The following is a 56598-nucleotide window of genomic DNA, read 5'->3' on the forward strand; positions in this document are numbered from 1 at the left end:
GCTGATGCGGATATCCCAGCCGGCGATGCGGCTGTCCACGATCTCCAGCGCCGGCAAGACCGCGTCCACCGCCCGGAACAGATCGGCCAGCGTATGTTTGTCATGGTCCAGATCGCGCCCCAGCAGCAGCGCCACTTCCGCCTCTATCTTGGGCTGCAGCAGCCGCCGGCTGTCGATCTCCTCGCCGTCGCACACCGCCATGTCGGCGAACAGGCGGCCGAAATCCGGCTGCGCCACGCCCAGCTGCCGCTGCACCGCGGCCGAGGTCAGGCCGATCTTGCTGCCCACCAGCCGCCGGCCCTGGGCCTGCGCATGCCGGACATTCAGCGTTTGCACCTGATAGGCGGCGTCGACGTCTCCCTCGCCGAGCAGGCCGCGCACCGGCGCGCAGGGCTGGCCGGCGTCGGCGGCGCGACGCAGCTGCTCGGCGGCGGCTTGCAATGCGGATGGTGGAACTGGGCTCAAGGCGTTCTCCTTATTCAAGCGCTCCGGCGCGGACCAAACCGGCCGTATCAGTGGGACGCGTCCAGTCTATGGAGCGCGGCGATAAGGAGAAAATGAATATCCGGGCTTCTGCTATTCCCTAAAGTTATGCCATAGTCTTCTGCCGCGCCGTCCCAACCGCACAGGAGCGCCGATGGACCCTCTCACGCCCTTTTCCGTTCACGATATGGTGTTGAACCGGCTCAAGCTGCGGCCGCTCTTGGTGTTCGACCGGGTGCTGCGCTGCCAGTCCATCGCCCGCGCCGCGCGCGAGCTGCACCTGACCCAGCCGGCGGTGACCAAGGCGATACGCGAGCTGGAGCAGCAGCTGGACACCGTGCTCTTCCTGCGCGGCAACCGCGGCGTGACGCCCACCGAATACGGGCTGCTGCTGGGCGAGCGCGTCAAGTCGGTGATCGCCGAGCTGCGCTATCTGACCGACGAGATCAACGCCTTCAAGGGCGGCATTTGCGGCCATGTCATCATCGGCACCCAGATCTCCGCCAGCGCCAGCCTGCTGCCGCAGGCCATCCTGCGGCTGAAGGCCCACGCGCCCAAGCTGCTGGTCACCGTGCGCGAGGGACCGCAGGATTATCTGTTCCCGGCGCTGGCCGCCGGCGAGCTGGACCTGGTGGTGGGCCGCCTGCCGGACCCGGAAGCGCCGCTCACCCGCAAGCTGCCCTTGCGCCACCAGCCGCTCTATCTGAACCGGCTGTGCATCGTGGCCGGCGGCCACCATCCGCTGCTGGCCGCGCCGCCGTCCCGCCTGGCCGAACTGCGCGACTGGCCGTGGATTCTGCCGCCGCCGGATTCGCCGGCCCGCCTGGTGGCCGAGCAGTTCTTCCACGACGCCGGCCTCCCGCTGCCGGACAATCTGCTGGAATCGCTGTCCTTGCTGACCAATGTCAATCTGCTGGTGGATTCGGACTGCCTGGGCCTGATGCCGCGGCTGGCGGCGCGCCGCTTCGCCGCCGCCAAGCTGCTGGCGGTGCTGCCGCTGGACGAGGTGGGGCCGCCCACCGCCGTCGGCTACTCGGTGCGCGCCGACAAGCCGCTGACGCCGGCGGCCCGGCAGATGATAGACAGCCTGAAACTGGCCGCCGCCGCGCTGGACGCGGCGGATCAGGTATAAGCGCGGGGAATAGCAAGACTCGATTTATTCATTTTCGCGCCCAAGGCCGCCTTTCCTACACTCGCCAATATTGCGTCGCCCCTTAAGAACGTGTTTACGATCTCGCGAGCTAAGGCGAGACAAGGCGAAAACGGTTGAGACAGCGGAGTGTACAGACGGTACATGAGCATTTCGAAACCATTTTCAACGCCGTATCGCCGACGCACAGCAGATCGTAAACAGGTTCTAAGACCGCGGCGTCCCCCCCCGTTGACGAGGATAGAAACCATGAGCCGTCCCGCCCTGCTGCCGCTGTACATCAATGGCCGATTCGAAGAGGAAGGCCAGCGCTTCGACAATATCAGCCCGGTGGACGGCCGCCTGTTGAACCAGGCGGTAGAAGCCGACGCCGCCCAGGTGGCCCGCGCCGTCCAGGCCGCCAGCGACGCGCTGCAAGGGCCCTGGGGCCGCTATAGCGCGCCGGAGCGCGCCGCGCTGCTGCACAAGGTGGCCGACGGCATCCAGGCGCGTTTCGACGACTTCGTCGCCGCCGAGGTGGCCGACACCGGCCGGCCGCTGCACCTGGCGCGCACGCTGGACCTGCCGCGCGCCATCGCCAATTTCCGGACTTTCGCCGATCTCGCCGTCGCCCAGGTGGACGACTGCTGCGAAACGCCGCAGGCCGACGGCGGCCTGCTGTTCAACTACACCGTGCGCAAGCCGCTGGGCGTGGTGGCCGTGATCGCGCCGTGGAACCTGCCGCTATTGCTGCTGACCTGGAAGCTGGGCCCCGCGCTGGCGATGGGCAATACCGTGGTGTGCAAGCCCTCCGAGGAAACCCCGTCGTCGGCCGCCCTGCTGGCCGAGGTGATGGACGCGGCCGGCGTTCCCGCCGGCGTGTTCAATCTGGTGCACGGCTTCGGCCCCGGCTCGGCCGGGGAACACCTGACCCGCGCGCCGCAAATCAGCGCCGTATCCTTCACCGGCGAATCGCGCACCGGCAGCGCCATCATGAAGGCGGTGGCCGACGGCGTGAAAGACATCTCCTTCGAGCTGGGCGGCAAGAACGCCGCCGTGGTGTTCGCCGACGCCGACTTCGACGCGGCGGTGGCCGGGGTGGCCAGATCGTCCTTCTTCAATACCGGGCAGGTCTGCCTGTGCACCGAGCGGGTCTATGTGGAGCGCCCTATCTTCGATCGCTTCGTCGCCGCGCTGAAAACCCGCGCCGAGGGACTGAAACTGGGCTATCCGGACGAGGACGGCGTGGACCTGGGCCCGCTGGTGTCGCGCCAGCACCGCGAGAAGGTGCTGTCTTATTTCACGCTGGCGCGCGAGGAAGGCGCGGCGGTGGTGACCGGCGGCGAAACGCCGCAGTTCGGCGACGCGCGCGATCAAGGCGCTTATGTGCGCCCGACAATCTGGACCGGCCTGCCTGACCACGCCCGCTGCGTGCGCGAGGAAATCTTCGGCCCGGTCTGCCACATCGCGCCCTTCGACGACGACGAGGAGATCCTGCGCCGCGTCAACGACAGTCCCTACGGCCTGGCCTGCGCCTTATGGACCCAGCGGCTGGACCGCGCCCACAGGCTGGCACGGCGCGTCCAGGTCGGCATCGTCTGGGTCAACGCCTGGTACGCGCGCGATCTGCGCACCCCCTTCGGCGGCAGCAAGCTGTCCGGCCTCGGCCGCGAAGGCGGCCGCCATTCGCTGGATTTCTACTCCGACATCAGCAATGTCTGCGTCAAGCTGTGACGCGCCGGGAGAACGCCGCCATGTCCGCCGCCCTGGATGTTGACCGCTTCATTGACCAAAGCCGCCTGGGACCCTTTCACGCCGTCTTGCTGACGCTGTGCTTTCTGGTCATGTTCGCCGACGGCTACGACCTGGCGGCCCTGTCCTACATCGCGCCCGCGCTGATGGAGCAGTGGGGGCTGAGCAAGCCGCAGCTGGGCCAGGCGCTCAGCGCCGCCCTGTTCGGCCTGGCCGGCGGGGCCTTGCTGGGCGGGCCGCTGGCCGACCGCCTGGGCCGCAAGCCCGCGGTGATCGCGTCGACGCTGCTGTTCGGCGTCGGCAGCCTGCTGACCGCGGCGGCGGACTCGCTGAACGCGCTCACCGTCTACCGCCTGTTCACCGGCGTCGGCCTGGGCGCGGCGCTGCCCAATACCATCACCCTGCTGTCCGAATACAGCCCGGCGCGACGCCGCGCGCTGCTGGTCAGCGCCATGTTGTGCGGTTTTCCGCTGGGCGCCGGCGCCGGAGGCCTGTGCGCCGGCTGGCTGATTCCCTCTTACGGCTGGCGCGCGCCGCTGTGGCTGGGCGGGGTGTTCCCGCTGCTGCTGGCGCTGGCGCTATACCGCTGGCTGCCGGAATCGGTGCGCTATCTGGCGGCGCGCCGGCGCTCAGTCAACGAGATTAAAGCGCGGCTGCACCGCCTCGCCTCCACGCCGGAACTGGAGCAAGCCGTCGCTTTCCGCCTGGGCGACGACGGCGACGCGCCGCGCGCCGGCCTGCGCGCGGTGCTGAGCCGGCCCTTGACGGCCGGCACCTTGCTGCTCTGGCTCAGCTGCTTCATGAGCATGTTGATCTATTACCTGGTGGTGAACTGGATGCCGCTGCTGTTGAAGGAAGCCGGCCTCTCGCTGAGCCGCTTCGCCTGGATCAGCGCGCTGTTTCCGCTGGGCGGCGGCGTCGGCTCCATTCTGCTGGGCTGGTGGATGGGCCGCGCCGAGCCGCACCGCCTGCTGGCGGCCAACTTCGCCGTCGCCGGCCTGCTGGCCTGGGCGATAGGCGCCGCCGTCGCCCAGGGCGAGCAAGGCGGACAGCTGGGCTTGCTGGTGTTCTGCATGGGCTTCGCCTCCGGCGGCGGGCAATCGGCGCTGGCCTCGCTGTCCGCCGCCTTTTATCCAACCCGCTGCCGCGCCAGCGGAGTGGGCGGCATGTACGGCGTCGGCCGCGGCGGCGCCATCTTCGGAGTGCTGGCCGGCGCCGAGCTGATGCGTCAGCAGGTGCGCCCGGACTGGATTTTCAGCATGCTGCTGTTGCCGGCCGCGCTCATCGCCGTCGCCCTCTTGTTCAAACGGCGAAGCTACGCCCCAGGCCCGGCCCGCGAGACTTGAACGGGCCCTACTCGGCCGGCGCCGCGCCGCCGGCCTTCAAGTCCTCCTCGTTGAAACTCATTTCCATCATCTCCCCGGCGGCGTCCCGGCACCCCACCGCGAAATCGGGCCGTTCCGGGCTCTTGCTCCCCGGATGAATCCGGACGGAGACCACCTCCATGCAGTTCCGCGCCAGCGTCGCCCGGCGCCCCACCGCCGCCAGCTCCGGCGCCCAGCGGCAAAAAGCGCCGGCGGCGAAGGCCTCGCCGCCGCACAGCTCCTCCTTGGCCTGCTCCGCGCCCGGCAACACCACGCCGGCGATTTCCCTCAGTTCCGCCTCGTTCCTGGCCTCGGCCTGCTGCTGGCTGGGCCAGACCATGTACGTCAAGCCCGCCGCGCCGGCCAGCAGGACGACGATCACCGCGCCCACATGCGCCCATTTGAGCCGGGACGCCGCTTCCGGCTCGCGCCGCGGCAACGGCTGCGGATACATTTCCTGATAAGGCGCCTGACACAGCGGGCAGGCGTAAGCCGGCGCCCGCCTATCGCGCGGCGCGTCGCCGCGCCAGTACCCGCAATGAAGACATTGTTTCTTTTCCATGGGCACAACTCCCCAGATTGAAGCCGACCGCGCTCACCGGCGCTTCAGGTCCGCTTCCCAAACGATTTAACGCTCCCCATGCGTACGTCCTCGCATGCTAACAAAAAAATGCCATTGCAGTTTCACACCGTAATCCCGGCCCGGGCACTAGCGCTTCGGTCAGGTGCATTCCGGCGGAACCCTGCGATCGACGCCTGCGGATCCGCCCAATCCGCTACGGCCTCGGCCCGCTGGCGAACGAGCGCCTGACTCACCCAATATTAAACCATTTGATTTAAACAAATATTTAACTTTGTTTCTAGCGAAACCTGTGCTAGCTTAATTTAAACAAACAAAAACAGTAGTTTTAACAAAACAAACAAAGTCAGCCATATCAAGGCCCTGGAATCGCTGCAATGGAGACAATATGTTTACTGTACTGACAATCTTTGGCACCCGTCCGGAGGCCATCAAGATGGTGCCCGTGATCCACGCGCTGCAAGACTGCCCGGGCGTGGCGTCAAAAGTGTGCGTGACCGGCCAGCACCGCGAGATGCTGGATCAGGTCTTGGATTTTTTCGAGATCAAGCCGGACTTCGACCTGAAGCTGATGCAACAGGCTCAGGGCTTGGCGTCTTTGACCGCCAGACTGGTGGAAACCGTCGACAAGGTGCTGGAGGAAGTCCAGCCCGACGTCGTGCTGGTGCACGGCGACACCGCCACCACGCTGGGCGCCAGCCTGGCAGCGTTTTACCGCAGGATTCCGATTGGACACGTGGAAGCGGGCTTGCGGACCGGAGACTTGTACTCCCCCTGGCCGGAGGAGATGAACCGCCGCGTCACCGATATTCTGGCGTCCTGGCATTTCGCTCCGACAGAGGAGTCCTGTCTCAATCTGCGCAATGAAAAGGTCGACCCCGAGCGGATCTTCATCACCGGCAACAGCGTCGTCGACACTCTGCTGCTGACGGTGAAGAAGCTGGAGCAGCAGCCGGAGCTCAAGGCCGGCGTCGCCGCCGCCTTCTCCTATCTGCGGCCGGAGGCGAGAGTGGTGCTGGTCACCGGCCACCGCCGGGAGAAGTTCGGCGAGAAGTTCGAAAGCTTCTGCCGCGCGCTGGTCCAATTGGCGGAACGCTACCCGGACGTGGACATCGTCTACCCGGTGCATTTGAATCCCAATGTTCGCCAACCGGTGTACGCGCTGCTGTCCCGGGTGCGCAACATTCACCTGATCGAGCCGCTGCAATACCTGCCCTTCGTCTACCTGATGGCCCGTTGCCACCTGATCATCACCGACTCCGGCGGCATACAGGAAGAGGCGCCGGCGCTGGGCAAACCGGTTCTGGTCACCCGGGACACCACGGAAAGGCCTGAAGCGCTCGCGGCCGGCACCGCCAAGCTGGTGGGCACCGAAACGGATCTTATCGTCCGCCACGCCAGCGCCTTGCTGGACGACCAGGCGGCTTACCAGCGCATGTCTCAAGCCCACAACCCCTATGGCGACGGCAGCGCCGGCAGACGCATCGCCGCCATTCTCTCCGCCTTGCCGCGCCCGCGGCAGGCCGCCAGCGCTCTCGCCTCCGCGCCGGGGAGATAGGAATGGCACCGCGAGCCCTGCTCTGGCTGATCCTGCTGATTTTCTGTTCGCCGGCCTGGTCCGCCAAGGAGCCGGCCGCCGCCGCCGGCCATCACGCTTCCCGGCGCGGCGCAGCCGCGTCGTCGGAAAGCCGGGCCGCCATGGAGGCGCTGCCCATGGACCCGGACGCGCTCCCCGCCGCCGTCCGTCCCTCCGTCAGCATCAAGGGGGCGTCGGACAACGTCGACCTGCGCCATACCCAGCAGCTGATCCTGGATCAGATCGAAGAAGCGCGCCGCCGCACGGTCAGCCAGGAGGACGACCCCCTGCTGCTGCGCGCCAGCGCCCAACCCTTCATCTGGCCCTTGCGCGCGCTGAACATGGTGCTGTACGGCGTGGTGCTCCTGATCATGGTGTACGCGGCGCGGCATATGGCCTTCACCTTGAACCGGCTGTTCGGCCATCAGCGTCATCCTTATCTGGACATTGAGACGGCGCATTGGCCCAAAGTCACGGTCTTCATCGCGGCGCACAACGAGGAGGCCGTGATCGCCGATGCGATGGAGGCCTTGCTCGAATCCGACTACCCGCCGGGGCAAATGATCATCATGCCGGTCAACGACCGCTCGACGGACGGCACCCGCGCCATCATAGACCGCATCGCGGCGCGCAGGCCGGACGTGATCAGGCCCTTCCATCGCAGCCAGGGCAAGCCCGGCAAGGCCGCGGCGCTGAAGGACGCGACGGCCTTGATCGACACCGAGCTGTTCATCGTCTTCGACGCCGATTACCTGCCAAGCCGCGGCTTGCTCAAGCAATTGATCGCGCCGTTTTTCGATCCCGAGGTCGGCGCGGTGATGGGCCGCGTGGTGCCCTTGAATCCGGGCGCCAATCTGCTGACCCGCATGCTGGACATGGAGCGCGCCGGCGGCTATCAGGTGGACCAGCAGGCCAGGATGAATATGAAGCTGGTGCCGCAGTACGGCGGCACGGTCGGCGGCATCCGCGTCGCCGCGCTCAACAGCGTGGGCGGCTGGCACGACGACGTGCTGGCCGAAGACACCGATCTGACCTACCGGCTGCTGATCGGCGGCTGGCTCACGGTCTACACCAATCGCTCCGAGTGTTACGAGGAGGTGCCGGAAAGCTGGCCGGTTCGCATCCGGCAATTGATGCGCTGGACGCGCGGCCACAATCAGGCGCTGGCGCGGCACGTCGGCCGCCTGCTGAGCACCCGCGGGGTGCAAAAGCGGGAAAAACTGGACGGGCTCCTTCTGCTGGGCACTTACGCCATGTCCCCGCTCTTGCTGCTGGGCTGGGCCATTACCCTGCTGCTGTTCTTTTTCGACAGCATGTTGCCGTCTCCCGGCGTGCTGCTGATCCTGGCCCTGGTCTGCTACAGCGCGATGGGCAATTTCGCCGCCTTCTTCGAGATCGGCGTCGCCTGTTATCTGGACGGCAACGGCAAAAGGCTGCGCATTTTGCCTTTCGCCATTCTGGGTTTTCTCGTCAGCCTGGTCACCATTTCCCGCGCCACGCTGCAGCAGTCGCTGATCGAACCCTTCAAGAAAAACAGAACGCTGCATTGGGACAAAACCAAGCGTTATCGGAGGCAGCCGGGATGATGGCCTTGATCTATATCTTGGGCGTCGTGCCGCTGGTCGCCCTGCCGCTCTTGCCCGGCCTGCTGGAATTGCTGCGCAAGACCGACACCTCCGCGCTGGGCATCAACCGGCTGCATATCGGCACAGCCAACGTCTTCGCCCGCAACTATCGGCAGCGGCTGGACGCGCTGGACTCGGGCGAATGGAGGCAAGACTGGAACGCCCGCCTGGAAGCCCTCGGACAAACACCCCGCCCCGTCGTGGACGAAGAAGTCTTGGCCGCGGGCGCGTTGCGCATCCCCGCCCACTTCAGCTTTCTGAAGGAAATCCATTGCGATGACGACATCGCCACCGGCCCGGGCGCGATCCTGCGCAGCGTCCTGGCCGACGGCGAGCTGAGCCTGGGGCGAGGCAGCTCCATCCTGCGCTGGGCCGGTGCCCGGAACGTCCGCATCGAACCGGACAGCCAGCTGTTCGGACGGGCCGTGGCGGAGGAGACGCTGGACATTGCCGGCCCCATCCTGTTCCAGCGCATCCAAGCCGCAAGCATACGCCTGGGTGACGCACCGCCGCAGCAGGCCGCGACCGGGCCGCTCAGGGAGGTGGACATCGGCGGCTTGCCCGCGGCCCATCCCTTTAACGCGGAAATGCGCCGCGCGGTGGTGGACGGCGATTTCCAGTTGCCGGCAAACAGCTTGTTGCGCGGCCACCTGGTGGTGCGCGGCGGCTTGCGCATCGGCGCCGGCTGCCGGATAGAAGGCAGCGTCAAGGCCAGCGGGCCGGTGCGCCTGGCCCGCGGGGTGGTCGTGACCGGCGCCGTCGTGTCCGACCACTCCATCCTCTGCCGGGAACACTGCCAGCTGCTGGGCCCGGTCGTGGCGGACCGGCTCGTCGCCATCGGCGCCCATTCCGCGCTGGGCGCGCCGGACGCGCCCAACACCGTTTCTTCGCGCCGGGTCTTGCTGACGCCGCCTCTGCACGCGCACGGCACCATCTGGGCCCGCGTCCGCGGCAAGGTGCGCGGATGATGAAGCGTCTCTATCTGCTGCTGGCCTTGTGCTGCGGGGCGGGACAGGCCGCAGCCGGCCTGCTCAGCTGGCCCGGCTATCAAGACGAGGACGGCGCCATCCTGCTGCAAGCGCATGGTCGCCATGTCGACCCTTATTTCGCGATGAAAGCCTTGCTGACGGCCGACGAACTGGGCCTGTCCATCGCCTCCGCCGCGGACGCCTGGACGGCGTGGCTGGCGCCCAGACAGGAAAGCAACGGCAGTTTTCCCCGTTTCGAACGCCAGGCCGATGGCGTTTGGCGTCGGGCGGCCGACGCCGACGCCGATGACTCCACGCTGGCCATGTGGATTTCCTTGCTGAACCGGCGCTACCGGCGACAAGAAATGCCGCCGGCCCTGCAGGTCTCGCTGGCGCGCGCCCGGCGCGCGCTGTGGCGGCTGAGGCAAGCGCGCAGCGGCGTTTACGACTACACAGCCGGCGCCAAGCTGGCTTACCTGATGGACAACGTCGAGGTCTATGCGGCGCTGCGCGACGACTGCGTCAACGCCGGCGCCAGCTGCCGAAGGATGCGCCAGCTGGCCGCGGCGCTGCCCAAGACCTTTTGGGAGGCGAAAACCCGGCGTTGGCGCGTCGCCAGCCGCGACATCCCGCCCATCGCCTTCTACCCGGAAGCCGCCGCGCAACTCTTCCCCGACATGGCGGATTTGCCGGCGATGCCCGGTCAAGCCTCCTTCGACGCCTGGCTGCGCGGCGAAGGCCGACCCTGGCTTGTCCAGGACAAGGCTCATCTGGACTTTCCCTGGGGCGTGCTGGCCCTGGCCGCGCTGAGAGGCGGCCGCGAGGACGCGGCGCGCGCCTGGCTGCGACAGGCGGCGCCGGCGCGCGGAACGCCGCGCTGGAACGTGCTGGAGGAAGCGGTTTTTCAAGGATTGACGCACCGCCTGGCGACAGCGGCGGAGCAAGAACAAAGGCAGGAAGAATGAACAAGATTCGATCATGTCCTCTTTGGGTGTTCATCATCCTATTGCTTGGACTATTGCTGGCGGCAAGCGCGATCTGGCACAAGCTGAGCGCAAGCCGGACGCCGCCGCCCAGGGCCTTCATCGCCCTATTGCTGCCCGACAAGCCGGCCAGCAACAAATACGCGCTGGCCTGGCAGGACGCGGCCAACGAAGGCGGCGTGGCGATGATGCAGATCACCGCCAGCCAATTGGTGGACATGGAGCCGGAACAACGCGCCCGCATCCGCGGCATCATCTTGCCGGACACCATTCATCGCCATGTCGACGCGGCGCTGGCCGGGGTGCTGGAAGAATACGTACAGGCGGGCGGCGCCTTATGGATCAATTACGACGCCGCCAGCGAAAACGCCGGCGGCCGCTTTCTGGACAAGCCGACGCTCGCTCGCATGGTGGGCGTGGATTATCTGCTGTACCGGGAACTGGGCAAGCAGATGGTGCGCAGGGATCTGATGCTGATGTCGCCGTCCGCGGTGGCCGAACTCGGCATCACCCCCGGCCGCTTCCAGCCCTATGCCGGCGGCAAGCCCTCCTTGCTGCAGGCCTCGACCTACGGCTACGACCAGGCGGCCTTCAGTTATCTGGCGACCCGCGGTTCTTTCCAGGGACGGGTGCTGGCCGAAGGCCCGGACGGCACCTTGATTGCCGGCCTGCGGGATTACGGCCGCGGCAAAGTCTTGTTCGTCAACCTGCCGGTCACCTTTCTCAAGATACGCACCGACGGCCTGTGGCTGCAGTCCTATCTGAACTTTTTCAATACGCGGGTGCTGCATCTGCCTCAGCTCGCCTCGGTGCCGGACGGCGTCGGCGGCCTGGTGATGAACTGGCACGTGGACGACGCCAACGCCATCCCCTATCTGGACCTGCTGAAAAAACTGGGCTTTCTCGAGCAAGGCCCCTATTCCGTCCATTTCACCAGCGGTCCGGACACCAATCAGCCCGGCGACCGCCGGGGCATGGACCTTGCCCATAACGCGCAAGCCCAGGACTGGGTTCGCCGCTTGCGGGCGCTGGGTTACGACATCGGCGCGCACGGCGGCTGGATGCACAACTACTTCGCCTTCAACATCAACGAGCACAACGGCAAGCAGTGGGCGTCCTATCTCGCCAACAACAAGCAAGACCTGGAAAACCTCACCCAGCAAGCGCTCACCGAGTATTCGGCGCCCAACGGCCACCATCCGGACTGGGTGACCGCCTGGCTGCGCCAACACGGGGTGCTGGCTTATTACTATGTGGGCGATCTGTCCATGGGCCCCACCCGGACCTATATCGACCCCGCCGACATGCATGGCCGGCCCTGGGCCTTCCCGGTATCGGCCAACGGCGGCATCGCCTCCTTCGAAGAAGCGGTGCGCAATAAGCTGCCCAGCGAGCAAATGACGCTTTGGCTGCAGGACATGACCCGCTTCGCCGTGCAACAGCGGGTGGCGCGCCTGGTCTATTTCCACCCGCCGGGCGTCTACTTCTATCAGCAGACGGTCAAGCAATGGCTGGCTCAAACCCGGGCGCTGCGCGACCAGGGCGTCTTTCACTGGTACACGATGACCCAGCTGTCCCGCTTCCTGTCCCAGCGCGAACTGACTCAATGGCAAGTCGCGCCGGCGGAAGGCCGGGACGCGTCCTGGGTCAGCGTGAGCGCGCACAACCCAGGCAGCCTGGCGCGGCAAAGCTGGCTGCTGCCCAAAAGCTCGGCAAGACCGGTGCTGCGCTCCGGCAAAGCGAAGATAGAAGCGCTGCCGGACGCCTGGCGCGTCAGCGCCCAATCCGGGCAGGACCTGCGCTTTGACTATCTGCAAACAACGAGCGACACGACGGAGACCCGCCATGCTCAGTAAACCACTCGCCCACCTCTGCCTATTGGCCTGCTGCCTTGCCGGCCAAGCCCGCGCCGACGAGGCCGCCGCCCCGGAGGCGGCCGAAGCCTCGCCGGCCGCCGCCGATGTCGAGACGGAAGCCTCGACGCCGGAGCCGTACTCCTGGGCGCGCAGCATCGAAGTCGGCGGACAGCATTCCAGCCTCACCGCAAACAATCCCGCCTGGAACGGCGTCTATCTGTCCGGGGTATGGCAAACCGACGCCGGCAACGTCTTCGACTGGATCGCGGAGCAGGACAGCCGTTTCGGCGAACACGGCATCGCCTTGAACGCGGGCTGGAACCACGACATCAACCCGGACTGGTACAGCCGGCTGGAATTGGGGCGCAGCAGCAGCGGCACCTTCTGGCCCGGCACCCATTACGGCGCCGCCCTCAACCGCAAATGGCTGCCCGGCCGCAATCTGGTCAGCACCTTCGGCCTGGCCTACAACGACAACCGCCAAGGCTATAGCGACCGCATTCTGACCCTGGGCATGGCTTATTACTTCGACTCGCCCTGGGTGGTGGAAGGCGGCGTGCACCGCACGCTGAGCAATCCCGGCAGCGTGAGTTCGATGCAGGCTTACGGCGCGGTGACCTATGGACGCGACCGCTGGCGCCTGATCACCCTGGCCGTCAACGCCGGCGGCGAGGGCTATATGCCCATCGGCGTCGACCAGCCCAAGCAAAGCTTCGACAGCCAGCTCTATCAACTGAGCTGGAGGGAATGGATAGGCCGGCATTGGGGCATCCATGTCGGGGTCGAGCGCTACCACAGCCCTTATTACGACCGCTCCGGCATCACCACCGCCGTGTTCTGGAACCTGCCATGAGCCTTCAAGAACGTCTGCAACACTTCAAGGCGGTCCGCCACACCGGTCACGGCGGCGAGCGCATCTCCCTGCACCGGGCCATGCGCACCGAGCCGTTCCGGCGTCTGCGCTGGCTGGAAATCCTCGGCTTGCCGCTGCTGTTCAATCTCTTGCTGCTCGCCTTCCTGCCGCAGACGCTCGCCTTTTGGCAGGCGGTTACGGAGTGGAGCATCGCGGCGACCGGCGTGCCCGCCCAGCTCTCCCGCCTGGAGATACTGGACGGGCGGATACCGGGTTTATGGCTGCCGTGGCTGGATCTACCGGCCTCGGTGCCCTCGTTCTGGCAATGGTGGAGCAATGGGCTTGCCGGCTTGCTGCTGCTGTTGCTGTCGTTCTTGATCAGTCCGGAAAACATGCCGCTGCGCTATCTGCTGCGCTTGTTCGTCATCATCCAGGCTTGCGCCTGCGTGTACTTCGCCTTCTTGCCGGCGGCCTTCAGCCACTCGCTTCCCGAATATCACAGCTCCTGCCTGACCTTTGTGCTGACCTTGCTGTTCTTGATGCCCTGGGTGCACGCGCTGACCTTTCACGTGCTGGAAAAGCCGCTCTGGCACAAGCTTGCCCTGAGCGGCGCGTCCCTCGCCTACCTGTTGCTGGAAGCGCCGCTGCATTATTTCGCCGCCGCCTTGGTGCTGCATTACGGCTCGCTGCTGTTCATGCCCCTGCTCTTCATACTGGGCAGCCTGATGATGGAAGTCATGATGATGATTGCGCTGTACGCCTGGGCGATGAGTTGGGAATAAGAACCTGTTTACGATCCGCTGCGCGTCGTGAAACGTGACACGGCGAGTACCGCTTCGAAATGCTCATGTACCACCTGTACATTCCGCTTTCTCAGCCGTTTTCGCCTCTAGCTCGCGAGATCGTAAACACGTTCTAAGAGCGGCATCGGCGCGAAACATCTCCGCCGCCCCTCATTCAAACCGCGCGGCGCGTGTATCCTGTGAGGTGGACCGCAATCAAGACCGGGAGGCCGCATGGGTTTCAGCACAAATGAAAAAGACAAGATGGTGGCTTTGAAAGGCGTGGGCGCCACCGTGGTTTCAAGGCTGGAGCAAATCGGCTTTTCTTCCTTGCCGCAACTGGCGGACCAGGACCCTGCCTTGCTGACCCGCCAGATCGCCGACATGATGGGCTCCAGCTGCTGGCACAACAGCCCGCAGGCCAGGGCCGCGATCCAGGCCGTCGTCGATCTGGCGCGAGCGGAGCGCGGCCAGGCCGCGGCGGCGGATCTTGACCCGATCGCCAGATAGGCAGGCCGCCAAGCTAGCTGCGCACTTTTGCCCGATCCGGTATATTGATTCTCATGCTCCAACCGCCTCCCCGTTCGGCCCGCGCTCAAACGCGCGGACGCCGCCGGAGGCATCAAATAGCTGGCAAACCCTTTAAGGCCAGTGAAATCAAAGGTTTAAGCCAAACATGCTATTGATGATCGACAACTACGACTCCTTCACCTACAACCTGGTCCAGTACTTCGGCGAACTGGGCCAGGAAGTCAAGGTGTTCCGCAACGACGAAATCGGCTTGCAGCAAATCGAAGCGCTGCAGCCCAAATACCTGGTGATCTCCCCCGGTCCCTGCACGCCCAACGAGGCCGGCGTTTCGGTGCCGGCCATCCGGCACTTCGCCGGCAAACTGCCCATCATGGGCGTATGCCTGGGCCATCAGGGCATAGGCCAGGCTTTCGGCGGCCGCATCGTCCACGCCAAACAACTGATGCACGGCAAGGTGTCGCCGGTCAAACACCGCGATGTCGGCATGTTCCGCGGCCTGCCCAATCCCGTGACCTGCACCCGCTATCACTCGCTGGTGATCGAGCGCGAGACGCTGCCGGACTGCCTGGACGTCACCGCCTGGACCGACGACGGCGAAATCATGGGCGTGCGCCACAAGACGCTGCCGATCGAAGGCGTGCAGTTCCACCCGGAATCCATCCTCACCGATCACGGCCACACGATGCTGGACAATTTTCTGAAAGAGTTCGCCTGATGAAGAGGATGTTGATGCTGGCCGCCCTGGCGCTGCCGGCCGTCTGCGGCGCCGGCGCGCTGGACGACTGCATGCGGGCCGAGGCGCAAAGCCCGGCCGTGTCCGTCTGTCTGCAACAGCGCTTGAGCAAGGCCGAGGCCGAGCTGAGCCGCGGCGAGAACCAGGCCGCCGCGGCGATGCGCGAACTGGACCAGATCACCGGCAACCGCTACCGCGCCCGGCTGGCGCTCAGCCAATCCGGCCGCGCCTTCAAGACCTATCTGGACAAGCAGTGCCGCTGGGTGGCCAGCAGCTACGCCAGCGGCAACGGCGCGGATCAGGCGCGGACCGCCTGCCGCGTCGATCTGATCGAGCAGCGCCTCTCCCAACTGGCGGCGCACGCCGGCAATTGAATCACCGGACGGCGAGCCTTCGCGCGACGCCGCCCACGCAAGCAAAAGGACTCCCCCGATGATTACCCCGCAGGCCGCGCTGAACCGTCTGATCGACGGCAACGAGCTGTTCTATGACGAAATGCTGGACTTGATGCGCCAGATCATGCGCGGCGAACTGACGCCGGCGCAAACCGCGGCCATCCTGATCGGCCTGCGCGTCAAGGTGGAGTCGGTGTTGGAAATCGCCGCCGCCGCCACGGTGATGCGCGAGTTCGCCACCCCGGTGCCCATCAGCCAACGCGACCACCTGGTGGACACCTGCGGCACCGGCGGCGACAAATCGCATACCTTCAATATCTCCACCACCTCCGCCTTCGTCGCCGCGGCGGCCGGCGCCCGCGTGGCCAAGCACGGCGGCCGCTCGGTGTCGTCCAGCTCCGGCAGCGCCGACGTGCTGGAGTCGCTGGGCGTCAAGCTGAGCTTGAACACCGAGCAAGTGGGCCGTTGCGTCGACGAAATCGGCATCGGCTTCATGTTCGCCCCCAACCACCACACCGCGATGCGCCACGTGGCCCCCATCCGCAAGGAGCTGGGCGCCCGCACCATCTTCAACATCCTGGGGCCGCTGACCAATCCGGCCGACGCCGAAAACCAGTTGATGGGCGTGTTCCACCCGGACCTGGTGGGCATCCAGGCGCGGGTGCTGAAACAGCTGGGCAGCCGCCACGCGCTGATCGTGCACGGCCTGGACGGCCTGGACGAGCTGACCCTATCCGGCCCCAGCATGGTGGCTGAACTAAAGAACGGGCAAATCGAAGAGTACGAGCTGGACCCGCGCGAACTGGGCCTGGACTTCGCCGAACTCAAGCAGTTGCGCGCGGACACCGCCGCCGCCTCGCGCGACATTCTGCTGTCGGTGCTTGACGGCCAAGCCGGCCCGGCGCGCGACATCGTCTGCCTCAACGCCGCCGCCGCCATCTACACGGCCGGCGTTTCCCCTACCCTGGCCGACGGTGTTACCATGGCGCGCGAAGCGCTCGACTCCGGACAGGCGCGCGCCAAGCTGGACCAATTGATCAGCCTGAGCGCCGCGCTGGCCGCCTGAGCCCCTAATTTCCGACGCGGAGCACCGCCGCTCCGCGCGCCTCTTTCATTTCGATTGCATAAGAACGCCATGAGCAAACTGTCCAAAGACATCTTCAAGGCCTATGACATCCGCGGCATCGTCGGCAAGACTCTGACCAATGAAGTCGCCCGCCAGATCGGCCAGGCCGTCGGGTCCGAAGCCAAGGCCCGCAAAGTGAAAACCGTTGTGGTCGGCCGCGACGGCCGCCTGTCCGGCCCGGATCTGTGCCAGGCGCTGGCCGAAGGCATCCAGGCCGCCGGCGTCGACGTGATCGACGTCGGCCGCGTCGCCACCCCCATGCTGTACTTCGCCGCTCACGAGCTGGGTTCGGTGTCCGGCGTCATGGTCACCGGCAGCCACAACCCGCCGGACTACAACGGCTTCAAGATGATGCTGGCCGGCAACACCCTGGCCGGCGACGACATCCAGAAGCTGTACCAGCGCATCGTCGACGGCGATCTCGCCAGCGGCGAAGGCGGCTACGGCACCCACGACATCGCGGAAGCCTATCTGGATCGCATCACCTCCGACATCAAGCTGGAGCGCCCGCTCAACATCGTGGTGGACTGCGGCAACGGCGTGCCCGGCGCTTTCGCCCCGGTGCTGTTCCGCCGCCTGGGCTGCCGCGTGCGCGAGTTGTTCTGCGACGTGGACGGCAATTTCCCCAATCACCACCCGGATCCGGCCAAGCCGGAAAACCTGCAGGACGTGATCGACGCGCTGCAGAAGACCGACGCCGAAATCGGCCTGGCCTTCGACGGCGACGGCGACCGCCTGGGCGTGGTGACCAAGGACGGCACCATCATCTGGCCGGACCGCCAGCTGATGCTGTTCGCCGCCGACGTGCTGGAGCGCAACCCCAAGGCCAAGATCATCTACGACGTGAAATCCACCCGTCTGCTCAAGCCCTGGATCAAACAGAACGGCGGCGTGCCGGTGATGGCGCGCACCGGTCACAGCTTCATCAAGGCCAAAATCAAGGAAACCGGCGCGCTGCTGGCCGGCGAGATGAGCGGCCACGTCTTCTTCAAGGAGCGCTGGTACGGCTTCGACGACGGCATGTACGCCGGCGCCCGCCTGCTGGAAGTGCTGTCCCGCGTGGACGACCCGAGCGAACTGCTCAACGCCTTGCCCAATGCGGTGTCCACGCCGGAATTGAATCTGAAAATGGCCAAGGAAGGCGAAAACCACGCCTTGATCGCCAAGCTGCAGGCTTCCGCCCGCTTCGACGGCGCCGAAGAGGTCAACACCCTGGACGGCCTGCGCGTGGAATACAAGGACGGCTTCGGCCTGGCGCGCGCCTCCAACACCACGCCGGTGATCGTGCTGCGCTTCGAGGCCGACAACGACGCGGCGCTGGAACGCATCAAGGGCGACTTCCGCCGCGTGCTGGGCACCGCCACCGACGCCAAGCTGCCGTTCTGACGCCGACGGCCCAGCCACATTGACCGCGCTCCGCGCGAGCGCGAACCCACACCGCCGGGGACATGGCCGCCGCCATGTCCCTGTTGTATTGAAAGGAAAACCATGTACGCCCAGGCTGCATCCAGCTTCAACACCTTGCGCGACCTGCTGCGTTTCGCCGTGTCCCGCTTCAACGACGCCGGCCTGTTCTACGGCCACGGCACCCAGAACGCCTACGACGAAGCCGCCTATCTGACGCTGTCCGCGCTCAAGCTGCCGGTGGACCAGCTCGAGCCCTTCCTGGACGCCAAGCTGCTGCCCACCGAGGTCAAGGACGTGATCGACATGATCGAGCGCCGCGCCGAACAGCGCGTGCCGGTGGCCTATCTGACCCACGAAGCCTGGCAGGGCGATTTCAACTTCTACGTGGACGAACGCGTGCTGGTGCCGCGCTCCTTCATCTACGAACTGCTGGGCGAACCGCTGCAGCCGTGGATCGAACACCCGGAGCTGGTCCAACGCGCGCTGGACCTGTGCACCGGCTCCGGCTGCCTGGCGATTCAATTGGCTCACCACTACCCGGACGCGGAAATCGACGCGGTGGACATTTCGCTGGACGCGCTGGAAGTGGCTGCCATCAATGTGCAGAACTACGGCCTGGACGAGCGCGTGCAGCTGATCCACACCGATATGTTCGAGGGCATCGAGGACAAGTACGATCTGATCATCTCCAACCCGCCCTATGTCGACGCCGAATCGGTGGACGCCTTGCCGCCGGAATACCTGCACGAACCGGAACTGGCGCTGGGCTCCGGCGAAGACGGCCTGGACGCCACCCGCGAAATCCTGCGCCGCGCGCCGGACTTCCTGAACGACAAGGGCGTGCTGCTGGTGGAAATCGGCCACAACCGCGACATGCTGGAAGAATGCTTCCCCACCCTGCCCTTCATGTGGATGGAAACCGAAAGCGGCGACGGCTTCGTCTTCCTGATCACCCGCGAGGATCTGGTGGCCGGCCTGGCCGCCGACGCGCAGTAAAAACGTGTCAAAGTCCGCTGCGCTTCAGCGGAATTGTTGGACAAGGGCGTGGAAAACGCCAAGCTTCGGCTAAGAACCTGTTCATAGTCTGCTGTGCTTCGGCGATACGGCGTTGAAAACATCCTCAAAATGCTCATGTACCACTTGTACATTCCGCTTTTTCGCTTGTTTTCGCCTTGTCTCGCCATTGCTCGCGAGACTTTGAACAGGCTCTAAGGAGAAAACCGGCGACACCCTTGCGGATGTCGCCGGTTTTTTGCGACCGCTAGCCCTTGGACTGAACCGCGCCCGGATGCAGTTCGCGCCAGATCTGCTCGGCCCGCTCCGCCGCCGCGGCTTTCTGCCCGGCGTTCAACTGCCGGTAGTCCTTGGTGGTCAGAAACCAGTCCGCGCTCAGCGCGTCCCCGGCTCGCCGCGCCACCAGATTCCAGGCCGCGGCCTCCAAGGGCTGCCGCTCCAGCAGATAGCTCTCGGAGATCATCGCCGCCGCATGCCGGTTGCCCAGCCGATACGCTTGCTGCAAGGCGGCGCGCGCCTCCTCGCGGTAACGCATCTCCGGCTCGAAGCCCGGCCGCTGCGGCTTGCCGTCCAGCTCGAACAAATAGCGTTCGGCCAGATGGGTCAGGGCCTGGACATTGCCGGCGGCGGCCAGCTTGCGCAAGTCGGCCAGGGACATCCGGTAGAAGCGCTCGTCGATGGCATAGCCCAGCTGGCGCAAGGCCTGCTTGCGCTGGCGTTCGGCCTTGCTCTCCGGCAAGGGCTCCGCCGGGGCCGCGGCCGGCGGCGGGCCGTCGCCCACCGCGAAGCTCAGGCCCTGGTAAGCCCGCGCCGGACCGGCGCCCTTGGCCGGCGCGGCTGTCCCCGATTGAGCGGCGACAAAGGCCGCAGGAGCCTCCGGCGCCGGCTCGCTCAGACCCAGCCGCGCGCGGACCGGCTCAGGCAGGCTGAGCCAGGCCAAGCCCAGCAAGGCCAGCCCGCCGGCCAGCCCCCACGCTCGCTTGCCCATTATCGATCAGATCGAGTTCAGGCAAGCGTTGAGGCCGTTGGCGTGGCCGTAGCGCGAATAGTAATCGCGCTGCGACGGCGTGCCGTGCTCGCCGTAATCGGCGGCGTTGCGCGCCGAAGCCACCGCGTTCTCGATGAAGCTCGGATAACGCAGATTGGTTTCGGCGTACTTGGCGAAAGTGCCGCCCACGCAGTCGGCCTGCAGCTCCTGCATCGGCGCCTGACGGTAGATGTTATGGGTGAACTGGATGGAATGGCCCCATTCGTGCGCCAGGATGAACTTGGCCACATAGTTGCCATAGCTGTTTTCCTGCTGCTGCAGGAAGCCGGTGCCCACGCTGATGGTGTAAGGACCGCACGCCATCGCGCTGAGTTGAGGCTCGCGGCAGGCATACTGGTTGACGTAGACCGTCGGCCGCGCGTAGCCGCCGAGGAAGCCGCGGATCTCATTGGCGCTGGACTGGATATAACTGTTGTTCACCGGGGCTGCCACCACCGGGGAAGACAGACCGCCCAACACGGAAACCGCCATCAGACTGGCTTGAATCAAAGCTTTCATGACTAACTCTCCTTATGTTGTTCACAACGGAGATTTAGTTATGGTAAATGATTTGGTATTTACAAAGTTATTTTGCAATTCCAAATGAATATTTATGCAGTGAAAAATTACCTTGTCACGACAAACCGCATATGAAAAAGTGACGGGTTGCCCAAAAGCAAGCCGTCACTTTCAAAAAAACGCGCGTCAAACGCCGTCTCAGCCGCTCAGGCCAACCCTTCAAAGCCGTAATTGCGCAACAACATGAAGGCGGTGAACAACATCACCAGACCGATCACGCAATCCAGCACCCGCCAGCTTTGCGGCCGCTGGAACAAGGGGGCCAGCTTGCCGGCGAAGCAGCCGATGCCGCCGAACCACAGCACCGAGGCGCTGAGGCTGCCCAAGAGGAAGGACGGCGCGGCGCTCTCGCCGTAGATGGCGGACACGCCGCCGATCAACACCACGGTGTCCAGCCAGGTATAGGGATTGAGCAGGGTCACCGCCAGCACGGTGCGGATGGCGCGCTTGCGGTCCCGCTCCACGCCGCCGGCCAGCGACATCGCGCCCGGCGTCAGCGCGGAACGGAAGGCCTTATAGCCCAGCCACAGGATGAAGCCCACGCCCAGCCAGGTCACGGTGACGATGAAGCCGGGAATGGCGTTGAGCAGCTTGCCCACCCCCATCACCCCGCAGGCGATCAGAAACACGTCGGCGACGATGCAGATGACGATGATGGGCAGGATGTGGCTGCGGCCTATGCCCTGCCGCAGCACGAAGGCATTCTGCGGCCCAATGCCGACGATCTGCCCGATGGATAGCCCAAGGGCAGACAGATAAACGCTGAAGTTGAACACGTACCGCTCCCGGAAAGTTTGGACACAGACTAAGGGAGCGACGCATCAAAGTAAAACTAATAAAAATTATTATATATAAGCTGAATTAATACTTACCCGCCGCTCCCAATCCGCGATCCACGCCGGCAAGTGCTTGGGGTCCACCGGAGGCGAAATCTCGTAACCCTGCCCGTCCAGGCAGCCTATTTCCAGCAGACGGTCCCAGATAGCCCGGCTCTCCACGCCCTCCACCACCAGCTTGCGGCCGGTGTAATGGGCGAAGGACACCATGCTGCGGATGATGGCCTCATTGCCCGGCGTATCCAGCAGCAGCCGGACGAAGCGCTGATCGATCTTGATGGTGTCGAAGGGCAGCTGCTGCAAATGCACCAGCGAGGACGCGCCGGTGCCGAAATCGTCCAAGGCGATGGACAGGCCCAGGTCGCGGCAATGCTCCAGCTTGGCGGTGATCTGCTCCGCCTCCTGCTGGGTCACGCTCTCCAGCACCTCCAGCTCCAGATAACCGGCCGGCAAGGGGTAGGCCTGCAACAAGGCCTGGATGCCGGGCACGAAGCCCTCGTGTTTCAAGGTGATGGCGGACAGATTGACGCTGACCGGAATATGGCGGCCGTCCGCCAGCCATTCGCCGGACTGGCGCAAGGCCTCGCGCAGCACCCACCAGTCCAGCTCCCGCATCAGATCGGTGTTTTCTATCGCCGGGAAGAAGGCGCCCGGCATTTCCAGCCGGCCGTCCCGGCGCCAGCGCACCAGCGCTTCCACGCCCTCGATGCGGTTGTCGCGCAGATTGATCTTGGGCTGGTAGAACAGCGCCAGTTCATCGCGGGCGATGGCCACGGCGAAGGCGTTGCGCACCGCGTGCATGTGCTGGATTTCTTCGTCCATGGTCACATGGTAGTAACGGCAGTGGCCGCCGCCGGCTTCCTTGGCCCGACTCAGCGCCAGCTCGCCGCGCCGCAGCAGCGCCGCGGCGTCGCTGCGCCCGTTCACCGGCTCCACCACGATGCCCATGCTGCAACGGGTGTGGATCACCACCCCCATGCAGTCCACCGGCTGCTGCAGACTGCCCATCAGGCTGTCCACCAGTTGGTCCAGCTGCTCGTGACGGTCGCTGCAGGCGACAAAGCGCGAAGCGCCCACCCTGCCGACGTAGCCATAGGGATAGATGCAGCGCCGCAGCCGGTTGGCCACTTCGCACAGCACCGCGTCCCCGCCCTCGTGGCCCAGGCGGGCGTTGATTTCGTGAAAGCCCTCGATGGACAGCACCAGCACCGCCAGCCGCGCGTTGGCGCGGCGGATCTGCAGCTGCTTGTTGATGTGTTCCTTCATCAGGTGCCGGTTGGGCAGGCCGGTCAGCGGATCGTGGAAGGACAGGAAGGCCAGTTCGGATTCGGCGCGATGGCTGCGCTCCAGCGCGTCCTGGCGCTCCAGCGCGCGGCTGATCTCCCGCGCCATGGTGTCCACCAGCGCCACCTTGGTGTCGTCGAAAAACCCCGGCTGGCCGGAGTAAAGCGACAAGGTGCCGATCACCTGCTCGCGCAGCGTCAGCGGCGCCACCAGCGCGCTGCGCACATTCCTGGCGTTGAGCACCCGCATCCACGGCTGCATCGACGGGTCTTCGCCGCAGTCGTTGACCACCTGGACCGCCAGGCCGCGGATGGCCCGGCCGCTGGGGCCGCGGCCATGCAGGCTTTCGGACAGCGCGGAGACTTGCAGCCGGGGAATGAAGGCTTCGGCGTGGACGCCGGCCATCGCCGCCGGGCGCACGCACTGGGAGTCGGCGTCCAAGAGGCCCACCCAGGCATGGGAGAAATCGCCCTCGCGGACGCAGACGTCGCAAATCGCCTGGAACAGTTCGCGGCGCTCAGAGCAGCGCACCAGGGCCATGCTGACCCCGCTGAGAGTGGCGTACAGGCCGGACATGGTCTGCAAATGGCGGTGCTTGCTGTCCACCGCCTCCTGCAAGGACTGCTGGTGGCCGTGCAGTTGCAGCATCTGGTCCAGCAGAATGCGCTTGCGCAAGAGCCGCGACAGCGCGGCAAGCTCGTCCAGGGCCAGCCCGGCCTCGGTCAAGCGCGCCAGGAAATGCGCCTGGCAGCGCTCGTAAGCGCCCACCACCCACATCAGGCCCACGCCCAGCTGGCGCATCAAACGCCCTTGCTCCACCACGCGCCGGGCGGCGCGTCCGTTGACCGGGCGGGTCAGCATCCGCTCGCAATATTGCAATAAGGCGTCCACCAGCGAATCGATGCCGCCCGGCAGGCGCTCGCTCAGCAGCGCCAGCGTGTCCGGGCATTTCATCGCATACCAGTAGAACTCCTTGCCCAAGGCCTCCTTGCGCGACAACAACAACGGAGCATGGGCGCTGAGCGTCGCCATATGATCCGCCCGAACTCCGATAAAACGGCACATGCCATCCAATAGTGCCTTATTATCTGCTTGCATCTTCAACATGCCTGTCATTGGCCATGAGCCGCCGGCGCCAGCCGATCAGAACCGTCGCCGCCAGCCGCTCTAATTATTTTTATGCCGCCACCGCGTGCAGGCAAACCTTTGCACCGTCCGTGTTCGGACGAAGCAGCACAACATGCCATAGGTGGCGGCGATAAGGCAAGAAACACCGTGGAATTATCACGGCAAGGACGTAAAAACATGCTTGATCCGAAACAACTGGAAACCTTATCGGCCGTCGCCGAAACCGGAGGCTTCGACAAGGCGGCCAAAAAGCTGTTCCTGACTCAGTCCGCCATTTCTCAACGCATCCGCCAGCTGGAAGAACAACTGGGCCAGCCGGTGCTGACCCGCACCATCCCGGCCGAACCCACCGAGGCCGGCCGCCAGCTGCTGCAATACTTCCGCCAGATCAGCCTGATGGAAAACCAGCTGATGAACACCCTGCTGCCCAGCGGGCCGCGGCCGGAGTTCACCACCCTCGCCATCGCCGTCAACGCCGACAGCCTGGCCACCTGGTTCTTGCAGGCGGTGCAGCCGGTGCTGGACAGCCAGCCGGTGCTGCTGGACATCATGGTGGACGATCAGGATTACACCCATGAGTTGATGCGCGCCGGCCACGTGGTCGGCTGCGTCAGCACCCGGCCGCAGCCTATCCAGGGCGGCGACAGTCTGTTCCTGGGCCATATGCGCTATCTATGCGTCGCCACCCACGATTTCGCCCGCCGCTACTTTCCGGACGGCGTCACCGAAACGGCGCTGGCCGCCGCGCCCACCATTCTGTACAGCCGCAAGGACGACGTGCACCGCGAATTCCTGCTGCACACCGTGTCCTATCACGGCGGCTTCCCCTATCTGACGGTGCCCACGCCGCAGGGCTTCGTCGAAATCACCCGCCAGGGCCTGGCCTACAGCCTGCTGCCCGAACTGATGCTGGAAGACGACATCGCCTCCGGCCGGCTGATCGACCTGTTTCCGCAGCAGCATCTGGACATTCCGCTGTATTGGCACCACTGGCGGGTGGAGTCGGCCTTGTCGCAGGCGCTGGCCGACGCGATGGCGCGGCATTGCCGGGACCACCTGCGCCAATGACCAGTCGGCGCTGCTTGCGCCGGAGCGGACGCCTCTGCTGTACTGAAGCCGGACGCGCGCGCCGCGGCGGGATATTGACAGCCCGGCCGCGCGCGGCGCAACATGCCACGCCAACCGCAACGGAGGCAATATGACCGGCAACACACCCAACAACGAGCAATGGGCCGAGTTGGAAATGGCCGCCCGCCTGGCGGCTCGCCAGGCTTATGTCCCTTACAGCAAGTTCGCCGTCGGCGCCGCCATTCTGGACGGCGCCGGCAAGATCCATATCGGCTGCAATGTGGAAAACGCCTCCTACGGCCTGACCAATTGCGCCGAGCGCACCGCGATCTACGCCGCGCGCGCCAACCACGGCATCCAGGATGTCCTGGCGGTCTGCATTTACACCCCCACCGCCACGCCTACGCCGCCCTGCGGCGCCTGCCGCCAGGTGCTGAACGAGTTCGGCCCGTCCATGCGCGTGCGCGCCATCTGCGACGGCGAGGATCAGATAGACACCACGCTGAAAGTGCTGCTGCCGGGCGCTTTCGGGCCCAAGAACCTCAAGGACGCGAGCTAAAGCCCGCTCACGGCGCGCGCGGCGCCGGCCTCAGCTGGTAGCCGCGCTGCCGCAGCTGGCGCACCAAGCCCTGGGGGCCGGCCAGATGCAGCGCGCCCACCGCCACGAACAGCCGCTTTGAAGCCGCCCAGTCGTCTATGCGGCGCGCCATCGCCAGATTGCGGCGGTCCAGCATTTCATGCTGGGTCCAGGCGCTGAGCCGCGGATAGCCGGGCAGCGCCACCAAGGCCTGCAAGGCGTCCAGATCGCCGCGTTCCCAAGCTGAAATCAAATCCCGGTAATAACGATCCGCCTCCTCCGCGCCCTGCCATTCGGCGCTCTGACGCACCCATTCGCGCAGCGCCGGCGCCGGCATCTCAAACAATAAACGGCTCTGCTGGCCGGCCGTTTCCAGGGCCAGCACCGGCCGCCTGGCCGCGCGCGCCATCTCCAGCAACATCGCTTCGCGGCTGTGCTGCGCCTGCTGCCCCATGCGCTGGTATTCCCGCAGCGCCAGCTGCATCAGCCACAGGCTGGGCGCCAGGCCGCGCGCCTGCTCGCGCGCCACGCCCATCTGATCCAACTGACTCAGCAAGGAGTCCCGGCTGGCGGCGTCCAGCTGCCGCCACTGCCTGGGCGCGGCGGCGCCGGCCAGCGCCGTCACCTCGGCCACCGCCGCCTCCGCCGTCGGGTCCAATTCCAGCACCAGCGCGTCGCTAGCGCTCAGCGCCTGTTTCAAGCCCCAGTCCGGCGCGTCGGAGCCGGGCCGGCCCACATGCATGGTGCCGTACAGATAATGGGTGCGGCCCTGCTTGCTGAAGGTGAACAAGGGGCCGTAGGCCGGCGCCGCCGCGGCCAAGGCCGCCGGCAGAAGCCAGCACAGCGCCAGCCAGACGCCCCAAAGGCAATGCCATCGTTTCATGTCTGCGATCCAAATCAAAACCGGTCAAGGATACCAGCTTGGCGCCTTCCCGCCGGCGCGCTTTCAAGCCCTTGCCGCGCCAAAGCCCGGCCACTTGCAAGCGGCGCTTCAAATAAGTAATTGCCCCGAGGCAAAAACTGTTCTTTAGGACAGTTCGAAAGCTTTGCGGTTTGCTAATCCGAATACACCGCCTCACCGCCAGCCTTAGCCACTCCCGTCTCGGCCGCGCCGGAACGGCGTTCGCATCGAGGAGAACGACATGGCTCGCGTCCGCAAAGACATCTTGAAAATGAGCAATCCCTGGGACCCCACCGTGCTGTGGTACGCGCGCGCGGTGCGGGAAATGCAGAAACGCCCGATCAAGGATCCCACCAGCTGGCGTTACCTGGCCGCCATCCACGGCTTCGATTCCCAGCTCTGGCAACAACACGGTTATCTGCAAGCCGGCGAAGCGCTGCCCAGCACAGCCGATCAGAACACCTACTGGCGGCAATGCCAGCACCAGAGCTGGTATTTCATGCCCTGGCACCGCGGCTATCTGGCGGCCTTCGAAGCCATTGTGCTGGCGGAGATCGTCAAGCTGGGCGGCCCCGCCGACTGGGCCTTGCCCTATTGGAACTACAGCGACGGCGCCAACGCCAAGGCGCGCGACCTGCCCACCTGTTTCCAGTCCAAGACCTTGCCGGACGGCGGCGCCAATCCCTTGTGGCTGGCCCAACGCTACGGCTGGAACAACCAGCCCAATCACATCACGCTGCGCCCGGAAACCGTGCAGCTCACCGCCTTGAAGGACGCGCAGTTCATCGGCACCGCCAACGGCATTCCGCCGGGCTACGGCGGGCCGCAAACGCCGTTCTGGCACGGCGGCGGCAATAGCGGCGGGCTGGAAAACCTGCCGCACAATCCGGTGCACACCAATATCGGCGGCCGCAACGGCCTGATGTCGGACCCGGACCTCGCCGGCCTGGACCCGGTGTTCTGGATCCACCACTCCAATATCGACCGGCTGTGGCAGGTATGGCTCAATCGCAATCCCGGCCACAAAAACCCCAGCAACGACAATTGGCTGGAAGGCCCGGTCAACCGCAAGTTCGCGATGCCGCGCCCCAACGGCAGCGGCTACACCTTTGTCGCCAAGGACATGCTCAACACCCAGGCGCCAAACCTGAACTACGTCTACCAGGACGTATCGGACCCTCTCGGCGGCGCCAGCCGTGTCGCGCAGCGCATGCAGACGCTGGCGGCCATCCATCCCGACACCGCGGCGGCAAACACCATGGCGAACAATCCGAAAACCGAACTGCTGGGCGCCAACGCGGCGGCGATCAAACTGGGCAACAACACCGTCCACGCGCAGATGCAGCTGGACAACGACGCCAAGAACAAGGTGCTGAGCAGCTTCCAGGCCAGCCAGGCCGCCGCCCGCCAGTTCAAGGCCCAGCCAGACGCCGCGCCGCAAGAGCCGGACCGCGTCTTTCTCAGCCTGGAGAACATCCGCTGCAAAGTGGACGGCGGCACGTTCAACGTCTACGTCGGCCTGCCCCAGGGCGCCGACCCGGCGCAACACCCGCAGAACCTGGCCGGCACCATCGCGCTGTTCGGCGCGCGCAAGGCCTCGCTGGCCGAGCACGGCGGCAACGGCGTCAGCCAGACGCTGGAGATCACCGACATCGTGGACCGCATGTGTCAAAGCCAGACGCTGGACACGGCGCCGATGGGGGTGCAATTGGTGCCGGTGTCCGACATCGAGGACGACGACGAGGTGACGATAGGCCGCATCAGCGTCTACCGCCACGGCCAGTAAGCGTCCATGCCGGTCAAGACCCTGATCGCCGCGCTGCGGGACACGCCCTGGCCGCTGTGCTGCGCCAGCCTCTTGGGTTGGCTCGGCCTGATCGCCCTGGAGCGGCGGCTGACCGCGCCGGGTTATTGCGGCGCCTGGGTTCTGGAGCGTCCCGGCGGCGGCTGGGGCGCGCTGACCGGCGCGCTGTGGCTGAACCCGCCGGCGCAATGGTTGCCGTCCTGGCTGTTGATGCTGCTGGCAATGATGGCGCCGCTGCTGGCCGACCCGCTGCGGCAACTGTGGCTGCGCAGCCTGGCGCGCAAGCGCGCGCTGGCGCTGGCCATGTTCTGCTGCGGCTATCTACTGCCCTGGCTCGTCGCCGGCCTGCTGCTGCACCTGCTCGGCCTGGCGCTGCTGACCTTCAGCGCCGCGCCGTGGCAGGCCTTCGTCGTCGCCTGCGGCGTCGCGGGGCTCTGGCAGGCGGCGCCGCAGCGGCTGCGCTGCCTGCAAGCCTGCCACCGCCAGCCCAGGCTGTCGCCGTTCGGCTGGCCGGCCGCGCTGTCGGCGCTGCGCGCCGGCCTCGCCGCCGGCGTCTGGTGCGCGGGCGCCTGCTGGGCCTGGATGTTGCCGCCTTTGCTCGCGGGGCCAGGGCATCTGCCCTTGATGGCGGCGATCGGCCTGTGGCTGCTGCTGGAACGCCGCCGGCCGGAGGGCGCGCCGCCCTTGTTGTCCATCCCCAAAGCTTGGCGCCCAGGCGGGCGCGAGCGCCCGGCCGGCGGCGTGAAAGGCCATGCGGCGGAAAACCCCTAGCGCCAAAGACAACGGCCCGCGATTGCGGGCCGTTTCAGCGCGTTCTCAGCCAAGCGGCGGATTCAAGACACTGCGGCAATGATCCCTAAACGCTTTCCTTAACGGCGCTCCGCCGCGATGGCCTGCGCCACCGCCTCCGCCACCTTGATGCCGTCCACCCCGGCGGACAGAATCCCCCCGGCGTAGCCGGCACCCTCGCCGGCCGGGTACAGGCCGCGCACGTTCAAGCTCTGGCAATCCTCGCCGCGGGTGATGCGCAGCGGCGAGCTGGTGCGGGTTTCCACCCCGGTCAGCACCGCGTCGTGCATATCGTAGCCGCGGATTTTCTTGCCGAACTCCGGCAGCGCCTCGCGCATCGCCGCGATGCAATAATCCGGCAAGGCCGCGGCCAGATCGGTCCAGTGCACGCCGGGTTGATAGGACGGCGGCACCGAACCCACCTGGGTGGACGGCTTGCCGGCCAGGAAATCGCCCACCAGCTGCGCCGGCGCTTCGTAAGTGCCGCCGCCCAGCACATAGGCGCGGCTTTCCAGCTCGCGCTGGAAGGCGATGCCGGCCAGCGGATCGCCCGGATAATCGTCCGGACCGATGCTGACCACCAGGCCGGAATTGGCGTTGCGCTCGGCGCGCGAGTATTGGCTCATGCCGTTGGTCACCACGCGGCCCTCTTCCGAGGTGGCGGCCACCACCTGGCCGCCCGGGCACATGCAGAAGCTGTACACCGCCCGGCCGTTGCCGGCGTGGTGCACCAGCTTGTAATCCGCCGCGCCCAATAGCGGGTGGCCGGCGTATTTGCCCCAGCGCGCCTTGTCGATCAGCGTCTGCGGGTGTTCGATGCGGAAGCCCACCGAGAACGGCTTGGCTTCCATATACACACCGTGGCCGTGCAGCATCTCGAAACTGTCGCGCGCGCTGTGGCCCAGGGCCAGCACGATGTGATCGGCGCGGATCTGCTCGCCGCTGGCCAAGGTCAGACCGCGCGCCACTTTGCGCCCGTCCGGACCGTCTTCCAGATGAATGTCGGCGACGCGCTGCTGGAAGCGGATTTCGCCGCCCAGCTCCTCGATCTCGGCGCGCATTTTTTCCACCATGCTCACCAGGCGGAAGGTGCCGATATGCGGCTTGGCCACGTAGAGGATTTCCTCCGGCGCGCCGGCTTTGACGAACTCGGTCAGCACCTTGCGGCCCAGATGACGCGGGTCCTTGATCTGGCTGTACAGTTTGCCGTCGGAGAAGGTGCCGGCGCCGCCTTCGCCGAATTGCACATTGGACTCGGGGTTCAAGACCTTGTTGCGCCACAGGCCCCAGGTGTCCTTGGTGCGCTCGCGCACCTTCTTGCCGCGCTCCAGCACGATGGGCTTGAAGCCCATCTGCGCCAACAGCAGCGCGGCGAAGATGCCACAGGGGCCGAAACCCACCACCACCGGGCGGCGCTCCAGGTTTTCCGGCGCCTGCCCCACATAGTGATATTGGGTGTCCGGCGTCGGCATCACGTGCTTGTCGGCCTTGAAGCGGGCCAGCAGACGGGCTTCGTTGGCCACGTCGATGTCGACGATGTAGGCCAGGTTCATCATGCCCTTGCGCGCGTCGTAGCTGCGCTTGAAGACGACGACCTGGCGGATGTCCTGCTCCGGCACGCCCAGATAAGCCGCGATCGCGGCGTTCAGTTCTTCCGGAGCGTGTTCCAGCGGCAGTTTCAATTCGGTAATGCGCAACATCTTGAATTCCAGTACGGGTTGGTGTCTATTCAACGAGGCGGTATTGTAGCGGCAAACCGCTCTTAACCCTATCGCCAAGACACAAACTTCCCGTAAGAATCTGTTCGCCTGCCTGCCGCGCGCCGTCTACCGCGCTACACCTGGAATCCGGCCACCGTCTGCCGCAGGCCGCCGGTCACCTCGTCCATGCTCTGAATGCCGCTGGACGCCTGGGTGGCGGCGGCGGCGTTGCCGGCGGCCACCTGGGCGATCTGCTCCACGTGGCGGGCGATGTCCTGGCTGGCCACACCTTGCTCCTGCAGCGCATGGGAGATATCGCGCACCACTTGCACCACCTGGCCGGCGCTGCCGCGTATCTGCTGAATCATCTCCCCGCCCTGCTCGGCCAGCGCCAGCCCGGCGCGCACCCGCTCCACGGTCTGGCTCATATTGGCGCGCGACTGATCGGAACTGAGCTGGATCTCGTCTATCATGCCGGCGATCTCCTCGGTGGCCTGCGCGGTGCGTTCGGACAGTTTGCGCACCTCGTCCGCCACCACCGCGAAACCGCGGCCGGTTTCGCCGGCGCGCGCCGCCTCGATCGCCGCGTTCAGGGCCAGGAGATTGGTCTGATCGGCAATGTCCTTGATCACCTGCATGATGCTGGAGATGGTGGCGGTCTTGTCCGCCAGCGCCGAGATCGCCCCGGCGGTGAGGTCCACCGTCTCGCTGATGCCCTTCATCTCCGCCACGGCCTTGGCGATCACTTCGCCGCCCTCGTCCGACAAGCTGCCGGACTGCTGCGACACCTGGCGCGCGTCCTGCGCGTATTGGGAGATGTGGTTGATGCTCACCGTCAGCTCTTCGATCGACGCCGCCATCGAAGTGGCGCTCTCGCTTTGCTGCTGGGAGTTGTCCGCCACCGCCTGCGCGCCGGTCACCACCTCCTCGCTCAGCCGCCCCAGTTCGCCGGCGCTGGCCACGATGTCGGCCACCATCTGCCGCAAAGCCTGCTGCATATGGGCGATATTGGCCATCAGGCTGTCCGCGTCGCCCGCCCGCACCGGCACCGGCACATCCAGCCGCCCGCCGGCGATTTCCCGCACCACGGCCGCGGTCTGCGCCGGCTCCGCGCCCAATTGCCGCATCACGCTGCGGAACAGCCACCAGCCCAGGCCGCCGCACACCGCGGCGATCAGCAGCACCTGGACCGCCACGCCCAGCAATTGCACACGCAAGGCCGCCCAGACGTCGTCCATATACAGGCCGGTGCCCACCACCCAGCCCCAGCGCGGGCTGGACTGCAAATACGCCAGCTTGGGCTGCGGCTCCGCCGAGCCGGGCTTGTCCCAGACGAATTCCGCGAAGCCCTTGCCCTGCCCCTGCCTCAGGGTCTGGTCGAACTTGTCGCCCAGGCTGCTGCCGCTGGAATCCTTGACCGCGTGCATATCCTTGCCCACCAGCTTGGGGTTGACCCCGTGCGCCAGCCAGACCAGCCCCTTGTCCAGGGTGAAAAAATACTCCTTGCCGGCGAAACGCAGCCGGGTCAGCGCCAGCAGCGCCTGGCGCTGCGCCTCCGCCTCCGGCATGGCGCCGGCCGCCGCCCGCTCCTCGTAATTGGCCACCAGGCTCAAGGCGTTCTCCACCTGGCCGCGGATCAGATCCTGCCGGTCCGCCATCATTTGCTGATGCATGCTGCGCAGCACCAGGCCGCCCAGCAGACAAGTCAACGCGATCACGCTAAAAATCAATAACAACAAACGCTGCTTCAAGGAAAGGCCCGCTTGCATGATGTCTCCAAAAATCGCTGACGAGGCGGCAAACCGGGTCGCAGGCATGCCGCGGCGGTCCGGTTTATTCGCTGGTTTTATTAAGCAAACCCAAATAATACACCCGTCATTAATCAGCTGACCATGATTAATGACATATGCTTGATTTGCGTCAGTCGCAAGCGGCCCGGCCAGGAGCATGACTTGACCGCTTCGCGATACCGCATCGATTTTATATTTTACAAATGTAATATCTACAAATAAAATATACACAGATGTAAAACATGGATAGACAGATGAAGCCGTTTTCCGCCACCCTCGCCCTTGCCGGCGCGCTCCTGCTCAGCGCCTGCGCCCAAATGGACGCCGTCAAACCGCAGTCCCAGCTCAAAACGCCGCCCGCCGTGAACGCGCCCTGGGCCGGCATGCCCGCGGCGGCCTGGTGGCGGCAATGGCGGGATCCCCAACTGGAGCGGCTGATCCGCCAGGCCTTGCAGGACAACCCCGGCCTGCGCGGCGCCGAGGCGCGGCTGCGCCAGGCTCAGGCGCTGAGCGAGGTCAGCGCCGCCGCCTCCCAGCCGCAAATCAACGCGCAATGGCAAAGCACCCGGCAGCTGCACGCGGAGAAAAACCTGGTGGCGCCGGCGGGTCACGGCAACTACGACTGGCAGACACGCGCCGCCGTCAACCTCAGCTACGATCTGGACGCCTGGGGGCGCGAACGCCAGGCGCTGTCCGCCTCGCTGAGCGACGCCCAGATGGCCGCGGCCGACGCCCGGCTGAGCGCGCTGAACCTGGAGAGCGCCATCATCCGCGGCTATCTGCAGCTGGCCGAGCAATATCAGCAGCGAGATCTGGCGGCGGCGGAGCTGGAACAGCAGCAGGCGCTGCTGGACCTCAGCCTGCGCCGCAAGGCCGCCGGGCTGGCCGCCCAGCCGGAGGTGGAACAGCAGCGCGGCAGGCTGCCGGCCGGCCGCGTCCAGCTGGCTCAAATCGACGAACGCATCGCCACCCTGGGCAATCAGCTGGCCGCGCTCAGCGGGCAAGCGCCCGACGCTGGAAACCGGCCGACGCGCCCCGCGCTGCGTCTGGACCAGGCGCTGGACCCGCTCGCCGCGGTGCCGGCCCAATTGCTGGGCCGGCGGCCGGACCTGAGCGCGCAACGCTGGCGGGTGGAGGCCGAGGCCGCGCGCATCAAGGTCGCCCGCGCCGCCTTCTATCCCAATATCAATCTCAGCGCCTTCGCCGGCTATCAGGCGATAGGCTTCGCCGACTTGCTGTCCCCGGCCTCCGTTCTGCGCGGCTTCGCCCCGGCGATCAGCCTGCCGATATTCGAAGGTGGCCGCCTGCGCGGCCAGCTGCGCGCCCAAACCGCCGCCTACGATCAGGCGGTGGAAAGCTACAACGCCGCCTTGATCAACGCCCTGAGCGAAACCGCCAGCGCCATCGTCCGCGCCCGCTCCGCGGACCAGCAAAGCCGGCAGGCCGAACAGGCGCTGGACGCCGCCAGCCGCGAACGGGCGCTGGCCGAACAGGCTTACCGCGCCGGCCTCAGCGATCAGAGCGCGGTGCGCCAGCTGCGGCTGAACGAGCTGTCCGCCCGGCAAAAGCGCGCTCAGGCCCAAGCCCAGCGCCTGGACAGCTACGCCGCGCTGATGGCCGCGCTGGGCGGCGGCGTCGAATCCCCCAATCCCATCGTCGGCGGAGAAAGCCCATGAGCCACTTCGAAGAAACCCGCAAACGCCTGCTCCGCGTCAAGACCAGAATTCCGGAATTTCCGCTGGCGCTGCTGACCTTGACGCGGCTGAACTACCATGTGCAAAAACGCCTTCAGGACCTGACCAACGCCGCCCTGCGCAAACACGGGCTGACCGAGAGCAGCTATCTGGTGCTGGCGGTGCTCTACGGCTCCGAGCAAGAGACGACGACGCCCGGCTCTCTGGCGGAAACCTGCTCGCAAAAACCGGCCAATATGACCCGCATCTGCAACGACCTGGAAAAGCAGGGCCTGATCCATCGCGGCGGCCTGAGCGACGATCGCCGCGCGGTCGCCGTCACCCTCAGCGACGCCGGCCGCGAACGCATCCGCAAGCTGCTGCCCGATGTCTGGGGCAATCTGGGCAATACCTTCGCCGGCTTCAGCGCCGAGGAAATGCAGCAGCAGGAACAGTTCTACCTGCGCCAGCTCAGCAATTTGAACCAGGCGGCGCCCAACGATGAGCACGACTAGCCTCGCCGCCCGGCGCCGCTGGCTGGGCCGGGCGCTGCGCGGCGCCGGACAGGACTGGCTGCGGCAGGAGGGCGAGCGCTGGATCTTCATCCTCAAGACGCTGCTGGCCTGCTTCGCCGCGCTGTGGCTGGCCTTCCGCCTGGGCTTCGATTCGCCGGGCACCGCGCTGATCACCGTGCTCATCGTCGGTTCGCCGCAAAGCGGCCTGGTGCTGGAAAAAGGCTTTTACCGGCTCTTGGGCACGCTGGCCGGCTGCGCGGCGGCCTTGATCCTGGTCGGCATGCTGGCCTCGCAGCCGGTCTTGCTGCTGGCGGCGCTGTCGCTCTGGATAGGCCTGTGCGCCGGCTGCGCCACCTTGTACCGCAACTCGCGCTCCTACGGTTTCGTGCTGGCCGGCTACACCGCCTGCATCATCGCGCTGCCGGCCATCGGCCGCCCGCTGACGGTGTTCGACCTGGCGGTGACCCGGGTCTCGGAAATCTCGCTGGGCCTGATCTGCAGCGCGGTGGTCTACGACATCGTGTTTCCGCGCTACCAGGCGGAGCTGGTGGTCAGCAATGTGCGCGGCCGCTATCTGCGCTTCATCCTGCTGTGCCAGGACGCGCTGGCGCAGAAGCTGCACGCCAGCGACCTTGAGCAGGCCCAGCTCAAGTTCGCCGCCGACATCGCCGCGCTGGAGGCCGGCCGCGCCACCGCCTTTTTCGAAGCCGGACACGTGCGTTCGCGCAGCAATCAGCTGCACGCCTTCAACGCCACCTTCATGGCCGCGCTGACCACCTTCCACACCCTGCACCGGCAAATGGAGCGGCTGCGCCGCGACGCGGACTCCCCGCTGCCCAGCCTGCTGCTGCCGCTGTTCTCCGAGGTGGCCGCCGTGCTCAGCGGCGTCGACGGCCCGGCGCGCAACGCCGCGGAAGCCCGGGACACCGAGGCGCAGCTGGGCCGGCTCCGCGCCGGCTGGCCGCGCCGCATAGACGCCGCCCGCGCGCTGCTGCCGGGCGGCGAGCGGGCCGAGCACTGGCGGATAGACTTCGACACCGCCACCGAGCTACTGAGCCGCTTCATCGAGGAAATGCACGCCTTCGTCGGCGTCTACCACGGCTTCGCCAGCAAGACGCCGCAGCAGATCGACGCGCTGGCCGCCTATGTGCCGGGCACGCCGCTGCCGGTGGCCGTCGCCGGCGGCGTGCGCGCGGCGCTGACCCTGGGCACCCTGTCCGTCGCCTGGTATTGGCTGGCCTGGCCCAGCGCGCTGGAGGCGGTGCTGCTGGCCACCGTGCTCTGCGGTCTCGCCGCCTCCTCGCCGCGGCCGGTGCTGATGGTCAAACAATTCCTGACCGGCTTCGCGCTGGGCACGCCGCTGGCCTATGTCAGCCTGTTCTGGCTGCTGAGCGAGGGCAACGGCTTCCCGATACTGATGCTGGGCCTGCTGCCCTTCCTGGCGCTGGGCAGCTATCTGAAATGCCTGCCCAAATACGCCGGCGTCGGCGCCGGCATGACCATCGTGCTGGCCAGCGCCGTCAATCCGCAAAACCCGATGAATTACGACATCGTGGCCTTTCTCAACAACGGCATCGCCCGCATCCTCGGGCTGGCGCTGGCGGCGGCCTTCTTCCAGCTGGTGCTGCCCGAGCACACCATGGGTTCGCCGCGCCACATCGCCGCCGCCTTGTGGCGGGAAGCGCGCCGCGCCTGCGACGCCAAGCTGCCCCACTTGAAGCAGCGCTACGAGAACCGCATCCGCGACCTGCTCAATCTGCTGAACACGCTGAGCCCGGCCCAGGCCGAACTGAAACAGGCGATCACCGCCCAGGCCATCACCTTGCTGGAGCTGGGCCTGGCGGTGATCAATCTGCGCGCGCTGACCGCGGAATCGCCGTCGCCGCAGTTGCGCGCCGATCTGGAACACACGGTGGCACAGCTGGAACGCTATTTCGCCGCGCCGTCGCCGGAACGGCTGCAACAGGCCATCGCCACCATGCGTGCGGCCGGGCCGGCGCTGCGCGCCCATCTGGCGCTGGCGGAACCCGAACGCGCCGCACGCATCCAGCGGGCGCTGACCGATCTGCACCTGATCCACACCTCATTGCTGGACGTGGCCGAAGCCGCCGCAACCGCTGCGCAAGGAACTGAGCATGACTCGTGAAATCGCCGTATTCGGCATCCTGATCCCCACCCTGCTGCCGTTGTTCCTGTTCAGCCTGCTGTGCCAGGCCGGGCTGGACTGGCTGCTGGGCCGGGCCGGTCTTTACCGCCGGGTCTGGCACCCGGCCTTATTCCGCCTCAGCCTGCTGATCTGCGTGTTCAGCGGCCTGGCTCTGCTGCTGTACTGAATACGCCTCCGGCCCACCCCGAACACCCTTCCGGATAATCAATATGCGAATCAACACTCTCATCCGCTACCTGATCACCTTGCTACTGCTGGCGCTCGCCGTCTGGCTGGGCAAGGCGCTGTGGGACCACTACATGCACTCGCCGTGGACCCGCGACGGGCGCGTGCGCGCCGACGTGATCACGCTCTCCGCCGACGTGGCCGGCCTGGTGACCCAGGTAGCGGTCAAGGACAACCAGCCGGTGCGCAAGGGCGACGTGCTCTTCGTCGTCGACCGCAGCCGCTACGCGGCGGCGCTGACCCAGGCCGAGGCCGCGCTGGAGGGGCAGCGCACCGAGAAAAACCGCCGCGGCAAGGAGGCGGCGCGTCGCGACGGCCTGGACAGCGCCGTGGTGTCCGCCGAAAACCGCGAAACCGCGGCCTTCGCCGCCGCCGCGGCCGGCTCCCAATACCAGGCGGCGCTGGCGGCGCGCGATCTGGCCCGGCTCAATCTGGAACGCACCGTGATGCGCGCCCCGGTGGACGGCTATGTGACCAATCTCAATGTCCATGCCGGCGACTTCGCCGCCGTCGGCGCGCCCAAGCTGGCGCTGATAGACCGCAACTCCTATCGCGTGGAAGGCTATTTCGAGGAAACCAAGCTGCCGATGCTCAAACCCGGCGCCAAGGTGGAGATCACCCTGCTCAGCGGCGGCCCGACCCTGAGCGGCCGCGTCGCCAGCATCGCCCGCGGCATCACCGACCGCGACGCCGGCACCGGCCGCGAACTGCTGGCTGACGTCAATCCCACTTTCAACTGGGTGCGACTGGCGCAGCGGGTGCCGGTGCGCATCGAGCTGGACGCGCTGCCGGCCGGGCAGCTGCTGGTGGCTGGCACCACCTGCACCGTGGTGGTGCGCTAGCTCCGCGACAAGCATGAAAAATGGGGCCGTTGGCCCCATTTTTCATTTCCCCACTGAGCCGCTGTTACAGCCGCCGCGCGCGGAAGGTATCGCACTGCGCCATGTCGCCGCTGTCGAAGCCGCGGCGGAACCAGCGCACCCGCTGCTCGCCGCTGCCGTGAGTGAAGGAGTCCGGCACCACTTCGCGGCCGGCCGAACGCTGTAAGGCGTCGTCGCCTATCCTGGCCGCGGCGTTCAGCGCCGTCTCCAGATCGCCCTGCTCCAGAATTCGTCTCGCCTGGTCCGCATGACGTCCCCACACCCCTGCCAGGCAGTCCGCCTGCAGCTCCTGACGCACCGACAAAGCGTTGGCGCGCCGCTCGTCGCTGCGCGCCATCTCTTCGTCCACCTTCGCGGAAATGCCAAGCTGATGCTGGACATGATGTCCGACTTCATGCGCAATTACATAAGCTTGGGCAAACTCGCCCGGCGCGCCCAATTCACGGCCCAGTGTCTGGAAAAATGATAAGTCGATGTAGATTTTCTCGTCCCCGGGACAGTAGAACGGACCGATGGCCGCGTCGCCTCGACCGCAGGCCGTGGGCGTCGCCCCGCTGAACATCACCAGCTTGGGCGGCCGGTAACGCTGGCCCTGAGCTTCGAACAAGGGCTGCCACACATCCTCGGTATCCGCCAGCATCACGCGGATGAACTTGGCGTCGCGGTCGTCCGCCGCGCTGGCCCTGGCTGGCGCCTGCTGTTCGGCCGCCGGCTCCATCTCGCTGATCAGATTGATCACCGTTATCGGATTGACGTCGAACACCAGCCAGGCCACCAGGCCGATCAAGACCGCGCCGATGCCGAACGCCCCGCCGCCGCCCCCGCCGCGTTCGCCGCGGCGGTCTTCCACATTATCGCTTTCCCGGTTCCCATCCCAACGCATGCCCAATCCTCCCAAGTCCATTCTCGCCCGCTCAGGCCGCTTCGCCGCGGAGCCTTAGAACAAGGACATCAAAAAGCCCCGCATACTACGCGTTTGACTTGAAACCGGCCAGACCCGCCCGGCGAACGCAGCGGACCCTGAACCCGTTCTTACAGCAGACGCCAAATGCCCCACTGCACCGCCAGCGCGAACAAGGCCGCCAGCAAATCGTCCACCATCACGCCGAAACCGCCGCCCACATGACGGTCCAGCCAGCGGATAGGCCAGGGCTTGAGAATGTCGAAAAAGCGGAACAAGACAAAGGCCAGCAACCAGGCCAAGGGCGTGGCCGGCGCGAAGGCCAGCACCAGCAACATGGCGACGATCTCGTCCCAGACGATGCCGCCGTAATCGTGCACGCCCAGCGCCCGGCCGCTGTAGCCGCAGATCCAGATCCCGGCGATGAACAGCGGCAGGCACAGCGCCGCCAGCGCCAGTCCCTGCACCCCCAGCGCGTTCAGCACAAAGAACAAGGGATAGGCGGCCACCGTGCCCCAGGTGCCGGGCGCCTTGCGCACCAGGCCGCTGCCGAAGCCAAAGGCCAGGAAATGGGCGGGATGGCTCAGGACGAAGCGCCAGTCCGGCTGCAGTTTCAGGGTTTCGGTCTCATTTGAAATGGTCATAGCCGGTGCTTTCCAGTTGAATGATGTTGCCCTCGCCGTCCAGCAGGCTGACGCCCTGGCCGGCAACGATGCGGCCGATGCGGCTGAGACGGCAGCCCTCCGTCGCGGCGCAGGCCTCGATTTGCGCCCGGCGCTCGGCCGGCGCGGTGAATACCAGTTCGTAATCGTCGCCGCCCGCGGCCAGGCAATCCAGCCATTGCCCGCGCGCGGCCTCCGCCAGCGGGTGGGACGGCAAGGCCTCGGCCCAGACTTCCGCGCCCACCCGGGAGGCGGCGGCGATATGGCCGAGATCCGACAGCAGACCATCGGACACGTCGGCGGCGGCGTGCGCCAAGGGCAGCAAAGCCCGCCCCAGGGCAATGCGCGGCTCCGGGTATTCCAGCTTGCGCCAGGCCGCCTCGCGCAAACCGTCCGGCAAGGGCGCGAGCTTGCCCAGCCGACTGCGCACCGCCATCGCGCCCAGACCCAGCTCGCCGCTGACCCAGACATCGTCGCCCGCGCGGGCGGCGGCGCGGCGCAGCGCCTGACCGCCCGGCGTCTCCCCGCCCACGGTCACCGACAGCGTCAAGGGGCCGCGCGTGGTGTCGCCGCCTATCACGTCAACGCCGTAACGCTCCGCCAATGCGAAGAATCCTTGGGAAAACCCGGCGGCCCAGGCCTCGTCCATCGCCGGCAAGGCCAGCGACAGCACCACCCAGCGCGGCGCGGCGCCCATTGCCGCCATATCGGACAAGTTCACCGCCAGCGTCTTATGGCCCAAGGCCTCCGGCGCGACGTCGGCGAAGAAATGCCGCCCTTCCACCAGCATGTCCACCGAGACATGCAGATCGCAGCCCGGCGTCGGCCGCAGGATGGCGGCGTCGTCGCCGACGCCCAGGACCGCGCCGCCGGCCGGCCGCGTGAAATAACGGCGGATCAATTCAAATTCATTCATCACGATCTTTCTGCCCGGCCGATATGAAAACACCCGCGGCAGCGGGTGTGTTCTGGTCTGACGGCGCCGGCGACAAGGCCTTAGTTCTGACGACGCGCCTTCTGCGACGCCACTTCGTCGGCGCGCACTTCGGCGGCCAGCTTGTCCAGCACGCCGTTGACGAACTTATGACCGTCGGTGCCGCCGAAGGTCTTGGTGATTTCAATGGCTTCGTTGATGATCACCGGATACGGGGTTTCCGGATGCTGGGTCAGTTCCAGCGCGGCCATCAACAGCACGGCGCGCTCCACCGGGCTGACTTCGTCTTCGGCGCGTTCGTAATAGTGGCCGATCTGCTTGGACAGCGCGCCCACGTCTTTCAGCACGCCGTACAGGATTTCGCGGAACAGGGCTTCATCGGCCTTGGCGAAGTATTCATTCTCGCGCAGATGCTTTTCGATCAGGGAGGCCGGACGATCCGGGTTCAGCTCCCATTCGTAAATGCCTTGGATGGCAAATTCGCGGGCGCGGCGGCGAGCGGTTTTCATAGAGGTTCCTTGTAAAGAGCGGTGAGCCGGGCACGCCCGGCTCCGGTATCTTGGCGGGAGCCGATCAGCCGCGCTGGATGCGCTTGCGCAGATTCGCCATCTCCACCGCCACGGCAGCGGCCTCGCGGCCTTTGACTTCCATGCGCACTTCGGCCTGCTCGTCGGTTTCGGTGGTCAGAATCGCGTTGGCGATCGGGATGTCGAAGTCCAGGCCGACGCGGGTCACGCCCGCGCCGGATTCGTTCGACACCAGTTCGAAATGGTAGGTTTCGCCGCGGATCACCGCTCCCAGCGCCACCAGCGCGTCGAAGCGGCCGCTCTTGGCCATGGTCTGCAACACCAGCGGCGCTTCCAGCGCGCCCGGCACCGTGGCCAGGGTCACGTCCTCGGCGGCCACGCCCAGCCGGGCCAACTCGCCCAAGCAGGCGTCGCGCAAGCCTTCGCAAACCGGGGTGTTGAAACGCGACATCACAACGCCGATTTTCAGGCCCTTGCCCGTCAGATCGGGTTCTATACGCTGGATAGCTTGAAGCATCTTGTTCCTCGCGGCGGAATCACTACGGAAAACCGGAGATTCTACCTCAATCCCCGGGCCTTAGCCATTGCGCAGCCGCTCATTCTTCATCCACGTGGAAGGCGCTCGGCTGGCAAAAGCCGGTCACTTCCAGATCGAAGCCGGTCATAGACGGCAGGCTGACCGGAGCGGTCATCAGCTTCATCTTGCCCACGCCCAGCGCCTTGAGCATTTGCGCGCCGATGCCGAAGGTCTTGCTGTCCCAACGCTGCTTCTGCTGCTCCTGGCCCAGCGCGCGCTGCGCCAGCGCCTCGCCGGTTTCGTCGCGATACAAGAGCACCACCACGCCGTGACCGGCCTCCTCGATCATTTCCAAGGCATTGGGCACAGTCCAGGAGTGCTGACTGCACAAGGGCGCCAGCACGTCGATCACCGACAAGGGCTCGTGCACGCGCACCAGGGTTTCGCGCTGCGCCTGGATCTCGCCCTTGACCAGGGCCAGATGGGTGGCGCGGGTGGTGATGTCGCGGAACACGTGCAGCTCGAATGCGCCGAACGGCGTATCCACCGGCCGCTGGCCCACTTTTTCCACCAGCGATTCGGTGCGGCTGCGGTACTGGATCAGGTCGGCGATGGTGCCCACCTTCAAACCGTGCTCGCCGGCGAACTCCACCAGCTCCGGCAAGCGCGCCATGGTGCCGTCGTCATTCATGATTTCGCAGATCACGCCGGCCGGCTCCAGGCCGGCCAGCATCGCCAGATCGCAACCGGCCTCGGTGTGGCCGGCGCGGATCAGCACGCCGCCTTTTTGCGCTTTCAGCGGGAAGATGTGGCCCGGCTGCACCAGGTCCGCCGGCTTGGCCAGCCGCGCCACCGCGGCCTGCACGGTGCGAGCGCGGTCCGCGGCGGAAATGCCGGTGGTCACGCCTTCGGCAGCTTCGATGGACACGGTGAAGTTGGTGCTGTACGGAGTGCCGTTATTGCTGACCATCAGCGGCAGGTTCAATTGCTGGCAACGCTCCTCGGTCAAGGTCAGACAGATCAGCCCGCGGCCGTGCTTGGCCATAAAGTTGATCGCCTCCGGGGTGACGAACTCTGCCGCCATCACCAGATCGCCTTCGTTCTCGCGGTCTTCGGCGTCCACCAGCACCACCATCTTGCCGGCCTTGATGTCGGCGATAACGTCCTGAATCGGGGAAATAGTCATACCGTCTTCCTTCGTAAGCACTTGTTTTTGGCGCGGGCCGCCGCCCGCCTGAATTCGTTATCAGTACCTGTTCAAAGTCTCGCGGGCCAAGGCGAAAACAACTGAAGAGCGCATACGGCGCATCGGCATTCTGCAGCGCTACTCGCCGTGCCGCGCCCTCGCGAAGCGCAACAGACTTTGAACCGCTTCTCAGCCGGGCAACAGGTCCAGGCTGACATAATCTCCATGGCGATGGATGTCGCCGTCGCGCAAACGCAAGGGCCGCGCGAACAAGGGCCCGTCCGTCGCCAATGTGTGAAACTCGCCGGCCTCGGCGCAAGGGTCCAAACCTTCCGCCAACATCCGGTCCACCACCTCGCGGCTCAACTCGCGACCCAGCCACTCTTCGCTCGCCAGCCGGGTGTTCACCACCACGATGCGGGCTTGGAAGCCCGCGTCGATGAATTCGCGCACCAGCTCGGCGCGCGGCTGCTGCCACAGCGGCAGCCAAGCTTGCAGGCCGGCGGCGGCGCAAACCTTCTCCTCCCACTCGCGACGGGCGTCCAGATCGATGTCGCCGAACACCGCGGCCTCGCAGCCGTCGGCGCGCGCCTCCTCCAGCCGGGCGATGAACTCGGCCTCATAACCGTCCCAGCTCGCGCGGCCCACCCGCAAGGGCAGGCCCAGCGCCGCGGCTTGCAGCGCCAGCACTTCCGGACGCACCCCATGCGAGCGCGAGCGCCGGCCATCCTCGTCCATCATGGTCAGCAAGGCCTGCGGGCTGGCGCCGGCGCTCACCGCGCGCCACAAGGCCAGGCAAGAGTCCTTGCCGCCGCTCCAGGAGGCCAGCACGCGCCGGCCGGCTCTGTTCACTCAGCGGCTCCGCGCTGGGCCAGCACCCGCTCCACCGTTTCCACGATGGCCTGGGTTTGCGGGTCCACTTCGATATTGATCAGATCGCCCACTTTGCGCGACTTGATGATGGTGCGCTCCAGGGTTTCCGGAATCAGATGCACGCAGAAACGGTTGTCCGTCACCTCGCCTATGGTCAGGCTGATGCCGTCAATACCGATATAGCCCTTGGCGAACACGTATTTGATGTGTTCCGCCGGCAATTCGAACCAAACGGTGCGATTATTGGGCAGATCGATCACTCGGGACACCTTGGCCAGGCACAAGATATGGCCGGACATCGCGTGGCCGCCGATTTCATCGCCGAAACGCGCGGCGCGCTCGATATTGACCAGATCGCCCGCTTGAAGCAGGCCAAGATTGGTGACGCGCAGGGTTTCGCGCATCAGGTCGAAGGAAACTTGATCGCCGTTGATGGCGGTGACGGTAAGGCAGCAGCCGTTGTGGGCCACCGAGGCGCCCAGTTCCAGACCGGGCAACAGCGCGTCGGGCAAGCGCAGCGTATGAGTGCGGAAGTCCTGCTTCTCCGTGATGGCGATCACTTCCGCCACCCCTTGGACGATACCGGTAAACACGAAGACGCTCCTTTGCTAGGGATTCGGAGCGCCATTGTAACGCAAGGAGGGGCGCGCGGCCCCTCCTGGTCTTAAATCGGACTCAAGCTTTTTCCCGGCCTTAGAAACGCCAGGACACGCTGGTGCGGATTGCGCGTCCCATGCCCTCGGCGCCCTCGGTCAGATAGGGCTCGTATTGGACATTGAACAGATTGTCCACCGCCAAGCGCGCCTCAAAGCCCTTGAGACTGCCCTTGGGCTGCCAGCCCAGAGACAGGCCGAACAGCGAATAGCCGTGCTGCGCCGGATAGGCGTAGGGCGAGTCGACCAAGACACGGTCCTGCTTGCGCACGAACTTGCCCTGCCCGCTCAGGGACAGGCCGATCTTGTTCCAGCGATAGCCGAGATTGGCCACCGCCTTGCGCGGCGGAATATTGGTGATGGGCTCGTCCTTGCCCCATGGGTCCATCAGGCTATGGTTGCGCTCGCCCTTGGTGGATGACAGGGACAGGCTGCCGAACCAGCCTCCGGCCTGATAACGCCCTTCCAATTCGAAGCCCTGGATCACGTAGCCGGGCATATTGCGATAGAAACCGATCACCGGCGGCAAGGGCGCGCCCGGCGCGTCTCCCCGGTTTGGCCCCAGGCGCTGCGCGATGTCGTTTTTGACGGTTTGGCGATACCAGGTCACCGCCGCCGACAGATTGTCCCCGGACGTCAACACATTGCCGCGCTCGTACTCCAGGCCCAGCTTGACCGCGTTCAGCGTTTCCGGCCGCAGCTGGCGGCTGCTTGCCGTCGTGCTGCCCAAAGTCTGGGTATCGTACATTTCGTCCACCGACGGCGCCCGCCAGGTGCGGGTATAGCCCGCATCCAGCGTCCAGCCCGGGCGGAAGTTCCAACGCGCGCCCAGCCGCGGCGACCAACCGGAATAAGCCAGACCGCTGTAATCATGCCCCTTGGCCGGATCGTTATACGCGGAAGCCAGATTTTCCCGCCCCTGTATCCACACATGGTCGTAGCGCAGCGACGGGGTCAGCGTCAGGCTGTCCAAGGGCTGCCATTGATGCACCCAGTAGGCGGATCGCACGGTTTCTTCGCCCGGTGGCTGGTAGCGCGGATTCAAATAGCCGTAGTTGTAAGCCGGATCCTTCACCTTGTCCGGGCGATAGAACAAGGCGTCCAGCGTTTTGTGCGCCCAACTGACGCCCATGGTGACTTCCTGACGCGCCCAGCCGGAACCAAAGCGGGCGGTATTGCGCAGCTCCAGACGCCGGTCGCGCTGAGTCACCCAGCTCTCGTTCCCGAACAAGGAGGAAAAAGCGTAGATGCTGGCCGTCGGCGGCCGGGTATCGTGCTGGTAACGCCGCGACTGGGCGTAACTCAGCTGCAGATCCAGCCACGGCGAATCGCTGACAAAAGTCCAGTCCGCGCTCACCGTCTCGTTTTGCTGTTCGCGCCACACGCTCTGACGCAACCAAGCGCCTTCCCAGCCGTACTTCTTGATATCGGCCGCACTTGGCGCGGGAATATCGCCGCGCTTGGCCGCCCACGGCGTGCGCCGCTCCTCCTCCTGGCTCACCCAGCCCAGGCGCAGCCTGTGGCCGGGCGCCGGACGCCAAGCCAGTTTCAGCATGCCGCCCTCCAGATCGTTGCCGGAAAACATCGTGCTGGAGCCGTCGCCCTTCTTGCCGTCCCCGGCGCGCGAGCGCGTCACATAGGCCAGGATGTCGGCCTTGCTGCCCGGACCGCCGGCGTAGGCGGCCAGCGACTGGCCGAACTGATTGCCGTTGTCCTGATACATCAGCTTGGCGAAGCCGCCCACAGATTTGCCCGGCTGCAGCAACTCCGCCACGGTCTTGGTTTCCGCCTTGACCACGGCGCCAAACGCGCCGTTGCCGTAAAACGGAGAATGCCCCCCCTTCATCACTTCCACCGAGCCCAATAATTCCGGATCGATGAAAGACGTCCCCTGCTGGTATTTGTCGAAGCCTTGCGGCGCGCCGTCCAGGGACACTTGCACATGCTCGACCGACTCGAAGCCCCAGACATTGATGGTCTGGCCCCCGGGGCGCTGCGAACCGCCGGCGTTGACGCCGGGCAGAGCGTCCAGCACTTCGGCCAGCGAACGGGCTTGCGGCCGCTCGATTTCTTCGCGGTCCAGCTTATTGCTGCCCACCCGCGCCTGCAGGCCGTCGGCGGTGACGTGGACGGTGTCCAGGCGCGCCGGCGCCTCGGCGGCCCAGACGCCGGGCGCGGCCAGGCAAGCCAGGCTGAGCACGAGCGCCTTGGGGCGGAAACGCGGCGGATTTTGAGCGGGGGAAATGGAATCGGGGCAAGACGAGAAAAGGTAGCAGCCAGGCATCACGGTTTTGTTATATTAATGATAATCATTCTCAATATTAACATAAAACTTCCACCTTAAGGCAAGTCCGGTAAAATAGCCGGCTTTATCGAATTCCAATACAAGCATCCCCATGTCCGCCGAACTCGCCCGCATCGCCGAAGAAGTGTCCCACCGCCGCACCTTCGCCATCATTTCCCACCCTGACGCCGGTAAGACCACGCTGACCGAAAAGCTGCTGCTGTTCTCCGGCGCCATCCAGATGGCCGGCACCGTCAAGGGCAAGAAAGGCGGCAAGTTCGCCACCTCCGACTGGATGGAGATCGAAAAGCAGCGCGGCATCTCGGTGGCCTCCTCGGTGATGCAGTTCGAATACCGCGACCACACCGTCAACCTGCTGGACACCCCAGGCCACCAGGACTTCTCCGAAGACACCTACCGCGTGCTGACGGCGGTGGACAGCGCCCTGATGGTGATAGACGCGGCCAAGGGCGTGGAGGAGCAGACCATCAAGCTGCTGAACGTCTGCCGCCTGCGCAGCACGCCCATCGTCACCTTCATGAACAAATACGACCGCGAGGTGCGCGACAGTCTGGAGCTGCTGGACGAGGTGGAAAACGTGCTGAAGATCCGCTGCGCGCCCATCACCTGGCCCATCGGCATGGGCAAGGCTTTCCGCGGCGTCTACAGCCTGTTGAACGATGAAGTCATCCTGTTCGAACCGGGCGCGGAAAAACTGATCACCGACGTGGAAGTGATCAAGGGCATAGACAATCCCCGCCTGGACCAGCTGTTCCCGCTGGAAATGGAACAACTGCGCATGGAGATCGAGCTGGTCAAGGGCGCGTCCAACGAGTGGAATCTGGACCAGTTCCTGGCCGGCGAACTGACGCCGGTGTTCTTCGGCTCCGCCATCAACAACTTCGGCGTGCGCGAAATCCTGGACGCGCTGATCAACTGGGCGCCGGCGCCGCAGCTGCGGGACGCCACCGTGCGCGATGTCGCGCCCACCGAAGGCAAGTTCTCCGGCTTCGTGTTCAAGATCCAGGCCAATATGGATCCCAAGCACCGCGACCGCATCGCCTTCCTGCGCGTGTGTTCCGGCCAGTTCGAGCGCGGCATGAAGATGAAGCATCTGCGCCTGAACCGCGACATCGCCGCCTCCAGCGTGGTGACCTTCATGTCTCACGACCGCGAGATCGTGGAAGAAGCGTTTGCCGGCGACATCATCGGCATCCCCAACCACGGCAATATCCAGATCGGCGACAGCTTCTCCGAAGGCGAGGAACTGACCTTTACCGGCATTCCCTTCTTCGCGCCGGAACTGTTTCGCGGCGTGCGCATCAAAAACCCTTTGAAGCTGAAACAGTTGCAAAAAGGCCTGCAGCAACTGGGCGAGGAAGGCGCGGTGCAAGTATTCAAGCCGCACAGCGGCGGCGACCTGATTCTGGGCGCGGTGGGCGTGCTGCAGTTTGAAGTGGTGGCCTCGCGCCTGGCCGCCGAATACGGCGTGGACGCGATGTTCGAATCCGCCAGCATCTGGTCCGCGCGCTGGTTCAGCTGCGAGGACCGCAAAAAGCTGGACGAATTCGTCAAGGCGCTGCAGATCAACATCGCCACCGACGCCGGCGGCAACCTCGCCTACCTGGCCCCCAACCGCGTCAACCTGCAACTGACCCAGGAACGCTGGCCGGACATCGTATTCCACGAAACCCGCGAACACGCGGTCAAACTCAACGACTAAAGCTGAAACCGACGCCCGACATGGAGCCCAAGGCCACCCTATTCGACTTGATAGGCTATCTGCGCGACAACTACTCGCACGAGATAGCGCGCTCGCTGATCCTGATCGCCGCCCTGCTGATCATCCGCCTGGTGATGGACCGGCTGCTGGCGGCCAACAACAGCATAGCGATCGAGTCGAAACGGCGCTGGTCGGTGAACACCCGCAACATCCTGTTCATCTCCGGCCTGGCGGGCATCGGCCTGATCTGGGCCAGCGAGCTGCAAACCATCGCGGTGTCGATGCTGGCCTTCGCCGCCGCGCTGATCCTGGCCACCAAGGAACTGATCATGTGCCTGTCCGGCGGCCTGGTGCGCCAGACCTCCAACAGCTACAGCCTGGGCGACCACATCGAAGTGGGCGCGGTGCGCGGCCGGGTGGTGGACATCGGCCTGCTGTCCACCACGGTGATGGAGATCGGACCCAATCACAGCTCGCACCAGATGACCGGGCGCGCGCTGACCTTCCCCAACAGCCTGCTGCTGTCCACGCCGGTGATCCGCGAAAACTATATGGGCGACTATGTGATGCACATCGTCAACGTGCCCATGGCCTACACCGTGCCGCCCATCCGCGCCGAACGCCTCTTGATGGCGGCGGCGGAAGAATCCTGCCAGCCCCACCTGGAAGTGGCGCGTCAGCACATGGAAGACATGGCCAAACGCAATCTGGTGGACATTCCGTCGGTGGAGCCGCGCATCGCCTTGCAGCCGGTGGATGAAAAACGCTATCAGTTGATCTTGCGCATCGCCATTCCGGCCCGAGACCGGCATCGTATCGAACAAACCATCCTGCACAGTTTTCTGGCGCAATGCTTTCCGGAGCAGAACGACGCCGCCCCGGCCTGAAGCGAAGGCGTATCGCGCGCAAATAATTAGAGCAAGAACTCCAAATTTGCGTTAGAATGGCGCATCGCGAATGTCATTGAACAGCCCAAGCGCATCATGAGCAAAAACAGAATCAAAACCTACGACCGCATCATCCAGGAGAGCCTCAAGCTGTTCAACGAACAGGGCGAGCGCAGCATCACCACCAATCACATCGCCGCGCATCTGGGCATCAGTCCGGGCAATCTGTACTACCACTTCCGCAACAAGGAAGAAATCGTCTACCAGATCTTCCTGATGTACCGCGAGTTCATCAACCAGCGTCTGGCGGTGCCGGAAAACCGCGAAATGACGGTGGACGATCTGGTCAACTACCTGGACACCGCCTTCCTGGCGATGTGGCAGTTCCGCTTCATGTTCTACGACCTGCCGGGCATGCTGGCGCGCAACCCTCAGATGCAGTCGGAGTACCACCAGTTCGTCAACACCGAGCTGAAAAACATCCTGGCCGAGCACTTTCGCGAATTCATCCGCCTGGGCCTGCTGGAAATGGACGAGGAAGACATCGAACCGGTCAGCATCAATATCTGGCTGGTGGTGAAGTTCTGGTTCGCCTTTGAACAGACCGCGCGCCCCAAGGCGCCGATCACCGAGGAATCCGGCCACCGCGGCGTGCTGCAGGTGCTGGCCCTGCTCAAGCCCTATGTGCAGGATCAGTATATGGGCGCCTTCCAGGCGCTGTGCGAACGCCACAAAGTGTGACGCCCCGCCTCCGCGAAAAGAGCAAAGCCGCGTAATCGCGGCTTTTTTCATGCGTCGGCGCTTCTAAAGCGGATTACAGGCTACGCCCCAAGGCCGCCGCCAAGGGCCGCAATTCCGCCATCAGGGCGGCCAAACCGTCCGGCGTCAGCGCCTGATCGGCCTCGCACAAGGCGGTTTCCGGCTGCGGATGCATGTCCAGCAGCAAGCCGTCCGCGCCGGCGGCCAGGGCCGCCTTGGCCAGAGCGGGCACCAGCCAGGCTTTGCCGGCGGCGTGACTGGGATCGACGATCACCGGCAAATGGGTTTCGCGCTTGAGCAGGGGGATCGCGCTGACGTCCAACGTGGCGCGGTAGGCCGGCTCGAAGCTGCGAATGCCGCGCTCGCAGAACACGATGTTGTGGTTGCCGCCGGCGGCGATGTATTCGGCCGCCATCAGCCAGTCGCCCAAGGTCGCGGCGACGCCGCGCTTGAGGATGACCGGTTTGTTCAAACGCCCCACTTCCTTCAACAGCTCCACGTTCTGCATGCTGCGCGAACCGATCTGGATGATGTCCACGCCCTGCTCCAGAAACACGTCCAGCATGCGCACGTCGGCCAATTCGGACACCACCGGCAAACCTTCGGCGCGGCCGGCGGCGATCAACTGCTCGATGCCCTCCACGCCCAAGCCCTGGAAACCGTAAGGGCTGGGATGCTGCTTGAACACCCCGCCGTGCAGCAGCCGGCAGCCGGCGGCCCGCGCCGCGGTCGCGGCCTGAGCGATTTGCGACGCCGACTCCACGGCCGACGGACCGGCGATCACCTGCAAGGCCTCGCCGCCGAAAGCCAGGCCTCGCGCCTGCACCACGCTGTTCTGCGGATGGGTTTCCCGCGACACGATGCGGTATTCCCGCACCACTCGCATCGCCCGCTCCACGCCAGGCATGGACTCAAACATTTCCGGCGACAGGCTGCGCTCGTCGCCCACCGCGCCGATGATGGTGCGTTCCGCGCCGCGCGACACATGCTCGCTGAGTCCCGCCCCGCGGATCTTGGCCACCACGGCCGCCACTTCGCTTTCCGGCGCCTGCCGGTTCATGATGATGATCATCCGCTACCCCGTTCAAAACCCTTCATCGCCGCCAGCGCCGGGCCAAACGCCGTCCCAGCCGCGACCAGAACGACGGACGCTGCGCGCCGCGCCGGAAAAAGCCGGCCAGCGCATGCGCCAGCCGCCACGGCGCCGAAGCATGCAAGCGTTCGAAAATGCGCCCGCGCCAGTAAACGAAGCCATTATACAGCCGCAGGAACCAGGTCACCCGCATCAGCGCCGGCCGGGTCAGCGCAAACAGCCGCGCCGCCAGCGCGGTGCCGCCCAGCTTGGCCAGCAGAATGATCAGCAAGCCCAACAGCGCGTGGCCGCGTCCGATCAGGAACAGCGCCGCCAGCTTGACCGGCAGCAGCAAGGCGGCCGGCAACGCGAACATCGCCAAGGCCGCCCACGGCGGCAAGGCGGCGATGCGCCGCTCCAGCGCCGCCAGCGGCGGCCAGGTCGCCAAGCGTCCCAGCGCCGCGGACAACTCGTCCCAGGCGTATTCCTCGAACAGGATGATCAAGGCCGCCAGCAAGGCCGGCGGCCAGGTCAACACCCGTTTCAGCCGGCGCCAGCCCAGCGCCGCCGTTTCCCTTGCGCGCATCTCGGTTTCAGCGCCGGCTCAGGCCTTGGCCAGGTCCAGCCACTTGGCCACCTCTTGCGGCCGGTAGGCGCGCATCTCCGTCAGCAGCGTGGGCAGGTCCTCGCTGATGCGGAACAGGTCCATATTGCCGGGGCGGGCGAAGCCTTCGGCCACCGCGTGCTCCATCATCCGGTGCAAGGGCTGGTAATAGCCGGCGGCGTCGAGCAGGCCCACCGGCTTGCCGTGCAAGGACAGCTGGCCCCAGGTCAGGATCTCGAACAATTCGTCGAAGGTGCCGAAGCCGCCCGGCAAGGCGATGAAGCCGTCGGACAACTCCGCCATCAGCGCCTTGCGCTGATGCATTGTTTCGGTGACATGAATCTCCGTCAGGCCGGTATGCGCCACTTCCTTGGCCTTGAGAAACTCCGGAATCACGCCGACGACCTTGCCGCCGGCCGCCAGCGCGGCGTCCGCCGCCACGCCCATCAGGCCGACCTTGCCGGCGCCGTAAACCAGGGTCACGCCCTGCTCGGCCAAGGTGCGGCCAAAATCGCGCGCGGCCGCTTCGTATTCGGGCTTGGCGCCCTTATTGGAGCCGCAAAACAGACAGATGGCTTTCATTTTTATTTTTCCCCTATTGAAACATCAGCGTCAAAAACACAACGGGCCGCTGCGCGGCCCGCTTGCATCCCTCTCCGGCGCTCAAAGCACCGCGAGCGGATAAGAACCCAATACCTTGACGAAGGAAGTGCACTCGGCGAGGCCGGCCAAGGCCTGGCGCACATTGGCATCGTCTCTATGCCCCTCCATATCGATGAAGAACACATAGTCCCACAGCCCGGCGCGCGAAGGCCGCGACTCGAACTTGCTCATGGACACGCCATTGCCGGCGATGGGCGCCAGCAGATGGTGCACCGCGCCTGGGCGGTTGGGCGCGGACACCACGACCGAAGTCTTGTCCTGACCGGTCACGCCCACGTCCTGCAGCCCCAGCACCAGGAAACGAGTGGTGTTGTTGGGCTCGTCCTCGATATTGGACGCCAGCTTCAGCAAGGCGTAGCGCTCGGCCGCGGCCTGACCGGCGATCGCCGCCGCGCCCTCGTCTTCGGCCGCCAGCCGCGCCGCTTCGGCGTTGCTGGCCACCGACACCCGCTCCACCGCCTCCGGCAGATTCTTGTTCAGCCACTCGTGGCACTGCGCCAGCGCCTGGGCGTGGGCGTACACGCGGCGGATGCCGTCCAGGCCCTCCACCTTGCGCAGCAAATGGTGATGGATGCGCAGCACCACTTCGCCGCAAATCTTCAGCGGGCTGGTCACCATCAGGTCCAACGTGCGGCCCACCGCGCCTTCGGTGGAGTTTTCCACCGGCGCCACCACGTAATCCAGGCCGCGCGACTCCACCAGGCGGAAGGCCTCGTCGATCGAGCTACAGGCCACGGTGCGCGCCGCGTGGCCGAAATGCTTGAGCGTGGCCAGCTGGCTGAACGTGCCTTCCGGCCCCAGATAGGCGATGGACAAGGGCTTTTCCAGCGCCAGGCATTCGGACATCACCTCGCGGAACAAGCGCGCCACCGACTCGCCCGGCAAGGGGCCGGGATTCAGTTCTTTGACGCGGCGCAGCACCTGCGCCTCGCGCTCGGGCCGATAAATGATGCCGCCGCCCTTGATCTCGCCGATTTCGCGCGCATGGGTGGCGCGCTGGTTCAGCAGATTGAGGATTTCCACATCGATGTTGTCGATGGCGTCGCGGTGCTGTTTAAGTAAATGTTCCGACACGGCTTCCAGTCTTTCTCTATTGCACACATCCTGTGAAGACGCGCCGCCCGGCTTGGCCGCGAGCGCGTCTCTAAACACTCAGTTTCCGCGAGATGAGCCAGGCTCGCAAGCCTTTGTCGCGAGAAAACCCAAGAGACCGGCCCGCGCTTAGAACGTGTTTACGATCTTGCGAGCTCGAGCGAGACAAGGCGAAAACGACGGAGAAAGCGGAGTGCGCCGGCATTCCAAAGACGCTCTCAACACCGTATCGCCGAAACGCCGCGGACCTTGAACCGCTTCCTAGCCAAAGCAGGTCCACACCCGGTTGGCCAGATCCACCACGAAATCCGCGCGCAGATACATCCCGGTCAGCCAGGCCAGCAGCAAGACCGCGCCGATGGAAAACAGCCAGGTTCTCACGCATCCTCCTTGGCGAAACTGGCCGACGGGGTTTCCCGCACCGGCAGATTGGCGGCGGCGGCCAGCAAGCCCAGCGCTATCGCCAGCATCCACACCAGATCGTAGTTGCCGAGCAGATCGTAAAGCGCCCCGCCCAGCCACACCCCCAGGAAGCTGCCCACCTGATGCGAGAAAAACACCGCGCCGGACAGCATGCCCAAGTGACGCACGCCAAACATGCCGGCGATCACCCCATTGGTCAGCGGCACCGTGGACAGCCACAGAAAGCCCATCACCGCGGCGAACACCGCCACCGAAACGCCGCTGAGCGGCAGCAGAAGGAAGACCGCGATCACCACGCTGCGCGCCAGGTAAATGAAACTGAGCAGGCCGGGCTTGGACCAGCGGCTGCCCAGTTCGCCAAAGGCCATGGTGCCGAAGATGTTGAACAGGCCGATCAAGGCCAGCGCCAGGCTGGCGACGCCGCCGCCCAGGCCGTGGTCGCGCAGATAGGCCGGCAGATGCACGCCGATGAACACCACCTGGAAGCCGCAGACGAAATAACCGGCCATCAAGAGGCGGAAGCCGCGCTCGGCCCAGGCGGCGGCGAAGGTATCAGCCATGCTGCGCAACAAATGCGCGCTCGCAGCGCTTTGCGCCGGCCGGTCCTCGCGCGCCAGCCAGCCGGACAGCGGCAGCATCAAGGCCGCGCAGCCGGCCAGAATCAGCAAGGCCGGCAACCAGCCCAGGCCGTCGATCAAGCCCTGCTCCACCGGAATCATCGCGAACTGGCCGAAAGAGCCCGCCGCCGCGACGATGCCCATCGCCCGCGAGCGATAGGCCGGCGGCACGCTGCGCGCCACCACGCCGAAAATCACGCTGTAGGTGACACAGGACAAAGCCAGGCCGAGCAGCACGCCGGCCGACAGAGAAAACAGCAAGGGCGTGCCTGAGACCGTCATCAAAGCCAGGCCGGCGACGTAAAGCAAGGCGCCGCCCAGCAACACCTTGCCGGAGCCGTGCCTATCCGCCAGCGCGCCGGCGAAGGGCTGCGCCAGGCCCCAGACCAGGTTTTGCAGGCCCAGCGCGAAGGCGAAGGCTTCCCGGCTCCAGCCGAAGGCCTGGGTCATCGGCGGCATGAAAAAGCCGAAGCCATGGCGTATGCCCATGGCCAGCGACACGATCAGGCCGCCGGTCAGCAATAATCGCTTGATGGAATCGTTCATCGCTTGTCTCCATGCGAAAGATGAGCCTGTTCAAAATCTCGCGCACCAGGGCGAGGCAAGGCCTTGCGGCTGAAAAAGCGATGAGCGGGTTTTCAACGCCCCTTTACCATCCGTCTCGCGCTACGCGGCGGACTTTGAACAAGGACTAACAGCGGCGCGGCTGTCGTGATCAGTTGTGATCATAGGGCAAAACCAGGACGGCAAAAACAAAACCGGCCAGCGCTGGCGCCGGCCGGTGTTCGCTTCAAACCGTCGAGGACCGCGATTTAGCGCGCGGGCACCGCGGCCAGCACCGCCTTCAGCAAATGCCAGGCCTTGCCCACCGACTCCACTTCCACGCGCTCGCCCGGCGCGTGCGCGCCGCGGATATTGGGGCCGAAGGACACCATGTCCATGCCCGGATACTTGGAGCCCAGGATGCCGCACTCCAGGCCGGCGTGGATCACCTGCACCTGGGCCTCGCCGCCGAACTCGCTGGCGTAGACTTGCTGGAACAGGGCCAGCAGCTTGGATTGCGGATTAGGCGCCCAGCCCGGGTAGCCGCCTTCCATGTCCACCTGGCAGCCGGCCAGCAGGAACAGGCTTTCCACTTCGCGCGCCAGCATCCAGGTGCCGGAATCCAGCAAGGAGCGCACCATCAGGTTGGCGAACAGCTTGCCGTCCTCCAGCACCACCACGCCCAGATTGTTGGAGGTTTCCACCACGCCCTCGACGCGCTGGCTCATGCGCTTGACGCCATGCGGCGCCGCGTGCAGCGCGGCGAAGATGGCGCCTTGGTCGGCGCGCGCCAGCACCTTGTCCAGCTCAATCCGCTCCTGCACCACGGTGACGCCTTCGTCGACGCCGGCCAGTTCGAAACGCAGCAGGCTTTGGAAGGCGTCCAGCTTGGCCGCCACCTTGGCCGCGTCGGCGGCCGGAAAGGCCACGGCGGCGAAAGCCTCGCGCGACAAGGCGTTGCGCGCGGTGCCGCCCTTGAACGAGGCCACGCGCAGATCGGTTTCCGCTTCCAGTTCGCGAATCAGGCGGATCAGAATCTTGTTGGCGTTGCCGCGTCCCAGGTGGATGTCGGCGCCGGAATGGCCGCCGCGCAGCCCCTTGATCACCAGGCTGGCGGCCTGGTAGCCGGCGGGCAGCGTCTCGCTCGCGTAGCCGCGGCTGACGTTGACGTCCACGCCGCCGGCGCAGCCCATATAGAACTCGCCCCACTCCTCGGTATCGATATTGATCAGGTACTGGCCTTGCAGCAGGCCGGTGCCCAGACCCAGCGCGCCGCCCATGCCGGCTTCCTCGTCCAGCGTCAAGAGCACCTCGATCGGACCGTGCGGCACCTCCTCGCTATTGAGCACCGCCATGCCCAGCGCCACGCCTATGCCGTTGTCGGCGCCCAGCGTGGTGTTTTCCGCCACCAGCCAGCCGTCTTGCAGCGTCGGGCGGATCGGGTCTTTGAAGAAGTCGTGCTCGGTGCCGGTGTTCGCCTGGCACACCATGTCCAGATGGCCTTGCAGCACCACGCCGACGCGGTTTTCGTAGCCCGGGGTCGCCGGCTTGCGAATAATCAGGTTGCCCACCTCGTC

At 65.7% G+C, this 56598-nt stretch carries 52 protein-coding genes (2 of these 52 cut by a window edge); 28 read left to right on the forward strand and 24 right to left on the reverse strand.

All coding sequences use genetic code 11. The features are described from left to right. On the reverse strand, positions 1–465 hold the 5' portion of the coding sequence (locus AB1Z25_RS10945) for a 2-keto-4-pentenoate hydratase (RefSeq protein WP_107798928.1). The gene continues 348 nt to the left of window position 1, outside the view; 465 of the gene's 813 nt are visible here — the first part of the coding sequence; the start codon lies at positions 463–465; its stop codon lies beyond the left edge, outside the window. Between the two features lie 172 nt (positions 466–637). On the opposite strand from AB1Z25_RS10945, the gene AB1Z25_RS10950 reads away from it, so the two are divergent. The 3 genes from AB1Z25_RS10950 (at position 638) to AB1Z25_RS10960 (ending at position 4710) form a co-directional block, all read left to right on the forward strand. Beyond that, positions 638–1615, forward strand: a complete 978-nt coding sequence (locus tag AB1Z25_RS10950; RefSeq protein ID WP_227103242.1) for a LysR substrate-binding domain-containing protein — start codon at positions 638–640, stop codon at positions 1613–1615. Between the two features lie 267 nt (positions 1616–1882). Continuing rightward, the gene (locus AB1Z25_RS10955) at positions 1883–3346 is read left to right on the forward strand and encodes a 2-hydroxymuconic semialdehyde dehydrogenase (RefSeq protein ID WP_486637252.1); all 1464 of its coding nucleotides are present in this window, start codon (positions 1883–1885) and stop codon (positions 3344–3346) included. A 20-nt stretch (positions 3347–3366) separates the two neighbouring features. Further along, positions 3367–4710: an MFS transporter gene (locus AB1Z25_RS10960; RefSeq protein ID WP_486637253.1), complete on the forward strand. Its 1344-nt coding sequence runs from the start codon at positions 3367–3369 to the stop codon at positions 4708–4710. Positions 4711–4717: 7 nt separating this feature from the next. Here the strand turns inward: AB1Z25_RS10960 and AB1Z25_RS10965 are convergent, their stop codons facing one another. Then, positions 4718–5290: a hypothetical protein gene (locus tag AB1Z25_RS10965; protein ID WP_107798924.1), complete on the reverse strand. Its 573-nt coding sequence runs from the start codon at positions 5288–5290 to the stop codon at positions 4718–4720. 406 nt (positions 5291–5696) lie between these two features. Between AB1Z25_RS10965 and wecB the strand changes: the two genes are divergently transcribed. The 13 genes from wecB to prmB all read left to right on the forward strand — a co-directional run bounded on the left by wecB (position 5697) and on the right by prmB (position 19139). Beyond that, entirely contained in the window at positions 5697–6866 is a 1170-nt protein-coding gene (gene wecB / locus AB1Z25_RS10970; protein WP_235088516.1) for a non-hydrolyzing UDP-N-acetylglucosamine 2-epimerase, read from the forward strand. A 2-nt stretch (positions 6867–6868) separates the two neighbouring features. Then, complete coding sequence (locus AB1Z25_RS10975) at positions 6869–8470, forward strand: glycosyltransferase family 2 protein (RefSeq protein ID WP_486637254.1); 1602 nt, start codon at positions 6869–6871, stop codon at positions 8468–8470. Next, positions 8467–9477 carry a hypothetical protein gene (locus tag AB1Z25_RS10980; protein WP_486637255.1) on the forward strand — a complete coding sequence of 337 codons (1011 nt, stop codon included), beginning with the start codon at positions 8467–8469 and terminating at the stop codon, positions 9475–9477. Before AB1Z25_RS10975 ends, AB1Z25_RS10980 begins: the two co-directional genes overlap by 4 nt. Further along, a complete protein-coding gene (locus AB1Z25_RS10985) occupies positions 9474–10442 on the forward strand; it encodes a hypothetical protein (RefSeq protein WP_235088506.1) in 969 nt (322 codons plus the stop codon). The genes AB1Z25_RS10980 and AB1Z25_RS10985 overlap by 4 nt, the downstream gene beginning before the upstream one ends. Beyond that, positions 10439–12316, forward strand: coding sequence for a polysaccharide deacetylase family protein (locus AB1Z25_RS10990; protein WP_486637256.1), 1878 nt, complete (start codon positions 10439–10441; stop codon positions 12314–12316). The genes AB1Z25_RS10985 and AB1Z25_RS10990 overlap by 4 nt, the downstream gene beginning before the upstream one ends. After that, the gene (locus AB1Z25_RS10995; RefSeq protein WP_107798919.1) at positions 12306–13169 is read left to right on the forward strand and encodes a YaiO family outer membrane beta-barrel protein; all 864 of its coding nucleotides are present in this window, start codon (positions 12306–12308) and stop codon (positions 13167–13169) included. The genes AB1Z25_RS10990 and AB1Z25_RS10995 overlap by 11 nt, the downstream gene beginning before the upstream one ends. Further along, on the forward strand, positions 13166–13951 hold the full coding sequence (locus tag AB1Z25_RS11000) for a hypothetical protein (RefSeq protein WP_107798918.1): 786 nt from the start codon (positions 13166–13168) through the stop codon (positions 13949–13951). Before AB1Z25_RS10995 ends, AB1Z25_RS11000 begins: the two co-directional genes overlap by 4 nt. Positions 13952–14185: 234 nt before the next feature. Beyond that, complete coding sequence (locus tag AB1Z25_RS11005) at positions 14186–14461, forward strand: recombinase RecA (protein ID WP_486637257.1); 276 nt, start codon at positions 14186–14188, stop codon at positions 14459–14461. A 166-nt stretch (positions 14462–14627) separates the two neighbouring features. Then, positions 14628–15197: an aminodeoxychorismate/anthranilate synthase component II gene (locus AB1Z25_RS11010; RefSeq protein WP_486637258.1), complete on the forward strand. Its 570-nt coding sequence runs from the start codon at positions 14628–14630 to the stop codon at positions 15195–15197. Continuing rightward, the gene (locus tag AB1Z25_RS11015; RefSeq protein ID WP_227103268.1) at positions 15197–15589 is read left to right on the forward strand and encodes a lysozyme inhibitor LprI family protein; all 393 of its coding nucleotides are present in this window, start codon (positions 15197–15199) and stop codon (positions 15587–15589) included. Before AB1Z25_RS11010 ends, AB1Z25_RS11015 begins: the two co-directional genes overlap by 1 nt. A gap of 58 nt (positions 15590–15647) precedes the next feature. Next, positions 15648–16676: an anthranilate phosphoribosyltransferase gene (gene trpD, locus AB1Z25_RS11020; protein ID WP_486637259.1), complete on the forward strand. Its 1029-nt coding sequence runs from the start codon at positions 15648–15650 to the stop codon at positions 16674–16676. 69 nt (positions 16677–16745) lie between these two features. Continuing rightward, positions 16746–18122 carry a phosphomannomutase/phosphoglucomutase gene (locus AB1Z25_RS11025; protein ID WP_107798911.1) on the forward strand — a complete coding sequence of 459 codons (1377 nt, stop codon included), beginning with the start codon at positions 16746–16748 and terminating at the stop codon, positions 18120–18122. A 102-nt stretch (positions 18123–18224) separates the two neighbouring features. After that, positions 18225–19139 carry a 50S ribosomal protein L3 N(5)-glutamine methyltransferase gene (prmB, locus tag AB1Z25_RS11030; RefSeq protein WP_107798910.1) on the forward strand — a complete coding sequence of 305 codons (915 nt, stop codon included), beginning with the start codon at positions 18225–18227 and terminating at the stop codon, positions 19137–19139. 265 nt (positions 19140–19404) lie between these two features. Here prmB and AB1Z25_RS11035 read toward each other — a convergent pair whose 3' ends face one another. From AB1Z25_RS11035 to AB1Z25_RS11050, 4 genes are all read right to left on the reverse strand, one after another. Next, positions 19405–20145 carry a hypothetical protein gene (locus AB1Z25_RS11035; protein ID WP_253313656.1) on the reverse strand — a complete coding sequence of 247 codons (741 nt, stop codon included), beginning with the start codon at positions 20143–20145 and terminating at the stop codon, positions 19405–19407. A gap of 6 nt (positions 20146–20151) precedes the next feature. Then, positions 20152–20703, reverse strand: coding sequence for a neutral zinc metallopeptidase (locus AB1Z25_RS11040; RefSeq protein ID WP_227103273.1), 552 nt, complete (start codon positions 20701–20703; stop codon positions 20152–20154). A gap of 206 nt (positions 20704–20909) precedes the next feature. After that, complete coding sequence (locus AB1Z25_RS11045) at positions 20910–21539, reverse strand: LysE/ArgO family amino acid transporter (RefSeq protein WP_486637260.1); 630 nt, start codon at positions 21537–21539, stop codon at positions 20910–20912. 69 nt (positions 21540–21608) lie between these two features. Next, positions 21609–23999 carry an EAL domain-containing protein gene (locus AB1Z25_RS11050; protein ID WP_107798906.1) on the reverse strand — a complete coding sequence of 797 codons (2391 nt, stop codon included), beginning with the start codon at positions 23997–23999 and terminating at the stop codon, positions 21609–21611. A 189-nt stretch (positions 24000–24188) separates the two neighbouring features. On the opposite strand from AB1Z25_RS11050, the gene AB1Z25_RS11055 reads away from it, so the two are divergent. Then, the gene (locus tag AB1Z25_RS11055; RefSeq protein WP_486637261.1) at positions 24189–25079 is read left to right on the forward strand and encodes a LysR family transcriptional regulator ArgP; all 891 of its coding nucleotides are present in this window, start codon (positions 24189–24191) and stop codon (positions 25077–25079) included. 130 nt (positions 25080–25209) lie between these two features. Beyond that, positions 25210–25638, forward strand: coding sequence for a cytidine deaminase (locus AB1Z25_RS11060; protein ID WP_107798904.1), 429 nt, complete (start codon positions 25210–25212; stop codon positions 25636–25638). 7 nt (positions 25639–25645) lie between these two features. On the opposite strand, the gene AB1Z25_RS11065 is transcribed toward AB1Z25_RS11060, so the two are convergent. Beyond that, the gene (locus tag AB1Z25_RS11065) at positions 25646–26539 is read right to left on the reverse strand and encodes a TraB/GumN family protein (protein ID WP_107798903.1); all 894 of its coding nucleotides are present in this window, start codon (positions 26537–26539) and stop codon (positions 25646–25648) included. A gap of 259 nt (positions 26540–26798) precedes the next feature. On the opposite strand from AB1Z25_RS11065, the gene AB1Z25_RS11070 reads away from it, so the two are divergent. Next, complete coding sequence (locus tag AB1Z25_RS11070) at positions 26799–28343, forward strand: tyrosinase family protein (protein ID WP_486637262.1); 1545 nt, start codon at positions 26799–26801, stop codon at positions 28341–28343. Between the two features lie 6 nt (positions 28344–28349). Then, entirely contained in the window at positions 28350–29132 is a 783-nt protein-coding gene (locus AB1Z25_RS11075; protein WP_486637263.1) for a copper chaperone, read from the forward strand. A 98-nt stretch (positions 29133–29230) separates the two neighbouring features. Here the strand turns inward: AB1Z25_RS11075 and AB1Z25_RS11080 are convergent, their stop codons facing one another. After that, positions 29231–30850: an NAD(P)/FAD-dependent oxidoreductase gene (locus AB1Z25_RS11080; RefSeq protein ID WP_107798900.1), complete on the reverse strand. Its 1620-nt coding sequence runs from the start codon at positions 30848–30850 to the stop codon at positions 29231–29233. Between the two features lie 134 nt (positions 30851–30984). Beyond that, complete coding sequence (locus AB1Z25_RS11085) at positions 30985–32619, reverse strand: methyl-accepting chemotaxis protein (RefSeq protein ID WP_107798899.1); 1635 nt, start codon at positions 32617–32619, stop codon at positions 30985–30987. A 275-nt stretch (positions 32620–32894) separates the two neighbouring features. Between AB1Z25_RS11085 and AB1Z25_RS11090 the strand changes: the two genes are divergently transcribed. The 5 genes from AB1Z25_RS11090 to AB1Z25_RS11110 are packed head-to-tail and all read left to right on the forward strand — an operon-like array spanning position 32895 to position 38062. Beyond that, complete coding sequence (locus AB1Z25_RS11090) at positions 32895–34316, forward strand: efflux transporter outer membrane subunit (protein WP_486637264.1); 1422 nt, start codon at positions 32895–32897, stop codon at positions 34314–34316. Continuing rightward, positions 34313–34828, forward strand: coding sequence for a MarR family winged helix-turn-helix transcriptional regulator (locus AB1Z25_RS11095; RefSeq protein ID WP_235088484.1), 516 nt, complete (start codon positions 34313–34315; stop codon positions 34826–34828). Before AB1Z25_RS11090 ends, AB1Z25_RS11095 begins: the two co-directional genes overlap by 4 nt. Then, positions 34815–36974 (forward strand): FUSC family protein, encoded by a 2160-nt coding sequence (locus AB1Z25_RS11100; RefSeq protein WP_486637265.1) that lies wholly within the window; start codon positions 34815–34817, stop codon positions 36972–36974. Before AB1Z25_RS11095 ends, AB1Z25_RS11100 begins: the two co-directional genes overlap by 14 nt. Beyond that, positions 36964–37161, forward strand: a complete 198-nt coding sequence (locus AB1Z25_RS11105) for a DUF1656 domain-containing protein (RefSeq protein WP_107798895.1) — start codon at positions 36964–36966, stop codon at positions 37159–37161. Before AB1Z25_RS11100 ends, AB1Z25_RS11105 begins: the two co-directional genes overlap by 11 nt. Positions 37162–37204: 43 nt before the next feature. Further along, complete coding sequence (locus AB1Z25_RS11110) at positions 37205–38062, forward strand: efflux RND transporter periplasmic adaptor subunit (RefSeq protein WP_486637266.1); 858 nt, start codon at positions 37205–37207, stop codon at positions 38060–38062. 64 nt (positions 38063–38126) lie between these two features. Here the strand turns inward: AB1Z25_RS11110 and ypfJ are convergent, their stop codons facing one another. The 9 genes from ypfJ to AB1Z25_RS11155 all read right to left on the reverse strand — a co-directional run bounded on the left by ypfJ (position 38127) and on the right by AB1Z25_RS11155 (position 46554). After that, positions 38127–38984, reverse strand: a complete 858-nt coding sequence (gene ypfJ, locus AB1Z25_RS11115; RefSeq protein WP_486637267.1) for a KPN_02809 family neutral zinc metallopeptidase — start codon at positions 38982–38984, stop codon at positions 38127–38129. Positions 38985–39133: 149 nt separating this feature from the next. After that, positions 39134–39646 (reverse strand): phosphatidylglycerophosphatase A family protein, encoded by a 513-nt coding sequence (locus tag AB1Z25_RS11120; protein WP_486637268.1) that lies wholly within the window; start codon positions 39644–39646, stop codon positions 39134–39136. Beyond that, complete coding sequence (gene thiL / locus AB1Z25_RS11125) at positions 39630–40580, reverse strand: thiamine-phosphate kinase (protein ID WP_486637269.1); 951 nt, start codon at positions 40578–40580, stop codon at positions 39630–39632. Before thiL ends, AB1Z25_RS11120 begins: the two co-directional genes overlap by 17 nt. Positions 40581–40660: 80 nt before the next feature. Then, positions 40661–41107, reverse strand: a complete 447-nt coding sequence (gene nusB / locus AB1Z25_RS11130; RefSeq protein ID WP_081547192.1) for a transcription antitermination factor NusB — start codon at positions 41105–41107, stop codon at positions 40661–40663. A gap of 64 nt (positions 41108–41171) precedes the next feature. Then, positions 41172–41642 carry a 6,7-dimethyl-8-ribityllumazine synthase gene (gene ribH, locus AB1Z25_RS11135; RefSeq protein WP_081547190.1) on the reverse strand — a complete coding sequence of 157 codons (471 nt, stop codon included), beginning with the start codon at positions 41640–41642 and terminating at the stop codon, positions 41172–41174. A 79-nt stretch (positions 41643–41721) separates the two neighbouring features. Continuing rightward, positions 41722–42828 carry a bifunctional 3,4-dihydroxy-2-butanone-4-phosphate synthase/GTP cyclohydrolase II gene (gene ribBA, locus AB1Z25_RS11140; protein WP_486637270.1) on the reverse strand — a complete coding sequence of 369 codons (1107 nt, stop codon included), beginning with the start codon at positions 42826–42828 and terminating at the stop codon, positions 41722–41724. 189 nt (positions 42829–43017) lie between these two features. Then, the gene (locus AB1Z25_RS11145) at positions 43018–43680 is read right to left on the reverse strand and encodes a Dph6-related ATP pyrophosphatase (protein WP_486637271.1); all 663 of its coding nucleotides are present in this window, start codon (positions 43678–43680) and stop codon (positions 43018–43020) included. Then, positions 43677–44294: a riboflavin synthase subunit alpha gene (locus AB1Z25_RS11150; RefSeq protein WP_107798888.1), complete on the reverse strand. Its 618-nt coding sequence runs from the start codon at positions 44292–44294 to the stop codon at positions 43677–43679. The genes AB1Z25_RS11145 and AB1Z25_RS11150 overlap by 4 nt, the downstream gene beginning before the upstream one ends. A gap of 100 nt (positions 44295–44394) precedes the next feature. Beyond that, on the reverse strand, positions 44395–46554 hold the full coding sequence (locus AB1Z25_RS11155; protein WP_486637272.1) for a TonB-dependent receptor domain-containing protein: 2160 nt from the start codon (positions 46552–46554) through the stop codon (positions 44395–44397). Between the two features lie 196 nt (positions 46555–46750). On the opposite strand from AB1Z25_RS11155, the gene AB1Z25_RS11160 reads away from it, so the two are divergent. From AB1Z25_RS11160 to AB1Z25_RS11170, 3 genes are all read left to right on the forward strand, one after another. Next, the gene (locus AB1Z25_RS11160; RefSeq protein ID WP_227103300.1) at positions 46751–48361 is read left to right on the forward strand and encodes a peptide chain release factor 3; all 1611 of its coding nucleotides are present in this window, start codon (positions 46751–46753) and stop codon (positions 48359–48361) included. 20 nt (positions 48362–48381) lie between these two features. Further along, positions 48382–49248 (forward strand): mechanosensitive ion channel domain-containing protein, encoded by an 867-nt coding sequence (locus AB1Z25_RS11165; RefSeq protein WP_235088474.1) that lies wholly within the window; start codon positions 48382–48384, stop codon positions 49246–49248. 96 nt (positions 49249–49344) lie between these two features. Continuing rightward, positions 49345–49989 (forward strand): TetR/AcrR family transcriptional regulator, encoded by a 645-nt coding sequence (locus tag AB1Z25_RS11170; RefSeq protein ID WP_107798884.1) that lies wholly within the window; start codon positions 49345–49347, stop codon positions 49987–49989. A 73-nt stretch (positions 49990–50062) separates the two neighbouring features. On the opposite strand, the gene aroF is transcribed toward AB1Z25_RS11170, so the two are convergent. From aroF to AB1Z25_RS11200, 6 genes are all read right to left on the reverse strand, one after another. Then, the gene (gene aroF, locus AB1Z25_RS11175) at positions 50063–51079 is read right to left on the reverse strand and encodes a 3-deoxy-7-phosphoheptulonate synthase (protein ID WP_486637273.1); all 1017 of its coding nucleotides are present in this window, start codon (positions 51077–51079) and stop codon (positions 50063–50065) included. 22 nt (positions 51080–51101) lie between these two features. After that, entirely contained in the window at positions 51102–51665 is a 564-nt protein-coding gene (locus tag AB1Z25_RS11180; protein ID WP_486637274.1) for a hypothetical protein, read from the reverse strand. A gap of 18 nt (positions 51666–51683) precedes the next feature. Then, positions 51684–52265 (reverse strand): LOG family protein, encoded by a 582-nt coding sequence (locus AB1Z25_RS11185; protein ID WP_227103306.1) that lies wholly within the window; start codon positions 52263–52265, stop codon positions 51684–51686. A gap of 81 nt (positions 52266–52346) precedes the next feature. Further along, a complete protein-coding gene (gene pheA, locus AB1Z25_RS11190; protein WP_227103307.1) occupies positions 52347–53420 on the reverse strand; it encodes a prephenate dehydratase in 1074 nt (357 codons plus the stop codon). Positions 53421–53815: 395 nt separating this feature from the next. Beyond that, complete coding sequence (locus tag AB1Z25_RS11195; protein WP_486637275.1) at positions 53816–55024, reverse strand: MFS transporter; 1209 nt, start codon at positions 55022–55024, stop codon at positions 53816–53818. Positions 55025–55290: 266 nt separating this feature from the next. Then, on the reverse strand, positions 55291–56598 hold the 3' portion of the coding sequence (locus AB1Z25_RS11200; RefSeq protein ID WP_227103309.1) for an aminoacyl-histidine dipeptidase. The gene runs 147 nt beyond the window's last position; only the last 1308 of its 1455 coding nucleotides appear in the window; its start codon lies off the right edge, out of view; it ends in the stop codon at positions 55291–55293.

The sequence above is a fragment of the Chromobacterium sp. HL1 genome (assembly GCF_057418835.1).

Bases quoted from the DNA above. Each gene is read 5' to 3' on its own strand.
- AB1Z25_RS10950 (WP_227103242.1), top strand. From the start codon at position 638: ATGGACCCTCTCACGCCCTTTTCCGTTCACGATATGGTGTTGAACCGG.
- AB1Z25_RS10955 (WP_486637252.1), top strand. From the start codon at position 1,883: ATGAGCCGTCCCGCCCTGCTGCCGCTGTACATCAATGGCCGATTCGAA.
- AB1Z25_RS10960 (WP_486637253.1), top strand. From the start codon at position 3,367: ATGTCCGCCGCCCTGGATGTTGACCGCTTCATTGACCAAAGCCGCCTG.
- AB1Z25_RS10965 (WP_107798924.1), bottom strand. From the start codon at position 5,290: ATGGAAAAGAAACAATGTCTTCATTGCGGGTACTGGCGCGGCGACGCG.
- wecB (WP_235088516.1), top strand. From the start codon at position 5,697: ATGTTTACTGTACTGACAATCTTTGGCACCCGTCCGGAGGCCATCAAG.
- AB1Z25_RS10975 (WP_486637254.1), top strand. From the start codon at position 6,869: ATGGCACCGCGAGCCCTGCTCTGGCTGATCCTGCTGATTTTCTGTTCG.
- AB1Z25_RS10980 (WP_486637255.1), top strand. From the start codon at position 8,467: ATGATGGCCTTGATCTATATCTTGGGCGTCGTGCCGCTGGTCGCCCTG.
- AB1Z25_RS10985 (WP_235088506.1), top strand. From the start codon at position 9,474: ATGATGAAGCGTCTCTATCTGCTGCTGGCCTTGTGCTGCGGGGCGGGA.
- AB1Z25_RS10990 (WP_486637256.1), top strand. From the start codon at position 10,439: ATGAACAAGATTCGATCATGTCCTCTTTGGGTGTTCATCATCCTATTG.
- AB1Z25_RS10995 (WP_107798919.1), top strand. From the start codon at position 12,306: ATGCTCAGTAAACCACTCGCCCACCTCTGCCTATTGGCCTGCTGCCTT.
- AB1Z25_RS11000 (WP_107798918.1), top strand. From the start codon at position 13,166: ATGAGCCTTCAAGAACGTCTGCAACACTTCAAGGCGGTCCGCCACACC.
- AB1Z25_RS11005 (WP_486637257.1), top strand. From the start codon at position 14,186: ATGGGTTTCAGCACAAATGAAAAAGACAAGATGGTGGCTTTGAAAGGC.
- AB1Z25_RS11010 (WP_486637258.1), top strand. From the start codon at position 14,628: ATGCTATTGATGATCGACAACTACGACTCCTTCACCTACAACCTGGTC.
- AB1Z25_RS11015 (WP_227103268.1), top strand. From the start codon at position 15,197: ATGAAGAGGATGTTGATGCTGGCCGCCCTGGCGCTGCCGGCCGTCTGC.
- trpD (WP_486637259.1), top strand. From the start codon at position 15,648: ATGATTACCCCGCAGGCCGCGCTGAACCGTCTGATCGACGGCAACGAG.
- AB1Z25_RS11025 (WP_107798911.1), top strand. From the start codon at position 16,746: ATGAGCAAACTGTCCAAAGACATCTTCAAGGCCTATGACATCCGCGGC.
- prmB (WP_107798910.1), top strand. From the start codon at position 18,225: ATGTACGCCCAGGCTGCATCCAGCTTCAACACCTTGCGCGACCTGCTG.
- AB1Z25_RS11035 (WP_253313656.1), bottom strand. From the start codon at position 20,145: ATGGGCAAGCGAGCGTGGGGGCTGGCCGGCGGGCTGGCCTTGCTGGGC.
- AB1Z25_RS11040 (WP_227103273.1), bottom strand. From the start codon at position 20,703: ATGAAAGCTTTGATTCAAGCCAGTCTGATGGCGGTTTCCGTGTTGGGC.
- AB1Z25_RS11050 (WP_107798906.1), bottom strand. From the start codon at position 23,999: ATGACAGGCATGTTGAAGATGCAAGCAGATAATAAGGCACTATTGGAT.
- AB1Z25_RS11055 (WP_486637261.1), top strand. From the start codon at position 24,189: ATGCTTGATCCGAAACAACTGGAAACCTTATCGGCCGTCGCCGAAACC.
- AB1Z25_RS11060 (WP_107798904.1), top strand. From the start codon at position 25,210: ATGACCGGCAACACACCCAACAACGAGCAATGGGCCGAGTTGGAAATG.
- AB1Z25_RS11065 (WP_107798903.1), bottom strand. From the start codon at position 26,539: ATGAAACGATGGCATTGCCTTTGGGGCGTCTGGCTGGCGCTGTGCTGG.
- AB1Z25_RS11070 (WP_486637262.1), top strand. From the start codon at position 26,799: ATGGCTCGCGTCCGCAAAGACATCTTGAAAATGAGCAATCCCTGGGAC.
- AB1Z25_RS11075 (WP_486637263.1), top strand. From the start codon at position 28,350: ATGCCGGTCAAGACCCTGATCGCCGCGCTGCGGGACACGCCCTGGCCG.
- AB1Z25_RS11080 (WP_107798900.1), bottom strand. From the start codon at position 30,850: ATGTTGCGCATTACCGAATTGAAACTGCCGCTGGAACACGCTCCGGAA.
- AB1Z25_RS11085 (WP_107798899.1), bottom strand. From the start codon at position 32,619: ATGCAAGCGGGCCTTTCCTTGAAGCAGCGTTTGTTGTTATTGATTTTT.
- AB1Z25_RS11090 (WP_486637264.1), top strand. From the start codon at position 32,895: ATGAAGCCGTTTTCCGCCACCCTCGCCCTTGCCGGCGCGCTCCTGCTC.
- AB1Z25_RS11095 (WP_235088484.1), top strand. From the start codon at position 34,313: ATGAGCCACTTCGAAGAAACCCGCAAACGCCTGCTCCGCGTCAAGACC.
- AB1Z25_RS11100 (WP_486637265.1), top strand. From the start codon at position 34,815: ATGAGCACGACTAGCCTCGCCGCCCGGCGCCGCTGGCTGGGCCGGGCG.
- AB1Z25_RS11105 (WP_107798895.1), top strand. From the start codon at position 36,964: ATGACTCGTGAAATCGCCGTATTCGGCATCCTGATCCCCACCCTGCTG.
- AB1Z25_RS11110 (WP_486637266.1), top strand. From the start codon at position 37,205: ATGCGAATCAACACTCTCATCCGCTACCTGATCACCTTGCTACTGCTG.
- ypfJ (WP_486637267.1), bottom strand. From the start codon at position 38,984: ATGCGTTGGGATGGGAACCGGGAAAGCGATAATGTGGAAGACCGCCGC.
- AB1Z25_RS11120 (WP_486637268.1), bottom strand. From the start codon at position 39,646: ATGACCATTTCAAATGAGACCGAAACCCTGAAACTGCAGCCGGACTGG.
- thiL (WP_486637269.1), bottom strand. From the start codon at position 40,580: ATGAATGAATTTGAATTGATCCGCCGTTATTTCACGCGGCCGGCCGGC.
- nusB (WP_081547192.1), bottom strand. From the start codon at position 41,107: ATGAAAACCGCTCGCCGCCGCGCCCGCGAATTTGCCATCCAAGGCATT.
- ribH (WP_081547190.1), bottom strand. From the start codon at position 41,642: ATGCTTCAAGCTATCCAGCGTATAGAACCCGATCTGACGGGCAAGGGC.
- ribBA (WP_486637270.1), bottom strand. From the start codon at position 42,828: ATGACTATTTCCCCGATTCAGGACGTTATCGCCGACATCAAGGCCGGC.
- AB1Z25_RS11160 (WP_227103300.1), top strand. From the start codon at position 46,751: ATGTCCGCCGAACTCGCCCGCATCGCCGAAGAAGTGTCCCACCGCCGC.
- AB1Z25_RS11165 (WP_235088474.1), top strand. From the start codon at position 48,382: ATGGAGCCCAAGGCCACCCTATTCGACTTGATAGGCTATCTGCGCGAC.
- AB1Z25_RS11170 (WP_107798884.1), top strand. From the start codon at position 49,345: ATGAGCAAAAACAGAATCAAAACCTACGACCGCATCATCCAGGAGAGC.
- aroF (WP_486637273.1), bottom strand. From the start codon at position 51,079: ATGATCATCATCATGAACCGGCAGGCGCCGGAAAGCGAAGTGGCGGCC.
- AB1Z25_RS11180 (WP_486637274.1), bottom strand. From the start codon at position 51,665: ATGCGCGCAAGGGAAACGGCGGCGCTGGGCTGGCGCCGGCTGAAACGG.
- AB1Z25_RS11185 (WP_227103306.1), bottom strand. From the start codon at position 52,265: ATGAAAGCCATCTGTCTGTTTTGCGGCTCCAATAAGGGCGCCAAGCCC.
- AB1Z25_RS11195 (WP_486637275.1), bottom strand. From the start codon at position 55,024: ATGAACGATTCCATCAAGCGATTATTGCTGACCGGCGGCCTGATCGTG.